Annotated in this window: 60 protein-coding genes (2 of these 60 running past the window's edge); 29 read left to right on the top strand and 31 right to left on the bottom strand. The window is 72.4% G+C overall.

From position 1 onward, the window contains the following. Positions 1-188, bottom strand: the 5' portion of a protein-coding gene (locus ACQPZK_RS26665) for a hypothetical protein (protein WP_433535564.1). Its footprint begins 106 nt before the window's first position; the window shows 188 of its 294 coding nt (coding positions 1-188); its start codon is at positions 186-188; its stop codon lies off the left edge, out of view. 104 nt (positions 189-292) lie between these two features. Between ACQPZK_RS26665 and ACQPZK_RS26660 the strand changes: the two genes are divergently transcribed. Continuing rightward, positions 293-742 (top strand): hypothetical protein, encoded by a 450-nt coding sequence (locus tag ACQPZK_RS26660; protein ID WP_433535563.1) that lies wholly within the window; start codon positions 293-295, stop codon positions 740-742. Between the two features lie 21 nt (positions 743-763). On the opposite strand, the gene ACQPZK_RS26655 is transcribed toward ACQPZK_RS26660, so the two are convergent. From ACQPZK_RS26655 to glpK, 3 genes are all read right to left on the bottom strand, one after another. Then, on the bottom strand, positions 764-1,213 hold the full coding sequence (locus ACQPZK_RS26655) for a YbaB/EbfC family nucleoid-associated protein (RefSeq protein WP_433535562.1): 450 nt from the start codon (positions 1,211-1,213) through the stop codon (positions 764-766). Between the two features lie 88 nt (positions 1,214-1,301). Further along, entirely contained in the window at positions 1,302-1,724 is a 423-nt protein-coding gene (locus tag ACQPZK_RS26650; RefSeq protein ID WP_433535561.1) for a DUF3592 domain-containing protein, read from the bottom strand. A 3-nt stretch (positions 1,725-1,727) separates the two neighbouring features. Then, entirely contained in the window at positions 1,728-3,212 is a 1,485-nt protein-coding gene (gene glpK, locus ACQPZK_RS26645; protein ID WP_433535560.1) for a glycerol kinase GlpK, read from the bottom strand. Between the two features lie 77 nt (positions 3,213-3,289). Between glpK and ACQPZK_RS26640 the strand changes: the two genes are divergently transcribed. Continuing rightward, a complete protein-coding gene (locus tag ACQPZK_RS26640; RefSeq protein ID WP_433535559.1) occupies positions 3,290-4,228 on the top strand; it encodes a ribose-phosphate diphosphokinase in 939 nt (312 codons plus the stop codon). Between the two features lie 144 nt (positions 4,229-4,372). Here the strand turns inward: ACQPZK_RS26640 and ACQPZK_RS26635 are convergent, their stop codons facing one another. Further along, the gene (locus ACQPZK_RS26635; RefSeq protein ID WP_433535558.1) at positions 4,373-4,813 is read right to left on the bottom strand and encodes an ATP-binding protein; all 441 of its coding nucleotides are present in this window, start codon (positions 4,811-4,813) and stop codon (positions 4,373-4,375) included. A gap of 119 nt (positions 4,814-4,932) precedes the next feature. On the opposite strand from ACQPZK_RS26635, the gene macS reads away from it, so the two are divergent. Both macS and ACQPZK_RS26625 read left to right on the top strand, forming a co-directional pair. Next, positions 4,933-6,057 (top strand): MacS family sensor histidine kinase, encoded by a 1,125-nt coding sequence (gene macS / locus ACQPZK_RS26630; protein WP_433535557.1) that lies wholly within the window; start codon positions 4,933-4,935, stop codon positions 6,055-6,057. A gap of 14 nt (positions 6,058-6,071) precedes the next feature. Further along, complete coding sequence (locus ACQPZK_RS26625; RefSeq protein ID WP_433539329.1) at positions 6,072-6,719, top strand: response regulator; 648 nt, start codon at positions 6,072-6,074, stop codon at positions 6,717-6,719. Positions 6,720-6,727: 8 nt separating this feature from the next. Here ACQPZK_RS26625 and ACQPZK_RS26620 read toward each other — a convergent pair whose 3' ends face one another. Then, entirely contained in the window at positions 6,728-7,300 is a 573-nt protein-coding gene (locus ACQPZK_RS26620) for a DUF5709 domain-containing protein (protein ID WP_433535556.1), read from the bottom strand. A gap of 51 nt (positions 7,301-7,351) precedes the next feature. Then, positions 7,352-8,350 carry an SDR family oxidoreductase gene (locus ACQPZK_RS26615; RefSeq protein ID WP_433535555.1) on the bottom strand — a complete coding sequence of 333 codons (999 nt, stop codon included), beginning with the start codon at positions 8,348-8,350 and terminating at the stop codon, positions 7,352-7,354. 203 nt (positions 8,351-8,553) lie between these two features. Here ACQPZK_RS26615 and ACQPZK_RS26610 point away from each other — a divergent pair, with 203 nt between their 5' ends. Next, positions 8,554-9,753 carry a glycosyltransferase gene (locus tag ACQPZK_RS26610; RefSeq protein ID WP_433535554.1) on the top strand — a complete coding sequence of 400 codons (1,200 nt, stop codon included), beginning with the start codon at positions 8,554-8,556 and terminating at the stop codon, positions 9,751-9,753. Positions 9,754-9,802: 49 nt separating this feature from the next. On the opposite strand, the gene ACQPZK_RS26605 is transcribed toward ACQPZK_RS26610, so the two are convergent. The 4 genes from ACQPZK_RS26605 to aroA form a co-directional block, all read right to left on the bottom strand. Then, positions 9,803-10,690 (bottom strand): hypothetical protein, encoded by an 888-nt coding sequence (locus tag ACQPZK_RS26605; RefSeq protein WP_433535553.1) that lies wholly within the window; start codon positions 10,688-10,690, stop codon positions 9,803-9,805. A 26-nt stretch (positions 10,691-10,716) separates the two neighbouring features. Beyond that, entirely contained in the window at positions 10,717-11,535 is an 819-nt protein-coding gene (gene hisN, locus ACQPZK_RS26600) for a histidinol-phosphatase (protein ID WP_433535552.1), read from the bottom strand. 28 nt (positions 11,536-11,563) lie between these two features. Continuing rightward, entirely contained in the window at positions 11,564-12,634 is a 1,071-nt protein-coding gene (rsgA, locus tag ACQPZK_RS26595; protein ID WP_433535551.1) for a ribosome small subunit-dependent GTPase A, read from the bottom strand. A gap of 67 nt (positions 12,635-12,701) precedes the next feature. Continuing rightward, positions 12,702-14,000: a 3-phosphoshikimate 1-carboxyvinyltransferase gene (gene aroA, locus ACQPZK_RS26590; RefSeq protein ID WP_433535550.1), complete on the bottom strand. Its 1,299-nt coding sequence runs from the start codon at positions 13,998-14,000 to the stop codon at positions 12,702-12,704. 102 nt (positions 14,001-14,102) lie between these two features. Here aroA and ACQPZK_RS26585 point away from each other — a divergent pair, with 102 nt between their 5' ends. The 5 genes from ACQPZK_RS26585 (at position 14,103) to rsrA (ending at position 17,472) form a co-directional block, all read left to right on the top strand. Further along, complete coding sequence (locus ACQPZK_RS26585) at positions 14,103-14,813, top strand: SOS response-associated peptidase (protein ID WP_433535549.1); 711 nt, start codon at positions 14,103-14,105, stop codon at positions 14,811-14,813. 195 nt (positions 14,814-15,008) lie between these two features. Next, positions 15,009-15,401: a WhiB family transcriptional regulator gene (locus ACQPZK_RS26580; protein WP_355050539.1), complete on the top strand. Its 393-nt coding sequence runs from the start codon at positions 15,009-15,011 to the stop codon at positions 15,399-15,401. 75 nt (positions 15,402-15,476) lie between these two features. Beyond that, complete coding sequence (locus ACQPZK_RS26575; protein WP_433535548.1) at positions 15,477-16,139, top strand: alpha/beta hydrolase family protein; 663 nt, start codon at positions 15,477-15,479, stop codon at positions 16,137-16,139. Between the two features lie 216 nt (positions 16,140-16,355). Next, entirely contained in the window at positions 16,356-17,183 is an 828-nt protein-coding gene (locus tag ACQPZK_RS26570) for a sigma-70 family RNA polymerase sigma factor (protein ID WP_421473003.1), read from the top strand. A 1-nt stretch (position 17,184) separates the two neighbouring features. Continuing rightward, positions 17,185-17,472 (top strand): mycothiol system anti-sigma-R factor, encoded by a 288-nt coding sequence (gene rsrA, locus ACQPZK_RS26565; protein WP_355050536.1) that lies wholly within the window; start codon positions 17,185-17,187, stop codon positions 17,470-17,472. Positions 17,473-17,589: 117 nt separating this feature from the next. Here rsrA and ACQPZK_RS26560 read toward each other — a convergent pair whose 3' ends face one another. Further along, a complete protein-coding gene (locus ACQPZK_RS26560) occupies positions 17,590-17,664 on the bottom strand; it encodes a 50S ribosomal protein bL37 (RefSeq protein WP_369752275.1) in 75 nt (24 codons plus the stop codon). Between the two features lie 211 nt (positions 17,665-17,875). On the opposite strand from ACQPZK_RS26560, the gene ACQPZK_RS26555 reads away from it, so the two are divergent. Both ACQPZK_RS26555 and ACQPZK_RS26550 read left to right on the top strand, forming a co-directional pair. Beyond that, positions 17,876-18,097, top strand: a complete 222-nt coding sequence (locus tag ACQPZK_RS26555) for a biotin/lipoyl-binding carrier protein (RefSeq protein WP_433535547.1) — start codon at positions 17,876-17,878, stop codon at positions 18,095-18,097. Then, on the top strand, positions 18,094-18,603 hold the full coding sequence (locus ACQPZK_RS26550) for a GNAT family N-acetyltransferase (RefSeq protein ID WP_433535546.1): 510 nt from the start codon (positions 18,094-18,096) through the stop codon (positions 18,601-18,603). The genes ACQPZK_RS26555 and ACQPZK_RS26550 overlap by 4 nt, the downstream gene beginning before the upstream one ends. A gap of 9 nt (positions 18,604-18,612) precedes the next feature. Here ACQPZK_RS26550 and ACQPZK_RS26545 read toward each other — a convergent pair whose 3' ends face one another. Continuing rightward, a complete protein-coding gene (locus tag ACQPZK_RS26545; RefSeq protein ID WP_433535545.1) occupies positions 18,613-19,224 on the bottom strand; it encodes a TetR/AcrR family transcriptional regulator in 612 nt (203 codons plus the stop codon). A gap of 110 nt (positions 19,225-19,334) precedes the next feature. On the opposite strand from ACQPZK_RS26545, the gene ACQPZK_RS26540 reads away from it, so the two are divergent. Next, positions 19,335-20,918, top strand: a complete 1,584-nt coding sequence (locus tag ACQPZK_RS26540) for an MDR family MFS transporter (RefSeq protein WP_433535544.1) — start codon at positions 19,335-19,337, stop codon at positions 20,916-20,918. 68 nt (positions 20,919-20,986) lie between these two features. Here the strand turns inward: ACQPZK_RS26540 and ACQPZK_RS26535 are convergent, their stop codons facing one another. Then, positions 20,987-22,816 (bottom strand): tetratricopeptide repeat protein, encoded by a 1,830-nt coding sequence (locus ACQPZK_RS26535; protein WP_433535543.1) that lies wholly within the window; start codon positions 22,814-22,816, stop codon positions 20,987-20,989. Between the two features lie 180 nt (positions 22,817-22,996). Here ACQPZK_RS26535 and ACQPZK_RS26530 point away from each other — a divergent pair, with 180 nt between their 5' ends. Beyond that, complete coding sequence (locus ACQPZK_RS26530) at positions 22,997-24,028, top strand: SIS domain-containing protein (protein ID WP_433539328.1); 1,032 nt, start codon at positions 22,997-22,999, stop codon at positions 24,026-24,028. 30 nt (positions 24,029-24,058) lie between these two features. Further along, positions 24,059-25,654 (top strand): histidine kinase N-terminal domain-containing protein, encoded by a 1,596-nt coding sequence (locus ACQPZK_RS26525; protein ID WP_433539327.1) that lies wholly within the window; start codon positions 24,059-24,061, stop codon positions 25,652-25,654. A gap of 137 nt (positions 25,655-25,791) precedes the next feature. On the opposite strand, the gene ACQPZK_RS26520 is transcribed toward ACQPZK_RS26525, so the two are convergent. Further along, positions 25,792-27,279 carry a glycosyltransferase family 39 protein gene (locus tag ACQPZK_RS26520; RefSeq protein WP_433535542.1) on the bottom strand — a complete coding sequence of 496 codons (1,488 nt, stop codon included), beginning with the start codon at positions 27,277-27,279 and terminating at the stop codon, positions 25,792-25,794. A gap of 473 nt (positions 27,280-27,752) precedes the next feature. On the opposite strand from ACQPZK_RS26520, the gene ACQPZK_RS26515 reads away from it, so the two are divergent. Genes ACQPZK_RS26515 through ACQPZK_RS26500 form a run of 4 tightly spaced genes read left to right on the top strand, consistent with a single transcriptional unit; the run spans position 27,753 to position 31,148 of the window. Continuing rightward, a complete protein-coding gene (locus ACQPZK_RS26515; RefSeq protein WP_433535541.1) occupies positions 27,753-29,465 on the top strand; it encodes a nitrite/sulfite reductase in 1,713 nt (570 codons plus the stop codon). Then, the gene (locus tag ACQPZK_RS26510; RefSeq protein WP_167393614.1) at positions 29,462-29,623 is read left to right on the top strand and encodes a hypothetical protein; all 162 of its coding nucleotides are present in this window, start codon (positions 29,462-29,464) and stop codon (positions 29,621-29,623) included. The genes ACQPZK_RS26515 and ACQPZK_RS26510 overlap by 4 nt, the downstream gene beginning before the upstream one ends. Further along, positions 29,620-30,381, top strand: a complete 762-nt coding sequence (locus ACQPZK_RS26505; RefSeq protein ID WP_433535540.1) for a phosphoadenylyl-sulfate reductase — start codon at positions 29,620-29,622, stop codon at positions 30,379-30,381. The genes ACQPZK_RS26510 and ACQPZK_RS26505 overlap by 4 nt, the downstream gene beginning before the upstream one ends. Continuing rightward, entirely contained in the window at positions 30,363-31,148 is a 786-nt protein-coding gene (locus ACQPZK_RS26500) for a sirohydrochlorin chelatase (RefSeq protein WP_433535539.1), read from the top strand. Before ACQPZK_RS26505 ends, ACQPZK_RS26500 begins: the two co-directional genes overlap by 19 nt. A gap of 113 nt (positions 31,149-31,261) precedes the next feature. Here the strand turns inward: ACQPZK_RS26500 and ACQPZK_RS26495 are convergent, their stop codons facing one another. Further along, positions 31,262-31,519, bottom strand: coding sequence for a WhiB family transcriptional regulator (locus ACQPZK_RS26495; RefSeq protein WP_007072794.1), 258 nt, complete (start codon positions 31,517-31,519; stop codon positions 31,262-31,264). Between the two features lie 447 nt (positions 31,520-31,966). Next, the gene (locus ACQPZK_RS26490; protein ID WP_433535538.1) at positions 31,967-32,917 is read right to left on the bottom strand and encodes a diacylglycerol/lipid kinase family protein; all 951 of its coding nucleotides are present in this window, start codon (positions 32,915-32,917) and stop codon (positions 31,967-31,969) included. Between the two features lie 43 nt (positions 32,918-32,960). Between ACQPZK_RS26490 and ACQPZK_RS26485 the strand changes: the two genes are divergently transcribed. Then, positions 32,961-33,350 (top strand): hypothetical protein, encoded by a 390-nt coding sequence (locus tag ACQPZK_RS26485; protein ID WP_433535537.1) that lies wholly within the window; start codon positions 32,961-32,963, stop codon positions 33,348-33,350. A gap of 93 nt (positions 33,351-33,443) precedes the next feature. Here the strand turns inward: ACQPZK_RS26485 and ACQPZK_RS26480 are convergent, their stop codons facing one another. The 3 genes from ACQPZK_RS26480 to sodN are packed head-to-tail and all read right to left on the bottom strand — an operon-like array spanning position 33,444 to position 34,805. Further along, on the bottom strand, positions 33,444-33,851 hold the full coding sequence (locus tag ACQPZK_RS26480) for an ATP-binding protein (RefSeq protein ID WP_266245852.1): 408 nt from the start codon (positions 33,849-33,851) through the stop codon (positions 33,444-33,446). 31 nt (positions 33,852-33,882) lie between these two features. Next, positions 33,883-34,404 (bottom strand): N-acetyltransferase family protein, encoded by a 522-nt coding sequence (locus ACQPZK_RS26475; RefSeq protein WP_433535536.1) that lies wholly within the window; start codon positions 34,402-34,404, stop codon positions 33,883-33,885. Continuing rightward, entirely contained in the window at positions 34,401-34,805 is a 405-nt protein-coding gene (gene sodN, locus ACQPZK_RS26470; RefSeq protein WP_355050524.1) for a superoxide dismutase, Ni, read from the bottom strand. Before sodN ends, ACQPZK_RS26475 begins: the two co-directional genes overlap by 4 nt. 83 nt (positions 34,806-34,888) lie before the next feature. Between sodN and ACQPZK_RS26465 the strand changes: the two genes are divergently transcribed. The 3 genes from ACQPZK_RS26465 to ACQPZK_RS26455 all read left to right on the top strand — a co-directional run bounded on the left by ACQPZK_RS26465 (position 34,889) and on the right by ACQPZK_RS26455 (position 37,556). Beyond that, positions 34,889-35,239 carry a S24/S26 family peptidase gene (locus ACQPZK_RS26465; RefSeq protein WP_433535535.1) on the top strand — a complete coding sequence of 117 codons (351 nt, stop codon included), beginning with the start codon at positions 34,889-34,891 and terminating at the stop codon, positions 35,237-35,239. 144 nt (positions 35,240-35,383) lie between these two features. Continuing rightward, positions 35,384-36,562: an NAD(P)-dependent malic enzyme gene (locus ACQPZK_RS26460; protein WP_433535534.1), complete on the top strand. Its 1,179-nt coding sequence runs from the start codon at positions 35,384-35,386 to the stop codon at positions 36,560-36,562. 31 nt (positions 36,563-36,593) lie between these two features. Continuing rightward, positions 36,594-37,556, top strand: a complete 963-nt coding sequence (locus tag ACQPZK_RS26455; RefSeq protein WP_433535533.1) for a zinc-binding dehydrogenase — start codon at positions 36,594-36,596, stop codon at positions 37,554-37,556. A 128-nt stretch (positions 37,557-37,684) separates the two neighbouring features. On the opposite strand, the gene ACQPZK_RS26450 is transcribed toward ACQPZK_RS26455, so the two are convergent. Together ACQPZK_RS26450 and ACQPZK_RS26445 are read right to left on the bottom strand one after the other, a co-directional pair. Beyond that, entirely contained in the window at positions 37,685-38,650 is a 966-nt protein-coding gene (locus ACQPZK_RS26450) for an alpha/beta hydrolase family protein (protein ID WP_433535532.1), read from the bottom strand. Positions 38,651-38,725: 75 nt separating this feature from the next. After that, positions 38,726-39,775 (bottom strand): aldo/keto reductase, encoded by a 1,050-nt coding sequence (locus ACQPZK_RS26445; RefSeq protein ID WP_433535531.1) that lies wholly within the window; start codon positions 39,773-39,775, stop codon positions 38,726-38,728. 89 nt (positions 39,776-39,864) lie between these two features. Here ACQPZK_RS26445 and ACQPZK_RS26440 point away from each other — a divergent pair, with 89 nt between their 5' ends. After that, positions 39,865-40,326 carry a MerR family transcriptional regulator gene (locus ACQPZK_RS26440; RefSeq protein WP_433535530.1) on the top strand — a complete coding sequence of 154 codons (462 nt, stop codon included), beginning with the start codon at positions 39,865-39,867 and terminating at the stop codon, positions 40,324-40,326. On the opposite strand, the gene ACQPZK_RS26435 is transcribed toward ACQPZK_RS26440, so the two are convergent. Both ACQPZK_RS26435 and ACQPZK_RS26430 read right to left on the bottom strand, forming a co-directional pair. Next, a complete protein-coding gene (locus ACQPZK_RS26435; RefSeq protein ID WP_433535529.1) occupies positions 40,208-40,756 on the bottom strand; it encodes a nucleotidyltransferase domain-containing protein in 549 nt (182 codons plus the stop codon). The genes ACQPZK_RS26440 and ACQPZK_RS26435 overlap by 119 nt on opposite strands. A gap of 28 nt (positions 40,757-40,784) precedes the next feature. After that, entirely contained in the window at positions 40,785-41,678 is an 894-nt protein-coding gene (locus ACQPZK_RS26430) for an alpha/beta hydrolase family protein (RefSeq protein WP_433535528.1), read from the bottom strand. Positions 41,679-41,835: 157 nt separating this feature from the next. On the opposite strand from ACQPZK_RS26430, the gene ACQPZK_RS26425 reads away from it, so the two are divergent. Beyond that, positions 41,836-42,003: a hypothetical protein gene (locus tag ACQPZK_RS26425; protein WP_355050513.1), complete on the top strand. Its 168-nt coding sequence runs from the start codon at positions 41,836-41,838 to the stop codon at positions 42,001-42,003. Here the strand turns inward: ACQPZK_RS26425 and ACQPZK_RS26420 are convergent. The 4 genes from ACQPZK_RS26420 to ACQPZK_RS26405 form a co-directional block, all read right to left on the bottom strand. Next, positions 42,000-43,115, bottom strand: coding sequence for an acetate/propionate family kinase (locus ACQPZK_RS26420; protein WP_433535527.1), 1,116 nt, complete (start codon positions 43,113-43,115; stop codon positions 42,000-42,002). The two genes, ACQPZK_RS26425 and ACQPZK_RS26420, sit on opposite strands and share 4 nt — an antisense overlap. Further along, a complete protein-coding gene (gene pta / locus ACQPZK_RS26415; protein ID WP_433535526.1) occupies positions 43,112-45,181 on the bottom strand; it encodes a phosphate acetyltransferase in 2,070 nt (689 codons plus the stop codon). Before pta ends, ACQPZK_RS26420 begins: the two co-directional genes overlap by 4 nt. Positions 45,182-45,345: 164 nt before the next feature. Further along, positions 45,346-45,531, bottom strand: coding sequence for a DUF6104 family protein (locus tag ACQPZK_RS26410; protein ID WP_007464679.1), 186 nt, complete (start codon positions 45,529-45,531; stop codon positions 45,346-45,348). A 118-nt stretch (positions 45,532-45,649) separates the two neighbouring features. Continuing rightward, complete coding sequence (locus ACQPZK_RS26405) at positions 45,650-49,399, bottom strand: multifunctional oxoglutarate decarboxylase/oxoglutarate dehydrogenase thiamine pyrophosphate-binding subunit/dihydrolipoyllysine-residue succinyltransferase subunit (protein WP_433535525.1); 3,750 nt, start codon at positions 49,397-49,399, stop codon at positions 45,650-45,652. A gap of 253 nt (positions 49,400-49,652) precedes the next feature. Between ACQPZK_RS26405 and ACQPZK_RS26400 the strand changes: the two genes are divergently transcribed. Together ACQPZK_RS26400 and ACQPZK_RS26395 are read left to right on the top strand one after the other, a co-directional pair. After that, complete coding sequence (locus tag ACQPZK_RS26400; RefSeq protein WP_433535524.1) at positions 49,653-49,994, top strand: hypothetical protein; 342 nt, start codon at positions 49,653-49,655, stop codon at positions 49,992-49,994. Then, positions 49,991-50,398 carry a hypothetical protein gene (locus tag ACQPZK_RS26395; RefSeq protein ID WP_433535523.1) on the top strand — a complete coding sequence of 136 codons (408 nt, stop codon included), beginning with the start codon at positions 49,991-49,993 and terminating at the stop codon, positions 50,396-50,398. Before ACQPZK_RS26400 ends, ACQPZK_RS26395 begins: the two co-directional genes overlap by 4 nt. A 133-nt stretch (positions 50,399-50,531) precedes the next feature. Here ACQPZK_RS26395 and ACQPZK_RS26390 read toward each other — a convergent pair whose 3' ends face one another. From ACQPZK_RS26390 to ACQPZK_RS26380, 3 genes are all read right to left on the bottom strand, one after another. Further along, positions 50,532-51,353: an ABC transporter permease gene (locus tag ACQPZK_RS26390; protein ID WP_433535522.1), complete on the bottom strand. Its 822-nt coding sequence runs from the start codon at positions 51,351-51,353 to the stop codon at positions 50,532-50,534. Beyond that, on the bottom strand, positions 51,350-52,285 hold the full coding sequence (locus ACQPZK_RS26385) for an ABC transporter ATP-binding protein (RefSeq protein WP_433535521.1): 936 nt from the start codon (positions 52,283-52,285) through the stop codon (positions 51,350-51,352). The genes ACQPZK_RS26390 and ACQPZK_RS26385 overlap by 4 nt, the downstream gene beginning before the upstream one ends. Positions 52,286-52,414: 129 nt before the next feature. Next, positions 52,415-53,059, bottom strand: a complete 645-nt coding sequence (locus ACQPZK_RS26380; protein ID WP_433535520.1) for a hypothetical protein — start codon at positions 53,057-53,059, stop codon at positions 52,415-52,417. A gap of 151 nt (positions 53,060-53,210) precedes the next feature. Between ACQPZK_RS26380 and ACQPZK_RS26375 the strand changes: the two genes are divergently transcribed. Both ACQPZK_RS26375 and ACQPZK_RS26370 read left to right on the top strand, forming a co-directional pair. Then, the gene (locus tag ACQPZK_RS26375; protein ID WP_433535519.1) at positions 53,211-53,984 is read left to right on the top strand and encodes a GNAT family N-acetyltransferase; all 774 of its coding nucleotides are present in this window, start codon (positions 53,211-53,213) and stop codon (positions 53,982-53,984) included. After that, positions 53,981-54,745, top strand: partial view of a lysophospholipid acyltransferase family protein gene (locus ACQPZK_RS26370; protein ID WP_433535518.1) — the 5' portion only. It continues 168 nt past the right edge of the window; the window shows 765 of its 933 coding nt (coding positions 1-765); its start codon is at positions 53,981-53,983; the stop codon falls past the right edge of the window. The genes ACQPZK_RS26375 and ACQPZK_RS26370 overlap by 4 nt, the downstream gene beginning before the upstream one ends.

The following is a 54,745-nucleotide window of genomic DNA, read 5'->3' as shown; positions in this document are numbered from 1 at the left end:
TGCTCCTCGACGAACTCGACGGCGCCCACGTACGCGACCGCGAGCTGCGGCACCACCGAGGTGAAGTTGCTGTGTTCGATGGCGCGGGCGGACGTCAGCAGCTCGGCGCAGGCGTCGAGGGGTGGCCCGACCTGACGTTCGATCGTCTCGCCCAGCGCGCGGATCGCCGGCGGGTCAACCTCGATCATCGACTCTCCCCGTGTGCGTGATCGATGTCCATGGTGCCGGAGCGCGGACAGCCTAACAGGATCATGGATGGGCGTGAGTGCCCGTCGCTGGTAGCCTGCGACCCATGGCAGCCGGACCGTCCGCGTCGACGCCCCCGGACGACTACGTGACCCGGATGGCCCGCCGGCCGCGCTGGCAGCGGGTTCTGGTGCCGATCCTCATGCTCCTGGTCCTCCTGGTGCTGCCCATCGGCCTCGGTCGCAATCTGATCGGCGCCGAGCGGGTCAGCATCCAGGTCGAATCCTGTGAATTCGATGGTCCGAAGGCGACCGAGCGCTGCCGGGGCACCTGGAGCATGTCCGACGGGCGGGTCGTCACCGGCCCGGTGGGCGGCGGCGCCCCGCACGCCGGGGACCGGGTCGACGGCTGGGCCAACGGCGATCGGGCCACCGTCAGCCTGATGGCCTGGCTCATCGCTCCGCTGATGGTGGGCGTGGTCCTGTTGGCGGTGACGGTGGCGCTCGCCGTCGTGTTCCTGCGGGCGGCCGCGAAGCGGGTGCGGCGCGCCCGCTGACCCGCTCCGGGCCGGCGTCCGTCAGACCCCCAGTTGCCGCCGCAGCCGTTCCAGCATCTCCGTGCTCTCCCGGAGCGGCCCGCTGACCATGTCGTTGAGCTGCGCCAGCTTCGCCTGCGCCGCCGCCGGATCGTGCACGAGCGTCGCCGGCCCGGCCGGACCACCCAACTCGCGCATCACCTCGCTCGTCGCCCGTGCCAGGTCGGTGCGAGCCTCGCGCAGGAGACCGGCGACCAGCTCCGACAACTCGGCGGCGGGCAGTCGCAGGGCCCGTGGGTCGATGTGGAGTTCCCGGGCCGGGTCGTCGGCGGTGCAGGTGACGCGGACCAGTCCGTTCTCGCTCTCCGCGTGACCGGTCAATCCGGTCAACCGGCCGCGCAGTTCCTCGCCGCGGCTCAACTGCTCCCGCATCCGTGCGGCCAACTGCGCCATCACGTCCGTGTTCGGTGTGCCGCCGATCGGCCCGCTCATCGTGCCCCTCCCGCTGTCGTCGGACTGACCGGCCGACGGTACCCACCGCGGCCCACCGACGGGGGGTCGGACCATTGTGGAGCGCGGATCAGCCCAGGCTCACGTAGATCCCGACGCCGACCAGCAGCACGGTCACGCTGACGGTGAGCAGCGAGACGAACGGGACCAGCACCGATGACCTTCCCACGACGCTCGGCGATTCGACGAGGATCCGGTTCGGACGCTCGGGCTCGTACACCACGGTGACCGGCCCGGGCGCGGCCGACAGCGGGGTCTGCCGGAAGCGCCCCGGCGTCGCCGTCACCTCGGAACCGTCGGCAAGGCGGTACCGCACCACGGGATAGTAGGTGCGGGGACCGTTCCCCCGGGTGACCGGACGGAGCTCCACCACCTCACCCGGCGTCCGTAGGCCCCGACGCAGCAGGCCGAGGTCGCGCCGGAACCGGACGAGGGCGTACGCGATCCCGGCCAGGCCGAGGCCCGCCAGGATGATCAGGACCACCTGCGGCATGACTCACTCCTCCCAGTCGAGCGTGCGCTGCACGGCCTTGCGCCACTGACGCAACTCCCTCTCCCGCAGCTCCGGGGCCATCGTCGATTCCCACTGCGCATCCGAGCGCCACTGCTTGCGCAGGGTGGCCAGGTCGGGCCAGAAGCCCACCGCCAGACCGGCGGCGTACGCGGCGCCGAGGCAGGTGGTCTCGGTGATCCGGGAGCGGACCACCGGGACGTCGAGCACGTCGGCGAGGAACTGCATGAGCAGCGCGTTGGCGGTCATCCCGCCGTCCACCCGGAGCCGGCGCAGCGCCACGTCGGAATCGGCGTCCATCGCGTCGACCACCTCGCGGGTCTGCCACGCCGACGCCTCCAGCACCGCCCGGGCCAGGTGCCCCTTCGTGATGTAGCCGGTCAGGCCCGCGATCACCCCGCGCGCGTCGCTGCGCCAGTGCGGAGCGAAGAGACCGGAGAACGCCGGTACGACGTAACAGCCGCCGTTGTCGTCCACGCTGCGGGCCAGGTCCTCCACCTCGGCCGCGGAGGAGATCAGCCCAAGGTTGTCCCGCAGCCACTGCACCAGCGATCCGGTGACCGCGATGGCGCCCTCCAGGGCGTACGCCGGTGGTTGGTCCTTGATCCGGTAGGCGACCGTGGTGAGCAGGCCGTGCGTTGACGGCACCGGGCTGGCCCCCGTGTTGAGCAGGAGGAAGCTGCCGGTGCCGTAGGTGCACTTGGCCTCGCCGGGCTGGAAGCAGGTCTGCCCGAACAGGGCGGCCTGCTGGTCGCCGAGCGCGCTGGCCACCGGCACCCCGGCGAGGACGCCGCCGGCCGTCCCGTACACCTCGGCCGAGCAGCGGATCTCGGGCAGCATCGCGGCGGGCACGCCCAGCGCGTCCAGCAGTTCCGGAGCCCAGTCGAGGGTGGTGAGATCCATCAGCAGGGTCCGGCTGGCGTTGGTCACGTCGGTGACGTGCTCGCCGGTGAGCTTCCAGATCAGCCAACTGTCCATCGTGCCGAACAGCACCTCACCGCGTTCCGCGCGCTCGCGCAGGCCGTCGACCTCGTCGAGCAGCCACCGCAGTTTCGGGCCGGCGAAGTAGGTGGCCAGCGGGAGACCCGTGCGGGCCCGGAACCACTCCTCGCCGTACGCCGAGGCGAGCTCGCGCAGCAGCGGCCCGGTGCGGGTGTCCTGCCAGACCACGGCGTTGGCCACCGGCCGGCCGGTGGCCCGTTCCCAGACGACGGTGGTCTCCCGCTGGTTGGTGATGCCCACGGCGGCGAGCCCCGACGGATCGACACCGGCGGACCGCAGCGCCTCGGCGACCACCTGCTGGACGTTGTCCCAGATCTCCTCGGCGTCGTGCTCCACCCACCCGGGGCGGGGAAAGATCTGCCGGTGCTCGCGCTGGGCCGCGGCGACGATCTCACCGGCGGAGTCGAACACGATGCACCGCGAGGAGGTGGTGCCCTGGTCGATGGCGGCGACGTACTGGGGGGTCACGGCAGCACCGTACCCGCAGCGGCGGCATGGTGCGACAAGCGTCACGTCGGCCGCCACGTCGCCTACGATGTGCGAACGTGCGCGACATCGCCGTTTTCAGTGGAACTGCCCACCCCGACCTCGCCGCCGAGATCTGCGCCCACCTGGGGGTGCCGCTGCATCCGGTACGGGTCTCCCGGTTCGCCAACGACTGTCTCGAAGTGCAGTTGCAGGCCAACTGCCGGGAGCGGGACGTCTTCCTGATCCAGCCCCTGGTGCCACCCGTGCAGGAAAATCTGGTCGAGCTCCTGCTGATGATCGACGCGGCGCGCGGCGCGTCCGCCGGCCGGATCACGGTGGTGCTGCCGCACTACGCCTACGCCCGCTCGGACAAGAAGGACGCGCCCCGGATCTCGATCGGCGCCCGGCTCGTCGCCGACCTGCTGACCTCGGCGGGAGCGGATCGGGTGCTCGCACTGACCCTGCACTCGCCGCAGGTGCACGGCTTCTTCAGCGTCCCCGTCGACCACCTGCACGCGCTGCGGGAGTTGGCCACGCACTTCCGCCGCTACGACCTGAGCAACACCGTGGTGGTCTCGCCCGACCTGGGCAACGCCAAGGAGGCGGCCGCCTTCGCCCGCCTGCTCGGCACGCCCGTCGCGGCCGGCGCGAAGCAGCGGTTCAGCGACGACCTGGTCAAGATCAGCGCGGTGATCGGTGAGGTCGCCGACCGGGACGTCATCGTGCTGGACGACGAGATCGCCAAGGGCAGCACTGTGATCGAGTTGATGGAGCACCTGCGTGACCTGAAGGTCCGCTCGATCCGGCTGGCCTGTACGCACGGCCTGTTCTCCGGCGACGCGTTGCGCCGGCTCAGCGAACAGGACGGCGTACTGGAGATCGTCTGCACCAACACCGTCCCCATCGCGGCCGAGAAGCGGGTAGCGAAACTCCAAGTCCTCTCAGTCGCCCCCGCCCTGGCCGAGGCGGTGCGCCGGATCCACAACGGCGAGTCAGTCTCCGCCCTCTTCGGCTAAACACCCCCGCCCCGCCCCCGCTTCCGCCTCGCCGATCTTGCACTTTCTGTTGCCCGAATGTCGCCTTGGGGCCGCTTTGTCGCCACCGAAAGTGCAAGATCGACGCGGCGGGGGGTGGGGCCGCGGGGGCGACGGGGGTGGGGGTTAGGGCTGGGGGAGGGTGGTGGTTATTCGGACGGTGGTGCCGGCTGAGCTGGTGGCGATCTCCATGGCGTCGGTCAGCTCGCGGGCCAGCCAGAGGCCCCACCCGCCGGCGGTTTCCGGGGCGGGTCGGCGCCGGTCACCCAGCCGCTGCGGGGTGATGCCGTGCCCGTGGTCCGCCACCTCGCAGAGCAGTTCGCCGGGCTCCCGCCAGAGCCGCAGCCACCCGCGCCCGCCGCCGTGCCGCACCGCGTTGGTGATCAGCTCGTTGACGGCGAGCACGAAGTCGTCCAGTCGTTGGCCGTCGAGGCCGCAGGCGTGCGCGCAGGAGGTGACCGAGTGTCGAATCTCGGTCACCTGGGCCTGGTCGAAGGCCTCGGCGATCAGGAGGGAGGGTTCGATGGGCACAACCGTACGCGGTGCGTGCGGATCTGCGTTCGTCATGGCCCTGTCCCGGCAGCGGATCTCGGAATACTTCGCGGCTTTTTAACCGTACGTCAGGGTTTCCTGGACCGCACGACGTGGCCCCGCGATACCGACCCGGCTGTGGCATCCTGACCGCCATGCCGTCGCCGCCGGGTGGTTTCGAGGTGCCGCTCTGGCGGGCGCTCACCGTGTTCCGGCTGGCCTCCCTCGCGTACGTCGGCGTGCTCGCCGTACGCGACGTCGACCGGTACGCCCACCCGATCGTCGTCGGCGCCCTGGTGCTGGTGATGGTCATCTGGACCGGGGTGACCGCCGTCGCGTACGCCCGACCGGCCTGGCGTCGCTGGCCACTGCTGCTGGCAGACCTCGGCGTGGTGATCGCCATCGTGCTGTCCAGCCCCTGGGCGGTGGGGCGGCAGGCGCTCGGTCACGGCGTACCCACTCTCGGGGTGGCCTGGATGGCCGGCCCGGTGCTGGCCTGGGCCGTCTCCGGCGGCCGGCGGCGCGGCACGGTGGCCGCGCTGCTGGTGGCCGGCGCGGACCTGGCCACCCGGGAGCGGATCGGCCAGTCCTCCTTCACCGGGGTGATCCTGCTGCTGCTCGCCGGGGTGGTGGTCGGGCACGTCGCCCGGCTCGCCGCGACCGCCGAGGAACGCCTGCAACACGCGGTGGAGATGGAGGCGGCCACCCGGGAGCGGGAGCGGCTGGCCCGCGACATCCACGACTCGGTCCTCCAGGTGCTGGCGCTGGTGCAGCGGCGCGGCGCGCACCTGCCCGGCGAGGCCGGCGAGTTGGCCCGGCTCGCCGGTGAGCAGGAGGCCGCGCTACGCGCCCTGATCGTCGGCACCACGCCCGTCGCCGTCACCGGAGCGGACGCGGTGGACCTGCGGGACCTGCTCGGCCGGTACGCCTCGACGGCGGTGTCGCTCTCGGCGCCCGCCACCCCGGTGACCCTGCCCCGGCAGGTGGCCGGCGAGTTGGCGGCCGCCACCGGCGCGGCTCTGGACAATGTCGGTCGCCACGCCGGGGGACGGGCCTGGGTGCTCATCGAGGACGAGGGGGAGACCGTGACCGTGTCCATCCGTGACGAGGGGCCGGGCATCGAGGAGGGCAGGCTGGCCGAGGCCGCCGCGCAGGGGCGGCTGGGTGTCGCCCAATCGATCCGCGGCCGGGTCGCCGACCTGGGCGGGACGGTCCGGATCATGTCGAGCCCCGACGCCGGCACCGAGATCGAGCTGACCGTGCCGAGGGCACGGCCGTGACCGCCGTGCGGGTGATGGTGGTCGACGACCATCCGATGTGGCGTGAGGGCGTGGCGCGGGACCTGGCGGAGGCCGGCTTCCTGGTCGTGGCGACCAGCGGCGAGGGGCGGCAGGCGGTCCGGGTCGCCGCCGCCGTCCGACCCGACGTGGTCGTGCTCGACCTGCAACTACCGGACATCTCCGGTGTCGAGGTGGTGGTCGGGCTGCGCGCCGTACTGCCCGACGTGCGGGTACTCATGCTCAGTGCCAGTGGCGAGGAGCAGAGCGTGCTCGACGCGGTCAAGGCGGGCGCCACCGGTTACCTGGTGAAGTCGACGGCGCCGGCCGAGTTCCTCGACGCGGTACGCCGCACCGCCGACGGCGACCCGGTCTTCACGCCCGGCCTGGCAGGGCTGGTGCTGGGGGAGTACCGCCGGCTGGCCGCCGGGCCGGAGGCCGACACCGCCGACGACGGTGAGCCGGGGACGCCCCGGCTCACCGGTCGGGAGACCGAGGTGCTGCGACTGGTGGCCAAGGGGATGTCGTACAAGCAGATCGCCCAGCGGCTCGGCCTGTCCCACCGCACCGTGCAGAACCACGTGCAGAACACGCTGGGCAAGCTGCACCTGCACAACCGTGTCGAGTTGACCCGCTACGCCATCGAGCGCGGCCTGGACGACTAGCGCGCGCCTCAGACCGAGCGCGGCGGCTCGGTCTCGTGGATGGCCAGCTCCTCGGCGGTCGCCCCGCCACCGGCCGAGCCGGCGTCGTACGCCACGGAGTCGGTCTCCTGGTCGGTGTGCGCCCCCTCGTCCGGTTCCACCAGCCGGCCCACGGTCGCGTCGGCGACCGTGCCGAGTTGACCGTGGTCGTAGAGGGAGACCGGGGAGTTGGGATCCGAGGTGGGACCCGGGTCCATCACGTCGGCGTCGAGCTGGGCCTCCGCCGCGGCGGCCTCGTTCTCCGCCTCGAAGGCGATCTTCGGGTCGACCGGGCCGGCGAGCGGGTCGTCCACCGGGCGTTCGTACACCTCCCGACCGAGCTTGTAGTCCAACGACTCCCCGTCGAGCTGCTCCTCGGCGGTCGTCCCGAAGCGGTCCACCGCCACCGGCGTCCGGTCCCCGGGCAGCTGGGCCGGCTCGGGGCCGTCCGCCTCACGCCCGGTGAGCACGTCGTCGTTGGCGGACGAGTCGTCATCGGCGGTGTCGGGCAGACCGTTCGCCTCGGGGTCGGACACGGGGGTCGGGTACTCGTTGTCGCGCATGTCTGATCACTACCCGCTGCCCTCCCGCCGTAACCGGGGCAGGGCCCGCCATCAGCGGGCCGACCGGGATCGGCGGTTGATCGCGGCCATCGTGCCGACGGCGGTGCCGGCCGCGGCGAGACCGAACGCCGCCGTCATCCGCACCAACTGACGCCGTCGACCGTGCCAGCCGCCGTCCCGGCTGGCCTGCCCGTCGGCGTGGAACACGTTGCCCGTGCTGTCCACCCGGGCGCCCGGGCCGAACTGGGTGCGGTGGGCGTACCAGCCGAGGGTCCGCTCGACCAGCGCGGGCGCGAGCCGCCACTGGAGGCCGAGCAGCCGGGCGGCGCCACCGGCGTACGCCTCCCGGCGCGGTCGGCGCAGCAGCCGCACGATCGTCTGGGCGACCACCTCCGGCGGGTAGATCGGCGGAGGTGGCACCAGCTCGCGACCGCTGTGGTTGGCCGCGTGCCGGAAGAACGGGGTGTCGATGGTGGCCGGCAGCACGGTGCAGACGGAGATCTGCCCTCGACCGGTGACCCGCAGTTCCTGCCGGACCGTGTCGGCCAGGCCGCGGATGCCGTGTTTGGCGGCGTTGTACGCCGACTGGTACGGCATCGCCACCTCCGCCAGCACCGAGGCGTTGTTGACCAGCACGCCCCCGCCGGCCGCTTCCAGGTGCGGCAGCGCGGCCTTGATGCCGTGCACCGTGCCCAGCAGGTTGACCTCCAGTACGCGCCGGAACTCGGCGACCGGGATCTCGTCGAACAGACCCACCGCGCTCACCGCGGCGTTGTTCACCCAGGCGTCGACGCGGCCGAATTCGACCACCGCCCGCTCGGCGAGGCGCTGCACGGAATCGAGGTCGGTCACGTCGGTGGGTACGGCCAACGCCCGGCCGCCCAGTTGCCGGCAGCGCTGCGCGACCTGCTGGAGCGCCTGCTCACTGCGGGCGGCGAGGACCACGGCGGCGCCACGCCGTGCCAGTGCGTACGCGGTGGCGGTGCCGATCCCGCTGGACGCACCGGTGATCACCACGGTCGAGTCGTCGAGGCTCCGGGTCAGCGGCATCTTTCAGCGGTACCCCGGCTCGGGGCTGGTCATACCACCGGCCGACGACGATCCGATTCGGGACCGGTGTGATTGCCGTGGCGCAAGTGTCGGTGGCACCTGCGGTGACTGTTCCCGATCTGCCAGGTTTCGACTCGGGGCCCGCAGGTTAATGGGACGCTCTGACCGGGACCGCCGAGGAAGAGATCGCAGGGAGGTGACCCATGCGCGTCGGCCTCGTCTGCGCGCACAGCAGTTCGTACCGGCACGCCGACGGCCCGCCGGTCGGCACCCGACAACACATCGCGCGGGTCGCCGCCGAGCTGGCTGGCAGAGGCCATGATGTCCGCATCTACGAGCGCCGGGACGACCCGGACCTGCCGGCGACGGTGGACGTCGACGGCTACCAGGTGCACCGGGTGCCCGTCGGGCCTCCGACCGCCCTGGCCACCGCCGGACTCGTCCCGCACGTCACCGAGTTCGGGCGCTGGCTGACCGACGAGTGGGGCGGCGCCTGGCGTCCCGAGGTGGTGCACGGGCACTACTGGATCGGAGGGCTGGCCGCCGCGCACGCCGTCCGGGAGACCGACATCCCGGTCGTACAGACCTTCCACTCGCTCGGCGTGGAGCAGTTGCGCCACCTCGGTGGCGGGTACGACGGCCCGGGGGAGCGCATCCCGCTGGAACGGGCGCTGACCCGGGCGGTGGACATCGCCGTGGCCCAGTCCAACGACGAGGTGGACGAGTTGACCCGGATGGGTCTGCAACGGACCTCCGTGGCGATGGTGCCGGCCGGGGTGGACACCGCGCAGTTCCACCCGGACGGCGAGGCGGCTCCGCGTGAACAGCGGGCCCGGATCCTCTCCGTCGGCGGGCTGTCGCCGGGGCACGGCCAGGACGACCTGATCCGGGCGATGCGGCTGGTCGGTGACGCCGAACTGGTGATCGCCGGCGGCCCACCGGCCGACCAACTGTCCAACCACACCGAGGCGCGACGCCTGCGCGAGCTGGCCGAGCGCGCCGGGGTCGCCGAGCAGGTACGCCTCGTCGGAGCGGTACCGCACGACCAGATGGCGACCTGGTACCGCTCGGCCGACGTGGTGGCCTGCACCCCGCACTACTCCTCGGCCGGACGCGTCTCGCTGGAGGCGATGGCGTGCGGGGTACCGGTCGTCGGCTACGCGATGGGCGGCCTGGCGGACGCCGTCGTCGACGAGGTCACCGGCCGCCTCGTGCCACCCGGCGACGTCCGGACGCTGGGGCTGTCCCTGCGCCGGCTGCTCGCCGACAACGCCGGCCGGTTCGCCTACGGTCATGCCGCCGTGGACCGGGTCCGCAGCAGCTACACCTGGGAGCGGACCGCCGGGGCGCTGGAACGCCTCTACGAGCGGGTGGTGAGCCGCCGCAAGCCCGTCGAAGCCTGAGACGACAGCAGCCCACGCCGCGTCCGTGCGACGCGGCGTGGGCTGTTTGTCAGGCGGGTCGGCCGGCGCCGACCATGTCCCGGTCACGGCGGCGTGCCGCCGCGCGGTGCTGCTGCGGCTGGGCGTACCGGGTCAGGCCGATCACGGCGGCCAGGGTGACCAGGAAACCGGCGGCGGCCAGCCACTCCCGCCCCGGCCAGATCTTGTCGTTGAGCAGCAGCAGGCCGACGATCGCCGCGGGCACCGCTCCGGCGGCGTCCATGGCGGCGACGGCGGCGGTCGTCGAACCGCGCTGCATGGCCAGGCCGAGCAGCAGTTGGCCGACGATCGAGTGGCCGATCAGCAGGTAGAACAGCGGATCGGCGAGGAACGCCTCGGCCGACGGCGCGGAGGCCAGGGGCCGGGCCGCGACCGCCGCCGAGGAGAACGCCAACCCGGCCAGCGAGCCCAGCGCCACCGAACCGGGGGCGCCGTGCAGTCGGACGGCGAAGATACCGAGCACCGCGATGACTCCGAGCGCCACCAGCAGGGCCACCGAGCCGGCGGTGCCGAGCTGCTTCGACGGCGCCGGCCGTGCGGCCAGCACCAACGCGGTGATCCCGGCGAAGAGCAGGGCCAACAGGGCCACCTCCGCCATCGGCAACCGCCACTTCAGCACCAGCACACCGATGATCGCGGTCACCCCGAGGCCGGCCGCCACGCTCGCCTGCACCAGGAACAGGGGCAGATCGCGCCGGGCCAGGAACGCGAGCACGAAACCGCCGATCTGGCAGGTCAACCCGACCAGGTACGTCCGGTGCCCGGCCAGCCTCAGCAGCAGACCCGGATCGAAGGTGTGGTGCACGGTGGTGCGGGCCGCGGCGACCGACTGGAGGAGGTTGGCGAAGCCGTACGCGACGATCATCGCCGCGAGGAAGCACCAGCCGGAGGAGACCACCTGGCGAGGATAGAGGTTGTCGGGAGTCAGCGCTCGGCTGGTCGATCCAGCAGGGTGAGGATGTCGGCGTGCAGCACACCGTTGGTGGCCACCACGCTGCTCTCGGTGCCGGGCTCGCCCGTCGGCGCGGGCCGACCGGTCAGATCGGTGATCGTGCCGCCCGCCTCGGTCACGATCGGCACCACCGCCGCCACGTCCCACAGGGACAGTTCCGGCTCGACCATCACCTCCAACGCCCCCTCGGCGAGCAGCATGTAGCCGTAGAAGTCGCCGTACGCCCGGCTGCGCCAGCCGGCTCGCAGCAGGTCGAGCATCGCGTCGAGGCGTCCGGCGTCCTCCCAGCCGGTCAGCGACGAGTAGCAGACGCTGGCGTCGGCGACGCTGCGGACCGCCGAGACGCCGATCCGCTCGCCCGCGGCGGGACCCGGACCGGCGTACGCGCCCCCGCCCGCGCTCGCCCACCAGCGCCGTCCCAGCGCGGGAGCGGACACCACGCCGACCGCCGGACGGTCACCGTCGTACAGCGCGATGAGGCTGGCCCACACCGGCACCCCACGGACGAAGTTCTTGGTGCCGTCGATCGGGTCGACGATCCACCGCCGGCCACCCGGTCCGGTGGCCGGCTGCGCGCCGTACTCCTCACCGAGCAGCCCGTCGGCGGGCCGGTGTTCGGCCAGCAGCGTCCGGATCTCCCGCTCCACGGCGGTGTCCGCGTCGGAGACCGGTGTCAGGTCCGGCTTCGTGTCCACCCGCAGGTCGAGCGCTCGGAACCGGGCCGTGGCGATGGCGTCGGCGCGGTCCGCGAGCAGGTGGGCGAGGGCGAGGTCGTCGGCGTACCCGGTCATGCCGGCAACCTAGCCGACGTCCACCGGGTCACTCGTCGGGCCCGCGCCGGTCGCCCTCGCCAGGCCCGCGCTGGTCGCCCTCGCCGCGCGCGTCGCCGTCGCCGGCGCGGGAGGCCAGCAACCGGCGGTACGACGCCAGCCGGCGCGGATCGGCCTTGCCGGCGGCCACCCAGGCGTCCAGCCCGCAGTCGGCCTCGTCGGCGGTGTGCGGGCAGTTGGGCGGGCAGTCGACGGTGCCCTCCACCAGGTCGGGAAACCCGTGCAGCAGGCTGTCGGCGGAGACGTGCGCCAGCCCGAAACTGCGGATGCCGGGGGTGTCGATGATCCAGCCCGGGTCGGTGTCGACGCCGGGCACCGCTGGCAGCCGCAGCGCCACCGCGCTGGTGGAGGTGTGCCGGCCGCGACCGATGGCGCTGACCACCCCGACCGCGCGTGCGGCGTCCGGGACGAGACGGTTCACCAGCGTCGACTTGCCCACCCCGGAGTGCCCGACCAGCACGGACACCCGACCGCTGAGCAGCGCGCGCAGCGCGTCGAGGTCGGAGTCGGGGCGGTTGAGCACGTACGGCAACTCCAGCTCCGTGTAGTAGCCCAGCACCTCCTCCGGGCCGGCCAGGTCGGCCTTGGTGAGGCAGAGCAGCGGCTCGACGTCCGCGTCGTACGCGGCCACCAGGCAGCGGTCGATGAACCCGGTGCGCGGCGGCGGGTCGGCCAACGCGCTGACGATCACCAACTGGTCCGCGTTGGCCACGACGACCCGCTCCAACCGACCCTCGGCGGTGGTCTCGTCGTCGTCGGCCGTACGGCGCAGCACCGAGCGACGCTCGGCGATCCGGACGATCCGGGCGAGAGCCCCCTGCGCGCCGGAGGTGTCCCCGACGAGGCTGACCCGGTCGCCCACGACCACCGACTTGCGGCCCAGCTCCCGGGCCCGCATCGCGGTCACCGTCGGCAGCTCGGCGCCGACCACGCCGCGTTCGGCGCCGGACAGCACGCACTGGTAGCGGCCCCGGTCGACGGCGATGACGAAGCCGTCCACCGCGTCCTCGTGCCGGGGCCGGGTGCGCGTACGCGGACGCGAGGACTTGCCGGGCCTCACCCGTACGTCGTCCTCGTCGTACTCCCGCCGCTTCGTCGCCAGGACCCGTCCTCTTTTCCGCGTCAGCTCACTTGCCGGTCACCATCGCTGACCATAGTGCCGGGAACTCGGGCATGGTCTTGGAGGTACAGCCGACGTCGTCCACCTCGATGCCGGGCACGGCGAGCCCGGCCACCGCGGCGGCGTGTGCCATGCGGTGGTCGTCGTAGGTGCGGAAGACCCCTCCGCGCAGCGGCCGGGGCCGGATCTGAAGGCCGTCGGGCGTTTCGGTGACGTCGGCCCCGAGCGCGGTGAACTCCTGCGCGAGGGCGGCGAGTCGGTCGGTCTCGTGGCCGCGGATGTGCTCGACGCCGGTGAAGACCGAGGGTGAGTCGGCGAGCATGGCCAGCGCGGTCAGCGCCGGGGTCAGCTCGCTGACGTCGGAGAGGTCGGCGGTCAGGCCGTGCACCACCCCGGTGCCCCGGACGGTGAGCCCGGCGGTGGAGAGGGTGACCTCGCCGCCCATCCGCTGAAGCAGCGAGCGAAGCTGCTCGACCGGCTGCGCGCTGCGGTGCGGCCAGCCCTGAAGCGTCACCTCACCGCCGGTGACCAGGGCCGCGGCGAAGAACGGTACCGCGCCGGAGAGGTCCGGCTCGATCTCCCAGCCGCGCCCGGTGAGCGGGCCGGGCTCGACGGTCCACACGTCCGGGGTGCTGTCGTCGACCGCGGCGCCGGCGGCCCGCAGCATCTGCACGGTCATCCGCAGGTGCGGCGCGGACGGCACCGGCGGGCCGACGTGGCGTACGACGAGACCCCGGTCGAAGCGCGGTGCGGCCAGCAGCAGACCGGAGACCAGCTGGCTGGACGCGGACGCGTCGATCACCACCTCGCCGCCGGTGACCGCACCGGCGCCGAAGACGGTCAGCGGCAGGCTGCCCGTGTCGCTGGTGTCGATCCGGACGCCCAGCGAGCGCAGCGCCTCGACCAGCGGGCCGAGCGGCCGCTTGCGGGTGTAGGGGTCGCCGTCGAAGGTGACCTGCCCGTCGGTCAGACCGGCCACCGGCGGCAGGAACCGCATCACGGTGCCGGCCAGACCCACGTCCACGTGGGCCGGGCCGACCAGCGGGTGCGGCCGGACCAGCCAGCGCTCGTCGTCACTGATCGAGACGTGCGCGCCCATCGCGCGCAGGCCGGCGGACATCAGCTCGGTGTCCCGGGCGCGCAGCGGCTCGGCCAGGGTCGACGGCCCGGCGGCCAGGGCGCTGAGCACTAGGGCACGTGCGGTCATCGACTTGGAGCCGGGTAGGCGCAGCGTCGCCGCCACCGGGTCGGACGCGGTCGGTGCGGCCCACGGCTGTGGCGGCCGGGTCGCGGTCAGATTCCCCACGGTTACATTCTGCCGTGTCGGCCGGTGGGTGACGCCGACCGGCTTGCGTACTCCCGGTTGGCGGGACAGCAGGCGGGGCCCTCGACGGGTTAGCGTGAGCGCATGTGCGGCAGGTACGCGACGACCCGGGGCGCCGGTGAGCTGAGCGCCCTGTTCGAGTCGTCCGACGATACCGACGGGGTGCTCCGGCCCGATCACAACGTCGCGCCCACCGACCGCGTCCCGCTGGTCCGGCTCAGCCCCGAGGGGCACCGCAGCCTCTGCGTCGCCCGCTGGGGCCTGCTGCCGCACTGGTCGCGGTCCGCCGCCGGCGCGGCCCGCATGATCAACGCACGGTCCGAGACGGTGGCGACCAGTCGGGCGTACGCCGGCGCGTTCGCCCGCCGTCGGTGCCTCGTCCCGGCCGACGGCTGGTACGAGTGGGTCCGCCGCCCCGACGGCGGCCGGCAGGCGTACTACCTGACCCCGGCTGACGGCTCGGTGCTCGCCCTGGCGGGGATCTGGTCGTTCTGGGAGTCCGGGGCGGACAGCCGGCTCACCTTCAGCGTGCTGACCACCGCGGCGCTCGGCGAGCTCGCCGAGGTGCACGACCGGATGCCGGTACTGCTGGCGCCCGAGCGGTGGTCCTCATGGCTGACGCCGTGCGACGAGCCGGAGCGTCTGCTCGAGCCCGTGTCGTCCGACCTTCTCGGCGGGTTGGAGATCCGCCCGGTCGGGCCGGCGGTGGGCGACGTCCGCAACGACGGCCCGGAGTTGTCCGCCCGTGTGTCCGTTCCGGCCATGTCGTCCCCACCGGAGTTGACCCTGTTCTGAGAATGAGAGGCATCGTCGAGCGCCGATTTGCCAGGTTCTGATCGATTCGTCGCCTGGCCGTTCAGCCATGTTCCCGAAAGCCTCTTGTCCCGGTGTCCGAAAGTGCGATACAACACAGCGCCGGTAGTGGCTGTCGATTCGCACGGGGCGGACGACTTCACCGATCCTGCCGGTCCCACGGGGGAGGTGGGTGGAATGACACGGGCGCGTATGCCCCGCCCGCACGAGGTGGCTGCGGCACGCAGAGATCCGCGGTTGCTCAGGGCTCTACGAGAACGTCGACAGGACGAGGCGTGGCGCACCAGAGGCACGTGCCAGAGCGTCGATCCGGAGACGTTCTTTCCGGCGCCGAACGAACCGGCGGATGCCGCCGTCGCGCTGTGCCGCAGTTGCGACGTGCAGGGTTCCTGTCTGGCGTGGGCGCTTGAGGTCGGCGACTGTCACGGCGTCTGGGGGGCGACCACACCCCGCGAGCGGCGGGCGATGCTTGTCGCCTGGCGCGGCGAGGTCGAGCCGGACCCGGACGCGGTCGACGACGCCGGTCCGCCGGTCCGCGACCGCCTGCTCACTCTGGTGCCGCTGAGCTGACCATCGCGTGCCGCTGAGCCGACCACGGCGGCGAACCGATCCCGGTGACCGGCCCGGTCGGCGCAGAATGGGCCGGTGCTGCCGAGCGAAGAGATCGACACCCCGCGCGGTCCGGCGCGGATCGACACCGACCCACCGGTCGGGCCGACCGTTCCACCGGGCCGCGCGGCCGGTGTCGCGGTGGCTCGCGCGCCGGCCGCCCTCCTGGTGCTCGGGCACGGGGCGGGCGGCAGCGTGGACGCGCCCGACCTGCTCGCGGTTCGGGACGCGGCGGTGACGGCCGGCCTGACGGTGATCCGGGTGACGCAGCCCTACCGGGTCGCCGGCCGTCGCGCGCCGGCCCCCGCCGGGCACCTCGACGAGGCGTGGACGGCGGTGCTGGCCGCGCTGCGCGAGCGTTACGCGGACGTACCCACGATTCTCGTCGGTGGTCGTTCCAGCGGCGCGCGGGTGGCCTGCCGGACGGCCGGCGCGGTCGGCGCGTCCGGCGTCCTCGCGCTGGCCTTTCCGCTGCACCCGCCGGGCAGGCCGGAGCGGTCCCGGGCCGCCGAACTCGCCACCGGCCTGCCGACGCTCGTCGTCAACGGCGACCGGGACCCGTTCGGCGTGCCCGGGTCCGGACCGGGCGTGCAGGTCGTGACCCGGCCGGGAGAGACGCACGACCTGCGGCGCGACCCGACCGGCACCGGCGTGGTCGTACGGGACTGGCTGCGCTCCCACGGTTGGACGGCCGACTGACCTCGGGGACCGTTTCCGGTGCCGGGCGCGGGTCGTTGCATCCGATGGTGCCGCCGGCCCGATCCGGACAGGTGGCGCCAGTCCTCCCAGGCCCTTCCTGGTCCCAGCGCCGGCGTCACCGGGGCCGGGACCAGGAACGGGAGAGCCGGACGGAATGCCCCAGTGGTCATCTCGCGTTACTAACCCCGGATGACTTTTCTGCGAGGGGGGTGACCGGTGCCGACCGAGACACGAAGCCTGGAACGGGATGAGCGGGACGCCCGGCAGCTACGGCGGCTGCTGGATGGTCCGGACTGGCCCGTGACAGCGGGACCGGGCGGGGCGGGTGCGGTGAGCACGAGCACACCGGCCGGAAGTGAATCTGTGGGCAGGTCCGTGCGCGTATCCTCGGCGGGAAAGCATCCGACGCGAGGGGATGTGCGGTTGACCACCGAGAAGACGGACGAGCGCAGGGCCCGGTTCGAGCGGGACGCGATGCCATTCGTCGATCAGCTCTACGCTGCTGGGCTGCGCATGACGCGTAACCCGGCGGATGCCGAAGACCTGGTCCAGGAGACGTACCTGAAGGCGTACGCCGCCTTCCACCAGTTCGAGCAGGGCACGAACCTGAAGGCCTGGCTCTACCGGATCCTGACCAACACCTACATCAACTCCTACCGCAAGCGGCAGCGCCAGCCGATCCAGGCGCCGACCGAGGAGATCACCGACTGGCAGCTCGCCGAGGCCGAGTCGCACACCTCCAGCGGTCTGCGCTCGGCCGAGACCGAGGCTCTGGACCGGCTGCCGGACAGCGACGTGAAGGAGGCCCTCCAGCAGTTGCCGGAGGAGTTCCGCCTCGCTGTCTACCTGACGGACGTCGAGGGCTTCTCCTACAAGGAGGTCGCCGACATCATGGGCACGCCGATCGGCACCGTGATGTCGCGTCTGCACCGTGGCCGTCGTAATCTGCGCAAGCTGCTCGAGCAGTACGCCGCGGAGCGGGGCTTCAGCCCGGCACGGTCCGCGAAGGGCTCGACCGCTGCCGCTGCCGGCCGGGAGGTGTGACGTGAGCTGTGGAGAGCCGCACGAGACGGACTGCCGCGAGGTGCTCGCGGAGGTCTACCTCTACCTGGATCTCGAGTGCGCCGACGAGCGGCGCGCGTTGATCCGGCACCACCTCGACGAGTGCGGGCCGTGCCTGCGCGAGTACGGGCTCGAGCAGGAGGTGCGGGCGCTGGTCGCGCGTTGCTGCGGCAACGAGACCGCGCCGGACCAACTGCGTGAGCGGCTGCGGGTCAAGCTCACCGAGCTGGTGGTCTTCGAGACCAGCGATTCGCGCGAGCTGGCCGACTGAGCGTCGGCGTACGCACTTGCACCGGTGGCCCGGGTCGATGTCGACCCGGGCCACCGGTGTACCCGGCCTCGGCCGGGGTGAGCTGACCGTCGACGGGCTGTCGGCCCGTCGGCACGCTCAGGAGTTGGGGCGCTTGCCGTGGTTCGCGCTGCTCTTCTTGCGGGCCTTCTTCTTCCGGGCCTTCTTCGCCATGCTGACCTCCTCGTGATGGGTCGGATCCGTCTCGCGCGCGGCCTCGCGCCGGTTGCATCCACGCCGCCGCCCGGCGTCGGGTCCGACCCGCTGATGGTAGTGCGACGGACACCTCGTCCTTGCTGCCGGGGCCGACCGCGCCGCTGCGCACCCATGCCCCGGCCTCGCGTGATTGGATACGTCGGCAGGCACATCGCGAAAAGGGAGGGCCGTGGACATGGCCGAGGAGATCCGCGCCGAGATGGTGGCGAACGTCTGGAAGGTCGTCGCGTCGGCGGGCGACACCGTCGCCGAGGGCGACACCCTGGTGATCCTCGAGTCGATGAAGATGGAGATCCCGGTCGTCGCGGAGGCCGACGGCGTGGTCCAGCAGCTCGCCGTCCACGAGGGCGACGTCGTGCAGGACGGCGACCTGATCGCGGTGATTGGTTGACCGGCCTGCTGGTCCGGCTCGCCGACCCGGCCGACTTCCCGGCGGTCGCCCGACTGACCGTGGCCGCGTACGAGGCGGATGGTCAGCTCAAGGGCGAGCACGGGTACGCGGCGGTGCTGGCCGACGTGTCGGCCCGCGCCGCCGCCGGTGAGGTGCTGGTCGCCGTGGACGAGGTGACCGGCGCGGTGCTCGGCTCGGTCACCTTCGTGTTGCCGGGCACTCCGTTCGCCGAGCTGTCCGGGCCGGGCGAGGCGGAGTTCCGCATGCTGGCCGTCGACCCGGCCGCCCAGGGGCGGGGTGTCGGCGCGGTACTGGCCCGGGCGTGCGTCGACCGGGCTGCCGAACTGGGTTGCACGGCGGTCGTGATCTGCGTCCGCGCGGGGATGGCCGTACCGGCTCACCGGCTGTACGAGCGTCTCGGATTCGTCCGGACGCCGGAGAAGGACTGGTCGCCGGTGCCGGGCGTGAACCTGCTCGGCCTGCGGCGGGAACTGCCCCGGGGCTGAGCGCCGGGGTCAGCCGCCGGCGTTGGCCGGACTGCTCGGGGTCGCGTCCTCGTCTCGCGGCGTGCCGATGGCGGCCAGCAACTCGTCGGCGACCTCCAGCGCGAGCCGGCGGCGCTCGGAGTCGGTGATGCCGGGTGCCCGTACGGCGAACCAACTCGTGTGCACGGCGAACAGGGACAGCGCGGCGCGGAGTTGGGCGGCGGGAGAGTCGTCGCCGCGGCAGAGCGCGTTGGCGAGCTGCATCATCCGGCCGCGCATCTGTTGACCCGAGGAGAGGCTCTTGAGCACCGTCTGGTTCTGCTCGAAGAAGCGCATGACCGAGGGCATGTCGCCGCCGAACATCGTGTCGGCGTAGCGGGAGATCAGCGCGCGGCGGGTCTCCAGGGTCGCCGGTTGGGACTCACCCCAGGCGGTCAGCGCGTCCATCTGGTCGAGCCGATCCTCCACGAAGCTGGCGACGATGTCGTCCTTGCTCTTGAAGTGGTAGTAGAGCGCGGCCTTGGTGACGTTGAGGCGCTCGGCGATCTCCCGCAGCGAGGTCTTCTCGTACCCCTGCTCGGTGAAGAGCTCCAACGCGACGGCCTTGATCCGCTCTCGGGTGCCGCCTGTGCTCTCCCTCACCCACGCCCTCCAATTCGTTTGACCGTCTGCCGGTATCCAACTTACCGTGCGGCTAGTAAGGTGACTAGCCGGGCGGCAAGTAAGTACGACAACCTCGGGGGAGCTTACCCATGACTCAGGCAACCCAGGCCGACGTGCGACCCAATGTACGGGTCGTGCTGTTCGGACTGATGATCGCGATGATGCTCGCGATGCTCGACAACATGATCGTCAGCACCGCGCTGCCGCGGATCGTCGGCGAGTTCGGCGGCCTCAACCACTTCACCTGGGTGGTCACCGCGTACGTCCTGGGCACCACCGTCTCCACCCCGATCTGGGGCAAGCTCGGTGACCTCTACGGCCGCAAGTCGGTCTTCCTGACCTCGGTCGGCATCTTCCTCGTCGGCTCGGCGCTCTGCGGCATGGCCGGCTCCGGGATGTTCGGCGGGCCCGAGGACGGCATGGTGCAGCTCATCGCCTTCCGTGCCGTGCAGGGCCTGGGCGCGGGCGGCCTGATGGTCGGCGTGATGGCGATCATCGGTGACCTGGTCCCGCCCCGCGAGCGCGGGCGCTACCAGGGCATGATCGCCGGCATCATGGCCATCGCCATGGTGGCCGGCCCGCTGGTCGGTGGCTTCATCACCGACAACCTCTCCTGGCGGTGGGCGTTCTACGTCAACCTGCCGCTGGGTGGCATCGCGCTGCTCGTGCTCATCACCACCATGCACCTGCCGAAGTACCGGACCGAGCACCGGATCGACTGGCTCGGCGCCGGGCTGCTCTCGGTGGGCATCACCGCGATCGTCCTGATCACCACGTGGGGCGGCAACGAGTACGACTGGACCTCGCCGCAGATCTTCGGGCTCGCCGCGCTGGCGGTGGTGACGCTGGTGGCGTTCGGCCTGGTGGAGCGTCGGGTCCCGGAGCCGATCCTGCCGTTGACGCTCTTCGCCAACCGTAACTTCGCGCTGATCTCGGTGATCGGCTTCCTGCTCGGCTTCGCGATGTTCGGCGCCATGAACTTCCTGCCGCTGTACCAGCAGACCGTCCAGGGGGCCTCGGCCACCAACAGCGGTCTGCTGCTGCTGCCGCTGATGTTCGGCATGCTCGTCGTGTCGCTTGCCATCGGTCGGGCGATCACCAGGAACGGCAAGTACCGCGCGTACCCGATCGTCGGTGGTGTGGTGATGGCCAGCGGCATGGCGCTGCTGTCGATGCTCGACACCAACACCAGCAAGCTGACGTCCTCGCTCTACATGGTCGTGCTCGGCGTGGGCATGGGCTTCCTCATGCAGACCTCGATGCTGATCGCGCAGAACAGCGTCGAGCAGAAGGACCTGGGCGCGGCGAGTGGCGCGGCCACGTTCTTCCGGTCGATCGGCGGCTCGTTCGGCATCTCGCTCTTCGGAGCGATCTTCGCCAACCGGCTGGCCGACTCCGCCGCCGGCGCGGCCTTCGGCGGTGAGTCCAGCGGTGGTGCGATGGACCTGGAGAAGCTCAAGCAGTTGCCCGCCCAGGCGCGCGAGCTGGTCCTCGGCGGCCTGGCCGACGCGATCTCGCACGTGTTCCTCTGGGCCGTGCTGTTCACCGTGGTGATCCCGGTGCTCGCCTGGTTCATCAAGGAGATCCCGCTGCGTACGGCCAACGAGGCGCCGCCGCAGGCGACTCCGGAGGAGGAGGCCGAGGTCGCCCTCGGCAAGGCCCCGGTGGCCTGACCCCGCCGTCGAGAAAGCGCCCCGCCGATTCCTCGGCGGGGCGCTTTCTCGCGTGCTGGGCGGCCAGCTCAGCGGCGGTGGATCAGGCGCTGCCAGAGGCGGCGTAGCGGGTTGCGGGGGCGGGGAAGGCGCAGAGCCCGCTCGCCGATCATCCGGGTGGCGAGGGCCCTGGTGGCCGGATCGACGGCGGGGGCGGCCAGCGCCAGGTGGGCCAGCGAGGTCGCGATCGGCACCGGCCGCGTCCGGGCCACCGTCGCTACGTCGGCCAGCCGCTCCGCCACCACCCGGGCCACGTCCGACCGTACTGCGGGGTCCACCCAGGCGGCCGTGACCAGGGCGAACAGCGCCGCCTCGGTGACCCAGTCCTCCACACCCCAGACCAGGTCGAGCAGCACCCGTCGTCTCGTCGAGACGTCCCAGGGCTCGTCGGTGCGCTGGTGCAGCAGCCCCAGGCAGGCCCACACCTGCACGCCGCGTACCCAGATCGACGGGTCCTGGGCGGCCAGCAGCCGGCCCAGCGCGTTGGCCGGCGCGGCGGGCGGGTGCACCAGCAGCCCGAGCAGGTCGTCCACGTCGAGACCGGCCAGACCCACGGCCGCGTCGTAGGCGGCCGGCGGGTGCGGCCACGCCGGTTGGGCCATCTGACCGATCCGCTCGGCCGCCGCCGCCGAGGGCGCCGGAAGCGCCGGCGTCGGTAGGTGCCCCGTGAAGTCCCACAGTCGCCGCTCGGACGGGCGCCGGGGCTCGCGCGGGTCCGGCTCGGCCGCGTGCTCGACCTCGACCCGCAGCCCGGGCGCCACGGACGTCGCCGTCCGCAGGGCGCTCGGTGGGGCTGTCGCCGCGAGGTGTACGACGCGGCCCATGCCGTTGTCGTCGTCGGTGACCGCCTGGCGGAGCGCGTCCACCAACGGGCCGCCGGCCGGGGTCAGTTGCCCGAGCCAGGGCCGCCCACGGCAGCACTGGGCCAGATCGCCGTGCTCGTGACTGTCGTCCGGGTGATCACGGATGAAGTCGGCGAGCGCGACGAGGTGGGACACGTCGCCGTCGCGCAGGTGCCGCAGGCGGTGGGCCGTGTGCACCGCGCAGTCGAACGCCGGGTCCCGGGCCAGCGCCCGCTCGGTCCACTCCAGCGCGTCGTCGAGCCGGCCGATGTCCGCCAGGGTGCCGGCGATGTCGGCGTAGACGGCCAGGTCGTCGGGGTCCAGGTCGACCGCCCGGTAGAGGGCCGCGAGGGCGTCGCGGGTCCGGCCCGCGCTGCGGTACGCGTACCCGAGCCAGACCTCGCCCATCTTCGACGGCTGGATCCGTACCCCTCGGCTGGCCCAGCGGATCGCCAGCGCGACCTCGCCGAGACGCCGGGCCAGCGCGGACGCCGCGCCCAGCAGTGTCCCGTTCTCCGGGTGCACGGTGACGGCGTTGCGGGCCAGCGTGAGGTACGGCGTGAGGGCGGCCCGGCCGGCACGGGGCACGGGGTCGCCCAGCGTCGCGCAGACCTGCATGAGGACGCGGGCCAGGCGATCCGGGTCCAGCCGTTCGGCCAGTTCGGGAGCGGTCACCCACGGCACGCCCGCCCACTCGGCGTCGGGCGCGTGGCCGGTCGCGGCGGCGAGCAGCTCCAACCCTTCGGCGGGGCGGCCGGAGGCGGCCAGCAGGTGGGCACGGGCGACGACCGCGCCCACGAAGGTGTGGTGGTTGATCGGGAAGAGCTCGAGGCCTCCTCCGTCGGCCGCGGCGAGGTGGGCGAGCGTCTCGTGCACCTCGGGCAGGGTGGGCGCTCGTGCCAGCGCGCCGGCCAGGTGGCGGGCGGCGTGGTGGAGGTCACCCTCACCCAGTGCCAGCCGGGCCAGGGCCAGCTCCTCCGTCGCGGAGAGCGCGGGGTTGTCCCTTCCCTCGGGCACGGTGTCCTCTCGTCGCAGTTCTCGGCGGGGCCAGCGTAGTTGATATTGGGATGATCAAGTGATCAACTGCGCACTACTGCTCGAATAATTGCTCCGATCGACAGAAGAGTGCAAGACTGAGCAGGAAACGCGCGGCAATCGCGCAGGAGGGGAGTGTCCGTGTCACGTGCAGGGTCCGGAATGGCCGCCGACATCGACGAGCAGCCCGCCGGTTACGCGCGCCTGCTCGACCCCGCCAACGCGGCGGCGATCGCCCAGGTGGCCGCCGTCGTCGCCGAGCGTCGACCTCGGCACGTCGTCTTCACCGCCCGGGGCACCTCCGACCACGCCGCCCTCTACGGGGCGTACCTGACCGAGATCCGGCTCGGCCTGCCCGCCGGGCTCGCCTCGCCGAGCGTGGTCACCCTGTTCGGCGCGCGCCCCGACCTGTCCGACGCGCTGGTCGTCGGAGTCAGCCAGAGCGGTGGCTCGCCCGACCTCGCCGAGGTGCTGCGGGCCGCGCGGGCCTCCGGCGCGCTCACCCTCGCGGTGACCAACGCCCCCGACTCCCCGCTTGTCGAGACGGCCGAGTTGAGCATCGACATCGGCGCCGGGCACGAGCGCGCGGTGGCGGCGACGAAGACGTACACCGCCGAACTGCTCGCCCTGCTGATGCTGGTCGAGGGCATCCGGGCCGGCGACGGGGCGCTCCCGGCGGCCGAGCGCGAGGCCCTGGCCGCGCTGCCCGACCTGGCCGCCCGCACCCTCGCCGACGACACCCCGGCGCAGCTCGCGCCGCGTTACCGCTTCGCCCGCCAACTCGTCACCACCGGCCGGGGGTACGCCTACCCGACCGCCCGCGAGGCCGCGCTGAAGCTGATGGAGACCTCGTACCTGCCGGCGCTCGCCTTCTCCGGCGCCGACCTGCTGCACGGCCCGCTCGCGATGACCGACCCGGAGGTCCCGGTGCTCGCCGTCGTCGGCTCCGGCCCCGGGGGCCGGTCGATGGGCGAGGTGCTGCCCCGGCTCGGCGAGCGCCGTGCCGACGTGGTGGTGGTCGGTTCCGCCGACGTGCCGGGTACCGCGCGGCTCGCCGTCCCCGAGGTCGACGAGCGGTACGCCCCGCTACTGGACATCCTGCCGTTGCAGCGCCTGGCGCTGGCGTTGGCGCTGACCCGCGGCGAGGACCCGGACGCGCCGCGCGGCCTGAAGAAGGTCACCGCGACGATGTGAGCCGTGGCGCGGCGTGGCACCCTGGTCACCGTGTCCACGCTGCGCGACCTCGCCGAGGAGCACACCCACCTCCGTCCGGCCGACATCGACCACCTGCACCGGATCGCCGGTGACTGGCAGTTGCTCTCCGACCTGTCCTTCGCCGACCTGCTGCTCTGGGTGCCGGTCGACGCCGAGGGGACGTTCCTCTGCGTCGCCCAGGTGCGCCCCACGACCGCGCCGACCGCGTACCAGGACGACCAGGTGGGCCGGATCATCGGCGGCTCGGAGGTGGCCCACCTGGCGGTCGCCTACTCCCAGGGCCGGATCTGGCGCGAGGGCGACCCGGTCTGGTACGGCGACGTGCCCGCCCGGCACGAGGCCATCCCGGTCCGGCTGCGCACCGCCGACGGCGAGGCCGGCGAGGTGATCGCCGTGGTCGGCCGGGACACCAATCTCTCCACCGCGCGGACGCCCAGTCAGCTCGAACTCAACTACCTGACCACCGCCGACGACCTCGCCCAGATGATCGCGGACGGCACCTTCCCGCCGCCCCGGCACCCGGGCGAGACGACGTCCGCGCCCCGCGTCGGTGACGGCCTGGTACGCCTGGACGCCGGAGGCAAGGTCACCTACGCGAGCCCGAACGCCCAGTCGGCGTACCGGCGGTTGGGTTACGCCTCGCACCTGGTGGGCGAGGACCTGGCGGCGTTGCATCGTCGCCTGGCCGCCGACCCGCTGGACGGCACCGAGGCGGCGACCGGGATCCTGGCCGCGCTGCGTGGCGAGGCCCCGCCCCGCCGGGAGATCGACGCGCGCGGGGCCACGATGCTCACCCGGGCGCTGCCGCTGATGCCCGCCGGCGTACCGATCGGCGCGTTGGTGCTGGTGCGGGACATCACCGAGGTCCGTCGCCGGGATCGGGCGCTGATCACCAAGGACGCCACCATCCGGGAGATCCACCACCGGGTGAAGAACAACCTCCAGACGGTCGCCGCGTTGCTGCGGTTGCAGGCCCGCCGGGTGGCCATGCCGGAGGCCCGGGTCGCCCTGGAGGAGTCGGTCCGCCGGGTCGCCTCGATCGCCCTCGTGCACGAGACGCTGTCGATGTCCAGCGACGAGGCGGTCGAGTTCGACGGCATCGTCGACCGGGTGGCCAGCGCGGCGACCGAGGTCGCGGCGACCGAGGTGAGCGTCGGCATGCGCCGCCAGGGCAGCTTCGGGGTACTGCCCGCCGAGATCGCCACGTCACTGGTGATGGTGCTCAACGAACTGCTGCTCAACGCCGTCGAGCACGGCTTCCCACCGGCGGACGAGGCGGAGGAGCCGGCCGTGAGCGCCGAGGGCTCGGGCATGGTGCCGGTCGCCGCACCCGAGGTCGATCCGGCGCTGCGCCCCGAGGTGGTCGTCTCGGCGCACCGGTTCCGCAAGATGCTGCACGTCTCGGTGACCGACAACGGCCGTGGGCTGCCGCCCGAGTTCGACGCCGAACGCGGCAGTCGACTCGGCCTCCAGATCGTCCGCGCCCTGGTCACGGGAGAGTTGCGCGGCACCATCGAGTTGCGCGCGGGCGTCAACGGAGGCACCGAGGCGCTGCTGGTCGTCCCGCTGGGCCGCAGCGCCCCGGACGGCCGCTCCCAGGGCTGAGCCGCCCTCTGCCGGCGGCACCTGCCCGGGAGCGGAGACCAGAATGAGCCTGATGCCTGTGCGTCATCTTGATGACTCACCGGCATCACGCGCATGCACTGGGCCGGCCGCGCCTTCCGGGCGATGAGGTCGTCAGGTCAGCGGCTGGTCAGCAGCGCGACCGTCAGGCCGGCGCGCGGCCAGACCTGGGCGACGGTGAACCGCGCGCGCAGCGCGTCACCCTTGGCGTCCGGCACGGCGGCCAGCGGCTCGGCGTGCCGGCCGGCGACCACGAGCCAGACGCGTTCCGTGCCGTCCAGGCACTGCGCCGGCCGCGGGCACTCGGCGGCCCACAGGTCGCCCCGGTCGACCTCGTCCTCGGTGACGAGCGCGTCCCGTGGTGGGTCGTCGAGGTGGTACTCGACGCCCAGGTCGAGGAAGAGCCAACTGTGTCGGGGGGAGTAGACCACGGCGTCGCCGGGTCGCTGGCCGTCGGCGATCACCCGGGCGACGCCCGCGTAGTCCACCGGCGCGCTGCGCGGCCACTCGTGGGTCCGCCGTAGCGCGGCCTGGTCGGGGAGGCCGAGCAGCGCGGCCAGGAGCACCACGACGAGCGCGGCCGGCGCGGCCGCCGCAGCCAGCGCCGCGCCCGCCAGCAGGCACGCGAAGGGCACCACGAAGACCAGGTACCGAGGCACCCACAGGGGTACGACCGCACCGGCCACGAAGAGCAGCAGCACCGGCAGCAGCACCGCGCTCGCCGGCAGCAGTGCCCGGCGTCCGAGCCGGGCCGCGCCCAGCGCGGCCACCCCGAGCAGCAGGCCGCCCACCACACTGCTCTGGGCCACGCCGCCGGGCAGCGCGGTCAGGTCGTCCAGTCGGGCCAGACCCACCCAGTTCAACTGCCGGGACTGCTGGGTCCGGGCCTTGACCAGCAACGGACCGGCCACCAGTACGACCGGCGCCACGGCGAGCACCCACCGCCACACCCGCCGGTCCCGCTCGACGGTGGTGTGGTCCCGAGTGCCGACACCGGCATCGGCGGGCCCGCGCCACCAGGCGAGTACGACGACCAGCGCGTGCGCGGCGAGCAGCGTCAGCGCGATCAGGTGAATGAGTCCGAGGGCGGTGACCGCGACCGCGTACCCGGCCCAACGGGCCCAGCTCGGCCGCCGCAGCGCGGTCACCAGGAGCAGGGTGGCAAGCACCGCGAGCATGGTGGCCAGCGCGTACGGGCGGGCCTCCTGGGCGTAGCGCGACGTGCCGGGGAGCACCGCGAACAGCAGGCCGGCGAAGAGACCGGTGCGCCGGTCGACGAGCCGCGCGCCGAGCACGGCGAGCAGCCCGGCGGCCACGGTCATCGCCAGCACGGCCGGCACGCGCAGGGCGACGGTGGAGTCGCCGACGATCCTGGTCCAGATGTGCATCAGCAGGTAGTACAGGCCGGTGGCGGCGTCGATGGTGTCGGCCAGGCGGGCCAGGTCGGTGGGCGACCGGGTGGCCGCGCTCCACGTGGCCAGCTCGTCGCGCCAGAGCTGGGCCGAGCCGATCCCGGTCAGCGTGATCGCCAGCGTCAGCAGTGCCGGAGGCAGCCAGACGGGCACGCCCCGCGCGACTCCGATCGCCTTCCCGGACAATCCGCCCACAGCCCCGAGCCTGCCACGCCCTCAGTGCCCCCGGGCTCACCCCGCGAAGTGCCGCGCCGACCTGGCCGCGCCGATCCGCGTCGATCTTGCAGTTTCGGTCGCCGGTATGGGCGTGGTGCCCCTTCTGTCGCCACCGAAAGTGCAAGATCGCGGGGGAGGGGAGAAGGGAGAGGGCTGACCACCGGCCCGTGATGTGGGATCCAGCACGCGGACATTGGCCGGCCCCCATGGGGTGTGGCAGCATGGGCTTCATGACCGCCGCAGTCGTCCGCCGCTTCGTGGCACGTCGCCACGTCGATTACGGCCGCGTGCGCAGCGCGATCTGTCCGGCCTACTGACGACGCCCGACCAATCCGTCTCGGGCGCGCTCCGCGCCGGCTGTCTGAAGACACCGTTGTCCCGCCCGCTTCGCCGGGCCGGCCGCCGCGCCCCGCGCGTGCTTCGAGGCACAGCAGACAACGGAGGACGCCGCGATGGCGGTCAGCAGCATCCCGGCCCGGCCCGAGGACCCGACGGCCCGGCCCGCCCGGCCGCCGCGCCGACCCCGAGGCGAGGGTCAGTGGGCGCTCGGCCACCGCGAGCCGCTCAACCCCAACGAGCGGATCAAGAAGGACGACGACCCGCTCAACGTCCGGGCCCGTATCGAGAACATCTACGCGCACCGCGGCTTCGCCTCCATCGACCCACAGGACCTGCGCGGGCGGTTCCGCTGGTGGGGCCTCTACACCCAGCGCAAGGCGGGCATCGACGGCGGGCGCACCGCCGTGCTGGAGCCGCACGAGCTGGAGGACGAGTTCTTCATGCTCCGGGTCCGCATCGACGGCGGCCAGCTCAGCCTGGCCCAGCTGCGGGTCATCGCGGACATCTCCCGGGAGTTCGCCCGGGACACCGCCGACATCACCGACCGGCAGAACATCCAGTACCACTGGATCCGCGTCGAGGACATGCCGGAGATCTGGCGTCGGCTCGAGTCGGTCGGCCTGCAGACCACCGAGGCGTGCGGCGACTGCCCGCGCATCGTCCTGGGCAGTCCGGTCGCCGGGGTGGCCCGCGACGAGGTGCTCGACCCGACCCCGGCGATCGACGAGATCGTCGCCCGGTACGTGGGGGACAAGCAGTTCTCCAACCTGCCCCGCAAGTTCAAGACGTCGATCTCCTGGCTGGTCGACACCCCGTACGAGTCGAACGACATCGCGTTCCTCGGTGTCGACCACCCCGAGCACGGGCCCGGATTCGACGTCTGGGTCGGTGGCGGTCTCTCCACCAACCCGATGCTCGCCCAGCGGCTCGGCGTCTGGGTGCCGCTGGCCGAGGTGCCCGACGTCTGGGCCGGGGTGGTCGGCATCTTCCGTGACTACGGCTACCGCCGGCTGCGCAACCGGGCCCGGCTGAAGTTCCTGGTCGCGGACTGGGGCGTCGAGCGCTTCCGCGAGGTGCTGGAGAAGGACTACCTCGGTCGTACGCTGCTCGACGGTCCCGCGCCGACCCTGCCGTCGAAGCCGATCGACCACGTGGGCGTGCACGAGCAGGCCGACGGGCGGCACTACGTGGGCGCCGCCCCGGTCGTCGGGCGGGTCTCCGGCGCGCAGCTCAGCCAACTGGCCGACGTGGTCGAGGCGCACGGCAGCGACCGGGTGCGGCTCACCCCGTACCAGAAGCTGCTGGTGCTCGACGTGCCGTCGGCGCGGACGGAGTCGCTCGTCGACGCGCTGCGCGGCATCGGCCTGGAGGCCCGGCCGTCGGCCTGGCGGCGGGGCACCATGGCGTGCACCGGCATCGAGTACTGCAAGCTCGCCATCGTCGAGACCAAGGCCCGCGGTGAGGAGCTGGTGGCCCGGCTGGAGCAGCGGCTGCGCGACTTCGACGCGGACATCTCGATCCACATCAACGGCTGCCCGAACGCCTGCGCCCGCACCCAGGTGGCCGACATCGGTCTCAAGGGTCAACTGGTGGTCGGCCCGGACGGCCGGCAGGTGGAGGGCTTCCAGGTGCACCTGGGCGGCGGCCTCGGCATGGCGCAGGGGCAGACTGCCGGTTTCGGCCGCAAGCTGCGCGGCCTGAAGACCACCGCCGAAGAGCTTCCGGAGTACGTGGAACGGCTGGCCCGCCGCTACCTGGCCGGGCGGGGCGAGGGCGAGACGTTCGCCAACTGGGTGATCAGAGTCGACGAGGAGGAACTGCGGTGAGCAGCGAGAACCGAGCGGCACCCCTGTACTGCCCGTACTGCGGCGAGGAGGACCTGCGGCCGCACGAGGCGGGGCACGGCGCCTGGGAGTGCCACGCCTGCACCCGGGTCTTCTCGGTGAAGTTCACCGGGCTGCTCTCGCGGGCGGTGACCCGATGAGCCTCGTCTCCGCCGCAAGCCTGCGCCTGGTCGGCCCGGGTGGTCCGAAGCCCGCCGACCCGTCCCTGCGCAGCCCGGACGAGCTGCGCGCGCTGGCCGAGGACGCCGGCCGGGACCTGGAGGGCGCACCGGCCCTGGAGATCGCCCGCTGGGCGGCGCAGACCTTCGGCGACCGGTTCTGCGTCACCAGCTCGATGGCCGACGCCGTTCTGGCCCACCTGGTGTCCCGGGTCGCCCCGGGCGTGGACGTGGTCTTCCTCGACACCGGTCTGCACTTCCCCGAGACGCTCCGCGTGCGCGACGAGGTCGCCCGTACGCTGCCGGTGAACGTCCGGTCGATCCGACCCCGGCTCACCGTGGGGCAGCAGGACGGCCAGTACGGTCCGCGACTGTTCAACAAGTCGCCGGACGACTGCTGCCAGCTGCGCAAGGTGGAGCCGTTGGAGCGGGCCCTTTCCGGGTACGACGCGTGGGCCGCCGGTCTGCGTCGGGACGAGTCGCCGACCCGGGCGAACACGCCCGTGGTGACGTTCGACGCCCGGCGCGGCAAGGTGAAGGTCAACCCGATCGCGGCCTGGTCGCAGGGGGACGTGGACGCCTACATCGCCCGCTGGAACGTGCCGGTCAACGAGCTGTTCAAGCAGGGCTACGGCTCGATCGGCTGCTGGCCGTGCACCCGCCGGACGAAGGCCGGCGAGGATCCGCGCGCCGGCCGCTGGGCCATGTTCGAGAAGACCGAGTGCGGGCTGCACGTCTGACCTCGTCGTCGACGACCCCGACCGGCCCGGGCGCGGCCGGCGGGGCGGCCCCGGTGGTGCTGGTGGCGCACGGCAGCCGGGATCCGCGAGCCGCCGAGGCCACCCGGGCGCTGGCCCGGGCGGTGTCGGCGGCGCGGCCCGGCCTGTCGGTCTGGGCGAGTTGGCTGGACCACACCGAGCCTGGGCCGACCGAGGTGCTGCGCACGCTGGCCCAGGCCGGGCACCGGCATGCGGTGGTGGTGCCGCTGCTGCTGACCGCCGCGTACCACCGTCGGGTGGACATCCCGGCGGCGGTGACCGCCGCGACGACGTCCGGACCCGCGCTGACGGTACGGGTGACCGACGTGCTCGGCCCGGCGGACGGGACGGTGGCGCCGGCCCTGCTGGCGGGGCTGCGTCGTCGGCTCGGTGAGGTCGTCCCGGGCCACTTCGACGCCCTGGTGCTGGCCGCCGCGGGCACCCGGGACGCGCGTGCGCGCGGTTCCGTGGGCCGCGTGGCCGACGCGCTCGGCGTCGAGTTCGGGGTGCCCTGCCGCGTGTCGTACGCCTCGGCGGCCCCACCGGCGACGGGTGTGGCGGTGACGCGGCTGCGGGCTGCGGGCGCGCATCGGGTCGCGGTGTCCGCGTACTTCCTCGCGCCGGGTCTGTTCCACGACGCGGTGGCCGCGTCGGCGCGGTCGGCCGGCGCGGTGGCGGTGGCGGACCCGTTGACGGACGCGCCCGAGCTGGCCGATCTGGTGCTGCGCCGGGTCGACGAGCCGGCCTGACCGCTCGGCCGGGTCGACGAGCCGGCCTGACCGCTCGTCCGACGGGAACGGCTCCGGACAGCAGTAAGCCCCGGCAGAGCTCTGCCGGGGCTTACTGCGGTGTCGTTGGGGGATCAGGCGGAGTGAGCGCGCAGCACCCGGAGGCCGCCGCGCCGCTTGACAGCGCGCCGCTCCTCCTCGCTCATCCCGCCCCAGACGCCGGCGTCCTGACCCGACTCGAGCGCCCACTGGAGGCACTGGTCGGTGACGGAGCAGCGCCGGCAGACGGCCTTGGCCTGCTCGACCTGCAGGAGAGCCGGTCCGGACGTCCCAATCGGGAAGAACAGCTCCGGGTCCTCGTCGCGGCAGACAGCATGGTGACGCCAGTCCATGGCGGCAACACTCCTCATTCTGGATGGGTGGCAATTTATTGCGGGTAGTGCTTTTCCTATATGCATCCGCAGTGCCTATGGTGACCGTTCGCGTCTGACCATTCGGCAGTGCGTGAGCAGGCAGTCAGCCCCGGGGACCTGCTGGAACAGCTCAACCTGTCGAGCATATCCAGGCAATGTCCCGGTAACTCAAGTTCGCTTGTGAATACTTTCACGAACGCTCGCGATGTCAAGGGTGACGCTCGGAAAAACTCCGCGCGGTGAGCAAGCCCACAACCCATTTGTCCGGGTTCCAGTGCGTTCCTGGTTACCCGCCGTGCCACAGTCGAGGATCAATATAGTACAGTCCGCGTGACATTGCTGACATTTCCGGCACCTGCCCCTCGGTGTGGCGGCGCCTGCCGGTGCGGTTGCGGCGCCGCGTCGACCAAGGGCAGTACCCGAGACCTAGCAGATTACTCTGAGTGCGGCCGGAATGGAGGTGAATCTGACCTTCTCCCGCTCGCCAAGATAGTCGCCGTCGAGCTGGAACGCCTGCGGGCGGCTGGAGACCAGCGTGAACTCCGCAGTGTCATGGAGTCGTAACACCTGACGTCCGTTCGGATCCGGCCGCCGGGACATGAATTGAGTGACCGTCCGTGTTGTGCTAGCCACCCGGAGCTGACGCAGCGCCAGCACGTCGAGGCCGAGGTCGAACGACGCCTCCGGATTCGGGTTGACCTCGCGATCGCCCAGGTACGTCCACGGGGCGGTGTTCTGGATGATGACGGTGGCCAGCTCGTCCTCGGCCGCCTCACCCGGTCGCTCCAGGCTGATCGCGGGATGCCGCCGGTCCGAGGCGAAGAAGTACTGGCTCATGATCGAGCGGAAGTAGAGCCCGGGCGTCGAGACCCGTCCCTTGCGCCGGGCCTGCTCCACCCGGTGGATCACGGCGGCGTCCAGCCCGAACCCGGCGCAGAACGTGAAGTAGCGGTCGTCCGCGAGGCCCAGCCCGACCGTGCGCTGCCGGCCCAGGCGCAGCCCTTCCAGGATCATGCTGGTGGCGTCCGGCCACTCCCGGGGCAGTCCCAACGCGCGGGCGAACACGTTCGTGGACCCGCCCGGGACGGTGGCGAGCGCGGGTAGCCGCTGCGCCATCGACGCGTCACCGACGCCGGGCGGCGGCTCGGCCGTCATCAGGCCGTTCACCACCTCGTTCACGGTGCCGTCGCCACCCAGGGTGACGACGAGATCGACGCCCTCGGCGGCGGCCTCCCGGGCCAGCGCCATGGCGTGCCCCCGGCGGCGGGTGTAGCGCACACTGAGGTCGACTTCGCTGCGCAGCGCGCGGACAAGCACGTCCCGGCTGCGTTCGCTGGTGGTGGTGGCCTTCGGATTGACCACCAGGACGGCCCGCATGGGCGGCACTGTACCTCTCGGTAGCACAGGTATCGTGGCGCGCGTGACCATCGACTCGGCCCGGATTCCCGTCACGCTTCGCTGGGCGGTACGGCTGCTGTGGGCGGAGGCGGTCGCCGTCGGGCTGATCGCGGTCTGGTTGGTCTGGGCCGACCTGGCCGCCGCCACCACCGACCTCGCGTCGGCGTTGCTGGTGACCGCGTTCGCCATCGGGGCGGCCGTCGCGCTCTGGGCTCTGGGCCGCGCGCTGCTGCGCCGCCGGGCGGGCGCACGGGCCCCCGCGATCGTCCTTCAGCTGATGCTGCTGCCGATCGGCTGGTTCATGATCCAGGGCGGGATGGGGTGGCTGGGCGTACCCCTGATGGCGCTCGGCCTGGGCGTGGGCTGGCTGCTCGTCAGCCCGCCCACGACGAAGGCCCTCGGCTTCGAGTGACGTCGACCGGCGGGCGCGGTTCAGCCGGTGGCGGCACGCGGGCGTGAGGGCCGACGCCGCGCCTCGCGGCCCAGCGGGGCGGGGCGCTGCGGGTCAGTAGCCGCCGGAGCGGCGGGTCAGCAACGAGATGGTCGCCCGGCCGTCGGTCGCCGTGGCGGACGCCGACGTGGTCAGCGCGGTGAGCACCTTCCACGCGAAGGACGACTCGGCCGGCAGCGTGGCGCCGCGGACGGTCGGCACGGTCACCTCGACGGTCAGCGCGTCGTTGGTGACAGAGAAGCGACACTCCAGCTCGGCGTCCCGCGTGGCGATGGCGAGCAGCATGGCGCACGCCTCGTCGACGGCGATCCGCAGATCCTCGATCTCGTCGAGCGCGAACTGCAGCCGGGCCGCGAGGCCGGCGGTGGCGGTACGGAGCACGCCGAGGTAACCGCCGTCGGCAGGCACCGTGAGGTGCACCACGTCGTCGTCGGTCGCTGGCTGGCCGGTCAGTTGAGTCACGCTCATCCCCCCGGTCGGGGACTCTACCCGGTCAGTCGCCCCGGTGCGTGTCGGCGGCCTCCGCCTGAGTGGCCAGATCCCGCAGGGCGGCACCGCTGAGCCGGTACGGCACCCACTCGTTCAGCTGTTGGGCGCCGATCGAGGCGTAGAAACCGGCGGCCGGATTCCACTCGATCATCCACCACTCCAGCCGCTGGTAGCCCCGTCGTACGCAGATGTCGGCCAGCGTGGCGAGCAGCAGTCGACCGGCGCCGGTGCCCCGGGCGGCCGGCGAGACGTAGAGGTCCTCCAGGTAGATGCCGTGCACGCCGGCCCAGGTGGAGAAGTTGAGGAACCACAGGGCGAAGCCGATCGGCGCGTCGTGCTCGTCGACCGCGACGTGACCGAAGAGCGCCGGAGCAGTCGCGAACAGCGCCGAGGTGAGCTGTTCCTCGGTGAGGTGGCACTGGTCGGGGGCGCGTTCGTACGCCGCCAGTTCGTGCACCATGGCGACGACGGCCGGTACGTCCGCGGGACGTACCGGCCGGATCGTCGGGGTGACCGGGTTGGTCACGCCTTCTTGGTCTCCCAGAAGATCTTCGCGATCTCGTCGATCTTCGCGAGGAGCTGGTCGGCCGTGGCCGGGTCGAGGCTGCCCTTGACGCCGCTGGCGCCGGCGAGCTTGGTGGCCTCGTTGAACAGGGTGTGCAGGTTCGGGTACTTCTCGAAGTGCGGCGCCTTGAAGTAGTCGGTCCAGAGCACCCACAGGTGGTGCTTGACCAGCTCGGCGCGCTGCTCCTTGATGATGACCGCCCGGGTGCGGAACTCCGGGTCGGTGTTCGCCTGGTACTTCTCGCAGATCATTTTGACCGACTCGGCCTCGATCCGGGCCTGGGCCGGGTCGTAGACGCCGCACGGCAGGTCGCAGTGAGCGCTCGCGGTGACGCGGGGCGCAAGGATGCGCGGAAGTCGCATCGGGATCCTCCATGGGAAGTTTGCGATGATCAAAGGCGACATTACTCCTGGAGTGCTCCCCGAACGGGGTGGAGGTGAAACCAGTGGGCGCCGATCACCCGGGTGAGCCGCCTCGCCTGCGGGGCCCGCTGACGGCGGTGGCGGTGAGCGGCCCGTCCATGGCGCCGACGCTGCGGCACGGCGACGCGGTGCTGGTCCGCTCGGGCGGGCGTCCGATCCGACCCGGGGACGTGGTGGTCGCGGTCTTCCGGACACGGCCGGAACTGCTGGTCGTCAAGCGGGCGGTTCGGCCGCAGGATGGCGGCTGGTGGCTGCGCGGTGACAACGAGTTGATCACCGACGACTCGCGGGCGTACGGCGTGGCCGACGTACGCGGCCGGGTGGTGGCCCGCTACTGGCCACGCCCCGGACGGGTGCCTCGTCGGCTGATATGACCCTGCTCACATCCGAGGGGCAGGGTCGACACTATGCTCGGAAAGTGCCGGGTGACCCCCCGCGCCGCGTGCCATCGCTCGCCGCCCACCTCGCGGCCGGGCCCGCCGCCTCACATCTGCTCGACAGATCCTGGAGTCACCGCCATGTCTTCGTCCACCGTGGACCCCGCTGATCCCGTCTTCCAACTGCACGTCGGCGGCAAGATGGCCGTCGCCTCGACGGTGCCGCTCACCAGCCGCGAGGACCTCTCCCTCGCGTACACCCCGGGGGTGGCCCGGGTGTGCGAGGCGATCGCCGCCGACCCCGACCTCGCCGACGAGTACACCTGGGCGTCGCACGCGGTCGCGGTGGTGACCGACGGCTCGGCCGTGTTGGGGCTCGGCAACATCGGCCCGCGCGCGGCCCTGCCGGTCATGGAGGGCAAGGCGGTGCTGTTCAAGCAGTTCGCCGGGGTGGATGCGGTGCCGATCTGCCTGGACACCCAGGACGTGGACGAGATCGTCGCGGTGGTGCGGGCGCTGGCCCCCTCGTTCGGCGGGATCAACCTGGAGGACATCAGCGCGCCGCGCTGCTTCGAGATCGAGCGTCGACTCGACGAGGCGTTGGACATCCCGGTCTTCCACGACGACCAGCACGGCACCGCCATCGTGGTGCTCGCGGCGCTGCGCAACGCCGCCACCCTGCTCAATCGCAAGCTCGGCGACCTGCGGGTCGCGGTGAGCGGCGCGGGCGCGGCCGGCGTGGCCGTGACGAAGATGCTCATCGCCGGTGGCGTCAACCCCGACCAGGTGGTGGTCTGCGACTCGAAGGGGATCATCGGCGCGCACCGCGCCGAGCTGACCGGGGGCAAGGCCGAGCTGGCGGCGAGCACGAACGCCGACGGTCGCCAGGGCGACATCACCGAGGCGCTGCGCGACGCGGACGTGCTGATCGGCGTCTCCGGGGGCGAGATCCCGGAGGCCGCCATCGCCGGTATGGCGCCCGGTGGGATCGTGTTCGCGCTGGCCAATCCCACGCCGGAGGTGCACCCCGAGGTGGCCGCCCGGCACGTCGCGGTGGTCGCCACGGGTCGCAGCGACTACCCCAACCAGATCAACAACGTGCTGGCGTTCCCCGGGGTGTTCCGGGGCGCGCTGGACGCGGGCGCCACCCGGATCACCGAGGCGATGAAGGTCGCCGCGGCGGACGCCATCGCCGGGGTCGTGGCCGAGTCGCTGACTCCCGAGGCGATCGTTCCGTCGCCGCTGGACCCGCGGGTCGCCCCGGCCGTCGCCGAGTCGGTGGCCGAGGCCGCCCGTCGCGACGGCGTGGCCCGGCGGTGAGCCCTTCTTAACGAGCGCTCAGCTTGTTACCGTGCCGATCATGCGTGCTGCCTTCGCCTCCCGCTTCGACGACGCCGATCCGCTCGCCGCCCTCACCGTCGGTGAGCGACCCGAGCCGACCCACCCGGAGGACGACTGGGTGACCGTGCAGGTGCGCGCCACCTCGCTCAACCACCACGATCTGTGGTCGTTGCGCGGGGTGGGGCTCACCGAAGCGCAGCTGCCGATGATCCTCGGCTGCGACGCGGTGGGTGTGGACCCCGAGGGCAACCACGTGGTCGTCTACCCGGTCGTCGTCACTCCCGGTGACCCGCGTGGCGTCTCCATCCTGTCCGAGCACTTCGCCGGAACCCTCGCCGAGCGGGTCGCCGTACCCCGGTCGAACCTGATCCCGCTGCCCGACGGCATGGCGGCGACCGACGCCGCGTGCCTGCCCACGGCCTGGCTGACCGCGTGGCGGATGCTGACCACCAAGGGCCGCGTCGCGGACGCCGACAGCGTGCTGGTGCAGGGTGCGGGCGGCGGCGTCGCGACGGCGGCCGTCGCGCTCGCCGTGGCGATGGGCAAGCGGGTGTACGCGACCAGCCGCGACGCCGTCAAGCGCGACCGGATCTCGGCTCTCGGGGCCACCGCCGTGGAGCCCGGCGCCCGGCTGCCGGAGCGGGTCGACGTGGTGATCGAGACGGTCGGCGCGGCGACCTTCGAGCACTCGATGAAGTCGGCCGCCCCGATGGCCCGGATCGTGGTCTCCGGCGCTACCGCCGGCCACCAGCCGTCCGTGAACCTGCGTCGGGTCTTCGCCATGCAGTTGGAGATCCTGGGCACGTCGATGGGCACCCCGGGCGAGCTGTACGAGCTGCTGGCGTTCTGCGCCGAGAACGAGGTCCGCCCGGTGGTGGACAGCGTGGTCCCGTTCAGTCGGGTCGAGGACGCCTTCGCCCGCCTCCACTCCGGCGAAGCCTTCGGCAAGATCGTCATCAACCACGAAGCCTGACGAGCGCCCCCGCCCCCGCCCCCGCCCCTCCTCTCGCCGATCTTGCACTTTCTGTTGTCGTTTCGCGAAGTAAGCCCCGCTATGCCGCCACAGAAACTGCAAGATCGCGCGGGGGAGGGGTGTGACGGTCAGAGGTGGTCGTCGAAGGTTGCTATTTCGTTGCGGGTTGCGTCGGTGGCGATGCGCTTCTTGGCTTCCGGGTCGCCGTACAGCGACCAGCGCAGGAACTCCACGGTCGTGTCCGAGACGACCCGCAGTGACGCGGCGTCGCTCAGCAGCGCCCGGCCGTGGTCGCCCTTGGGCAGGCTGAGCAGCGCCTTCGGCCACGGCACCTTGTCGTAGACGGCCTTGCCGGCGGCGTAGTCGACCACCTCGTCCAACTCGCCGTGCACGAACAACTGCGGGGCGGTGGCGCCCGCGAACGCCGTACCGACGCCGACTCCTGTCCCGGCGAACACGACACCGGCGTCCAGCCGCTCGTCCCGCCCGGCGGTGAACAGGCCGATGGTGGTCACCCCGCCGGCCGAGTGCCCCGCGGCGGCCACCCGGTCGGTCGCCAACCGGCCGCGCAGCCCGTCGCCGGCCTTGCCGTCGAGCGCCAGCACCTGGGTCAGCGCGTACGACACGTCGGCCGGTTGGTTGAGCACGTCGAGGATGTTGCCGTCGCTGCCCCGGGAGGTGTGCGGGAAGGTCGGCGCGGCCACCACGAAGCCCGCCGCCGCCCAGCGGGTCAGCAGCGTGGCGTAGTCGTCCGGCCGCCCGGTGAGGCCGTGGCTGAACATCACCACCGGGAACCGGCCGTCCGCCGCCGCCGCGGACCGCTTGGCCGCGCCGCCGGCCTTCCCGACCGCCGGATACCAGAGGGTCACCGGCAGCGCCCGGCCGTCCCGGTTCAGCTTGAGCTGTCGTACGCCGACACCGAAGGCATCCTGGGGCGCGGACCCGGCGGGTACCTGCGGTGTCGGCGTGGCGGCCGGCGGCGGCTCGATCGCGACCGGCGCGGCCTCCTTTTTCGGGGCGTCCGTGGAACAGCCGACCAGACCGGCCAGGAGCAGGGCGCTGGCCAGCAGCGTGGGGGTGACACGACGCGACATGGCCTCAATTGTGCCCTGCCGCGCCGGTGGCTCGACGCGGTCCGGCACGCCGCGGCCACCCCGTGAGCGGTCGTCTCACGCCGCGGCGCGTTCAGGAAGCGGACGCCGCCGCCGCGTCGGGTCGGTCAGGGAGCGCGGGGGGAAGGCGGCGTTGGGCTCGTACCGGTTGGTCCCGGGTGGCACGATCTCGTCGATCCGATCGAGGGTCGTGTCGTCCAGGGTGAGGGTCGCGCCCTTGAGCAGGTCCTCCAGGTGCTGCATGGTCCGTGGTCCGATGATCGCCGAGGTGACCGCCGGATGGGCCACGGTGAAGGCGATGGCGAGTTGTGGAAGCGTGCACCCGATGTCCGCCGCGAGGTCGACGAGCCGTTCGACGATGTCGAGCTTGGCCGCGTTCTCCGCGATCGTGGGATCGAACTGCGCCGGCCGCAGAAGCGCGCGCCCGGTCGACAGGTCCACGGCCCGGTCCCTGCGGTACCTGCCGCTGAGAAATCCGAAGGCGAGAGGGCTCCAGACCAGCACCCCCATGCCGTAGCGCTGGCAGACCGGGAGGATCGACGTCTCCACCCCGCGGGCGAGGATCGAGTACGGCTGCTGCTCGGTGCGCAGCCGACCGAGGCCGCGACGCTCGGACACCTGGTGTGCCTCGACGATCTCCTCGGCGGGGAACGTCGAACAGCCGAAGGCGCGGATCTTTCCCTGGCTCACCAGGTCGGTGAGCACCGAGAGCGTCTCCTCGATGTCGGTCGAGGGGTCGGGGCGGTGGACCTGGTACAGGTCGATCCAGTCGGTACCCAGACGCCGGAGGCTCCCCTCGACCGCCTTGAGGATCCATCGCCGCGAGTTGCCGCCCTGGTTGGGCCCCTCACCCATCGGAAAGTGGACCTTGGTGGCGAGGACGACGTCGTCGCGACGTCCCCGCAGCGCCTTCCCCACGATCTGCTCGGACTCACCCCGGCCGTACATGTCGGCGGTGTCGACGGTGTTGATGCCGCTGTCGATCGCGGCGTGGATGATGCGGACGCACTCGTCGTGGTCCGGGTTTCCGACGGCACCGAACATCATGGTCCCCAGGCAGTGGGTGCTCACCTCGATGCCGGTGCCGCCGAGCGTGCGGTAGCGCATGCCGATGCTCCCTTGGCGTTGTCGTCACGATCAGGGGCACCGTAGGAGCTCGAGTCGGCTCTAGGTCAAGCCTCGCTACCCTGCTCGACATGGCCGACGACATCACGGTTCTGAGCATCGGGCAGGTCGCCGAACGCACCGGCCTGAGCGTGCACGCCCTCCGCTTCTACGAGCAGGAGGGCGTCTTCGTCGATCCGGTACGCCGTGGGCCGGGTGGGCGTCGCGTGTACAGCGAGAACGATGTGGACTGGCTGACCGTCTGCATCATTCTCCGCGCCTCCGGCATGCCGTTGCCCGCGCTCCGCCGGTACGCCGACCTCGTCCGGGCGGGCGCCGGCAACGAGGAGGAACGGCTCGCGCTTCTGCGGGAGCACCGCGAGCGCGTCACCAGCCAGATCGGCAAGCTCACGCAGTGCCTGGACCTGATCGGCTTCAAGGTCGGGTTGTACGAGGATCTGCTCGACGAGGCCCAGCGCGCAGTCGAGCCAGGTCGGTCGCGTCCTTCGGGCGGCGGGGACGTTCCGGCATCCACACCGGGTACATCTGTTTGAACTCGATCTGGGCCGCCACCGAGATCGTCGGCACGACCAACGAGCCGATCCGGCCGGGCGGCGCGTCCAGCATCCCGGCCGGCAAAGGGGTGCCCGCCCAGGGGCCGGCCCCGACGGTCGGCCGACCGCTGTCGTCGTCCCGGCCCAGGTACGCGACGCTGACCTCCACGTCACCGGCGAACAGGTCGAGCTGTAGCTCCGCCGGCATCTCCGGGTCGGGACGCCAGCCCCGCGCCAGCAGCAGCGTGGCCAGCCGCTCGCCGTCCTCGCGCCAGCAGTACCAGTCGACGTCGACGTGCGGGCGGCTCACCGCGCCGAGGTGGAAGTCCATCGCCCAGCCGCCGCGCAGCCACACCGGGACACCGGCCGACCTGGCCACCTCGACCAGCTCGGCGATGCTCGCCAACTGGCGACGCGCGACATCGTCCATCGGGCCACGGTACGGCCGTTCGCGTCCCTCAGCGGGCCGGGCGCGACTCGTAGCGGGTCAGGGACGTACGGGCGTCTAGGGGGAGGCGCGCGCCGGCCGCGCTGTCGCCGTAGAGCGTCCAGCGCAGGAAGTCGGTCGTCGTGGCCAGCACCGGTGCGAAGCCGGGGCGGTCCGGCGTGAGGTACTCGCCGTGCCCCTGACCGACGACGCTGAGGAAGACCGCCGGACCTCGGGTTCGCGCGTACGCCGCCCGGCCGACCGTCACCGGCACCACCGGGTCGGCCGTGCCGTGCACGAAGAGCACCGGGGCGGTCGGCCCGGCGAAGCTGCCGGGCAGGCCGCCGCCGGCGATCACGATGCCGGCCCGCAGCCGGGTCGGGTGGCCCTCGGTGAACATGCCGGAGGTGGTGAAGCCGCCCGCCGAGTGACCGGCGGCGGCGATCGAGGTGAGATCCAGGTGGCCGGCGAGCGGGTCGCCCGGGTCACGGTCGAGGCGACCCAGGTGCCGGATCAGCCGCCAGCCGTCGGCGGGCTGGTTGCGGACGTCTGCCCTGGTGAAGTGCGCGGCATCCGCGCGGGTGTGCGGGTAGGCCGGCGCGGCCACCACGAAACCGGCCGCCGCCCAGCGGGTGGTCAACCCGGCGTGCAGCTCGGGTCGGCTGCGCAGCCCGTGGCTGTAGACGATCAGCGGGAACCGTCCCGCGGCCACCCCGTCGGCGTCCGCCGGATACCAGACGGTCACCGGCAGGGGGCGCGCCGAGCGCGGATCGAGGGTGAGCGTACGCACGCCGACGGTGTACGGCCCCTCGGGCGCTCGACGCGCGGCCTGCGGCGCGCCCGACCCGCCAGCCACGGCGGAGGCCGGCGCGCACCCCGCCAGCAGCGCTGTCACCAGTACGGCGACCAGCCGTCCCGCCCCCACGGTCCCACGGTAGGCGTCAGGACGTACTCGACGGCCCCGCCGTCCGGCCTGCCTCCACCCGCCACCCGGTCGGGTCGCCTCCGCCGCGCGGCCCGACCCGCGGCGACCGCGGAGGTGGGGGCGGTGCGTCGGCCAGGGCTTCGCTAGGGTCACCGGCATGGCTGAGAACTACACCGACCCCAGCGGCAACACCGAGGCGTTCCGTGCCTTCACCCAGACGCCGGAGGCCACCGGCCCGGCCGACGCGCCGTCCCGGTTGCCCCTCATCGTCGGTGCGGCGGTGGTCGTGGTGCTGCTGGTGGCCCTGGTCGTCTGGCTCGCCTAGACCTTCGCCACCACGTCCCGGGTCTGCCGGGCGATCTCCCGCTCCTCGTCGGTGCGGATGACGCAGACGCTCACCTCGGCGCCGTCGGGCGAGATCACCCGGTCACCGTCGCCGTCGTTGCGGGCGTCGTCCACGCCGATGCCGAGCCGGTCCAGGCCGGCCAGCGCGGCAGCCCGTACCGGCGCGGCGTGCTCACCCACCCCGGCCGTGAACGAGATCGCGTCGACGCGGCCGAGCAGCGCGTAGTACGCCCCGACGTACCCGGTGATCCGCCGGCAGTAGACGTCGAAGGCCAGCGCGGCGGCCCGGTCCCCGGCGGCCCGGCGTTGCAGCACCTCGCGCATGTCGTTCGCGCCGGTCAGGCCGAGCAGGCCGCTGCGGTGGTTGAGCAGGTCGTCGATCTCGTCGACCGACAGTCCGCCCTCGCGCCGCAGGTGGAAGATGACGGTCGGGTCGAGATCGCCGCTACGGGTGCCCATCACCAACCCTTGCAGGGGTGACATTCCCATCGAGGTGGCGACGCTGCGGCCACCGGCCACCGCGCAGGCGCTGGCCCCGTTGCCCAGGTGCAGGGTGATCGTGTTGAGCTGCTCGTACGGGCGGCCCAACAGCTCGGCCGTACGCCGGGAGACGTACGCGTGCGAGGTGCCGTGGAAGCCGTACCGGCGGATGTCGTACCGCGCGGCGGTGTCCCGGTCGATCGCGTAGGTCGCGGCGGCCTCGGGCAGGGTGTGGTGGAACGCCGTGTCGAAGACGGCGACCTGCGGCACGTCCGGCAGGGTCGCCCGGGCCATCTCGATGCCGGCCAGGTTGGCCGGGTTGTGCAGCGGGGCGAGCGGGACCAGGTCGCGGATCGCGGCCAGCACCGCGTCGTCGACGAGCGTCGGGGCGGTGAAGGTCCGGCCGCCGTGCACCACGCGGTGTCCGACGGCCGTCAGCCCGGTCAGGTCCAGCCCGTCCAGGATCTGCCGGACCGCGCTGGCGTGGTCCGCCGGGCCGCCGCCGGGCTCGCCGATCCGCTCGACGGTGCCCTGGCCGAGCGTGCGGTCCCCGTCGTAGTGCCGCCACTTCACCGACGACGACCCGCAGTTGAGCACCAGGACCCGACTCACGACGCCTCCTCGGCGGCTGCCTGGATGGCGGTGATCGCCACCGTGTTCACGATGTCCGGCACCAGCGCGCCCCGGGACAGGTCGTTCACCGGCCGGCGCAGGCCCTGCATCACCGGACCGACGGCGACCGCCCCGGCCGAGCGCTGCACCGCCTTGTACGTGTTGTTGCCCGTGTTGAGGTCCGGGAAGATGAAGACCGTGGCGTGCCCGGCGACCTTGCTCTCCGGCAGTTTGGTCGCCGCCACCGCCGGGTCGATCGCCGCGTCGTACTGGATCGGTCCCTCGACCAGCAGGTCGGGCCGGCGTTCCCGGACGAGCGCGGTGGCCGCCGCGACCTTCTCCACGTCGGCGCCCGCGCCGGAACTGCCGGTGGAGTACGACAACATGGCCACCCGGGGCTCGATGCCGAACCGGGCGGCGGTGTCGGCCGACGAGATCGCGATGTCGGCGAGCTGGGCGGCGTCCGGGTCGCGGTTCACCGCGCAGTCGCCGTAGACCAGCACCCGGTCGCGCAGCAGCATGAAGAAGACGCTGGAGGCCACCGAGACGTCCGGGACGGTACGGATGATCTCGAAGGCGGGTCGGATGGTGGCGGCGGTCGTGTGCGTGGCCCCGGAGACCATGCCGTCGGCGTGCCCGGTGGCCACCATGAGCGTGCCGAAGTAGTTGGGCTGCGCCACGATGTCGGACGCCAGCTCGGCCGTGACGCCCCGGTGGGCGCGCAGGCGCGCGTACTCGGCGGCGAACTCGTCGTGCCACCCGCTGCTGGTCGGGTCGACGAGCTGCGCGTCGCCGAGGTCGATGCCCAGCTCGCGGGTACGCCGGGCGATGTCGTCGGGGCGGCCGAGCAACGTCAGGTCGGCCACACCCCGGCGCAGCAGGATCTCCGCCGCCCGCAGGATCCGCTCGTCGGTGCCCTCGGGAAGCACCAGGTGGCGGCGTTGCGAGCGGGCCCGGTCGATCAGCTCGTTCTCGAACATCAGCGGGGTGACCCGCGTCGAGCGGCTCACCCGGAGCCGGCGGGCCAGGTCGTCGGTGTCCACGCAGCGTTCGAACGCGCCCAGCGCGGCCTCCACCTTGCGCGGGTTGGCCACGCTGGGCCGCCCCTCGATCCGGATGGACGCCTCGACCGTGTCGTAGCTGTCGCTGCCCACGGACAGCACCGCCAGGCCGGTGTTCAAGCCCTCCACCAGCCGCATCACCCGAGGATCGGGCTGCTCGCCCAGGGTGAGCACCAGCCCGGCCACCGACACCTGCCCCGCGACGTGGGCCGCGCTGGCGGCGACGAGCAGGTCGGCCCGGTCGCCAGGGGTGATCACCAGCGCCCCCTCGGTGAGGTGGCCCAACAGGGTCGGCACGTGCGCCGCGCCGACCACGAAGTCCAGCACGTCCCGCCCGAGCGCGGCATCGTCCCCGGCCAGCAGGGTGGCGCCGAGCGCCGCCGCCACCTCGGCCACCGTCGGCGCCGACACGCTCGGCACCTCCGGGATGGCGTACGTGGGCACCGGCAGCTCCGGCAGCGTCATCGGCCCGGGCACCCGGTTGGCGATCACCGCGAGCACGGTCGCGCCCAGGTCGGCCAGGTCGTGGTACGCCCCGCGCATGGCCGCCTCGACGGCCGCGGGCTCCTGCTCGTACCCGTCGACCACCGGCACCACGACGCTGCCGAACTCGGTGGCCAGCCGGGCGTTGAAGGCCAGCTCGCGGGGGTGGGCGGGGTCGCCCGGCTCGTCGAAGTCGCTGCCCACGACGACCACCGCCGGGCACTGCCGCTCGACCGCCCGGTAGCGCTCCACGATCGCGGAGATCAGCTCCTCGCGCCGGCCGTCGGCCACCAACGCGGCCGCCTCGGCGTACGTGGCCCCGGCCAGCTCGCCGATCGGCACCTCGACCCGGTACCGCTCACTGAGCAGGGCGAGGATCGGATCGGGGCCGGTGTCGGCGACCAGCGGTCGGAACACGCCGATCCGCCCCACCTGCCGCGACAGCAGTTCGGCCAGCCCGAGAGCGATGGTCGACTTACCCCCGCCCGAACCCACGCTGGTCAGATAAACGCTGCGAGCCACGCCCCCACCCTAGAAGACCCCCGGACTCCCCACCCGGCCCCTCCGAGCCCGCCCGCCCCCGCCGCCCGCCTGCGTCCCGGTGATCATGAAGTTATCGCTCGACACGCCGACGACACGCGCGCACAACTTCATGATCACCGCGGGAGGTGGGGTGGGGGTGGGGGTCAGGCGTCTTCGTCGTCGGGGTCGTCTAGGCGGGCCAGGTAGGTGGCCAGGCGTTCGATGGGGGTTTCGAAGTCCGGGTTGAGGTCGACGAAGTCGCGCAGGCGCTCGCCCAGCCACTCCAGGGTCACCTGCTCGTCGCCCCGGCGTTCGACCAGCTCCTCGATGCCACGGTCGGTGAAGTACACGTCATACGTCCTCGTGCTCGGCCCGGCGCGGGCCGGGCGGGTCGGTGATCGGATGGACCGACGCGAGCCGGGGCAGGACCGTCGAAGGCCCTGCCCCGGCTCGCGTGGCGTGCTCAGGTCACGGGCGGGGGAGTGCCGCCTCGATGAGCGCGGTCTGCTCGACCTCGTGGGTCTTGGCCGAACCGACCGCCGGGGCCGCCGCGGCCGGGCGGGAGATCCGCCGCAGCCGGACGTCTGTGAGGTGCTCCAGCAGGTTGAGCGCTACGAACGACCAGGCGCCCTGGTTGGCCGGCTCCTCCTGCACCCAGGCGAAGTCCTCCGCGTTCGGGTACTGCGCCAGCGCGGCGCGGATCTCCTCCACCGGCAGCGGGTAGAGCTGCTCGATCCGGATGATGGCGGTGTCGGTGACGCCGCGCTCCTGCCGGGCCTGGAACAGGTCGTAGTAGACCTTGCCGGAGCAGAGCAGCACCCGCTTCACCGCCTCCGGTGCCGGGGCGGCCGTGTCGCGCAGGACCGGCTGGAAGGTGCCGGTGGTGAAGTCCTCCACCGAGGAGACGCAGAGCTTGTGCCGCAGCAGCGACTTGGGCGTGAACACCACGAGCGGCTTGCGCTTCGGCGACAGGGCCTGGCGGCGCAGCAGGTGGAAGTAGTTCGCCGGGGTCGTCGGGATGGCCACCCGCATGTTGTCCTCGGCGCACATCTGCAGGAACCGCTCCGGGCGACCGGAGGTGTGGTCCGGGCCCTGGCCCTCGTGGCCGTGCGGCAGCAGCAGGGTCACCGCGGAGCGCTGACCCCACTTCACCTCACCGGACGAGATGAACTCGTCGATCACCGACTGGGCCCCGTTGACGAAGTCACCGAACTGGGCCTCCCAGGCGACCAGCGCGTTGATGTTCTCCACCGAGTAGCCGTACTCGAAGCCCATCGCCGCGTACTCGCTGAGCAGGGAGTCGTGCACGAAGAACCGGGAACGCTCGCCGTCGCCGGTGAGCGACTTGAGGGGCAGGTAGTCGTCCCCGGTGCGGGAGTCGACGATCGACGCGTGCCGCTGGACGAAGGTGCCGCGACGCGAGTCCTGACCGGCGAGCCGGACGGTGACCCCGTCGTGCAGCAGTGCCCCGAACGCGATGATCTCGCCGTAGCCCCAGTCGATGTTGCCCTCGACGGACATCTTGGCCCGCCGGTCGAGCAGCTGCTGGATGCGCTTGTGCGGGGTGAAGCCCTCCGGCAGGTTGACGTGCGCCTCGCCGATCGCCTTGACCACGGCGGCGTCGGTGGCGGTGTCGACAGCCGGCTCCGGCTCTTCCTCACGGCGCGGCCGGTTGAGCTGGCGCGGCGTGGCGGCGGCGTCCCGGGTGGCCTTGAAGACCTTCTCCAGTTGCGCCTGGTAGTCGCGCAGCAGCTCCTCCGCGTCCTCCACGGTGATGTCGCCGCGACCGATCAGCTCCTCGGTGTAGAGCTTGCGCACCGAACGCTTCGAGTCGATGATCTTGTACATCTGAGGGTTGGACATCGACGGGTCGTCGCCCTCGTTGTGGCCGCGCCGGCGGTAGCAGACCATGTCGATCACGACGTCCTTGTTGAACGTCTGCCGGTACTCGAAGGCCAGCCGGGCCACCCGGACCACAGCCTCCGGGTCGTCGCCGTTGACGTGGAAGATCGGCGCCTGGATCATCCGGGCCACGTCGGTGCTGTAGAGGCTGGACCGGCTGTACTCCGGCGCGGTGGTGAAGCCGACCTGGTTGTTGACCACCACGTGCACGGTGCCGCCGGTGCGGTAGCCGCGCAGCTGCGACAGGTTGAGCGTCTCGGCGACCACGCCCTGCCCGGCGAACGCGGCGTCACCGTGCACCGCCAGCGGCAGCACGGTGTAGCCCTCCAGCTTGAGGTCGATCCGGTCCTGCTTGGCCCGGACGATGCCCTCCAGCACCGGGTCGACGGCCTCCAGGTGCGACGGGTTCGCCACCACCGACACCTTCACGGCGTGCTCGCCGTCCGGGGTGGTGAACTTGCCGTTCTGGCCCAGGTGGTACTTCACGTCGCCGGAGCCCTGCGTGGAACGCGGGTCCAGGTGGCCCTCGAACTCCGAGAAGATCTTCTCGTAGGGCTTGCCGACGATGTTGGCCAGCACGTTGAGGCGGCCACGGTGGGCCATGCCGATGACGACCTCGTCCAGCCCGTTCTCGGCGGAGGACTCCAGCACCTCGCCGAGCAGCGGGATCAGCGACTCGCCGCCCTCCAGCGAGAAGCGCTTCTGGCCCACGTACTTGGTCTGCAGGAAGGTCTCGAACGCCTCGGCCGCGTTGAGCCGGTTGAGCACGTGCTTCTGCTCGTCGGCGGACGGCTTCTCGTACTTGCGCTCGATCCGCTCCTGGATCCAGCGCCGCTCCTCCGGGTCCTGGATGTGCATGTACTCGATGCCGACCCGGCGGCAGTACGAGTCGCGCAGCACTCCGAGGATCTCGCGCAGCTTCATCCGCTGCCGGCCGGCGAAGCCGTTGACCGGGAACTCGCGGTCCAGGTCCCACAGGGTCAGCCCGTGCTGGAGGACGTCCAGGTCGGGGTGCTTGCGGATCTTGAACTCGAGCGGGTCGGTGTCGGCCATCAGGTGACCGCGCACCCGGTACGCGTGGATGAGCTCGTGCACCCGGGCGGTCTTGTTGATCTGACCCTCGGAGTTGACGGCGACGTCCCGCATCCAGCGCACCGGCTCGTACGGGATGCGCAGCGAGGTGAAGATCTGGTCGTAGAAGCCGTGCTCGCCGAGGATCAGCTCGTGCATCACCTTGAGGAACTCGCCGGACTGCGCGCCCTGGATGATCCGGTGGTCGTACGTGCTGGTCAGCGTGATGATCTTGCTGACCGCCAGCTCGGCGAGGGTGGCCTCGGACATGCCCTGGTAGGGGGCCGGGTACTCCATCGCGCCGACGCCGATGATCGCGCTCTGCCCCTGCATGAGCCGGGGCATCGAGTGCACGGTGCCGATGCCGCCCGGGTTGGTCAGCGAGATCGTGGTGCCGGAGTAGTCCTCCATGGTCAGCTCGTTGCGCCGCGCCCGCCGGACCACGTCCTCGTACGCCTGCCAGAACTGCCGGAAGTCCATCTGCTCGCAGCCCTTGATGGAGGGGACCACCAGGTTGCGGCTGCCGTCCGGCTTCGCCAGGTCGATGGCGATGCCGAGGTTGACGTGCGCCGGGCGGACCACGGCCGGCTTGCCGTTGGCCTCGGCGAACGAGTTGTTCATCTCGGGGTGCTCGACCAGCGCACGGACCATCGCGTAGCCGACGAGGTGGGTGAAGCTGACCTTGCCGCCCCGCCCACGGGCGAGGTGGTTGTTGATCACGATGCGGTTGTCGACAAGCAGCTTCGCCGGGACCGCGCGCACGCTGGTCGCGGTCGGCACGCTCAGCGACGCGTCCATGTTCTGGACGATCTTCGCGGCGACACCGCGTAGCGGCGTGGTCTGCGGGCCGTCGGCGGTCGGCGCGGGCGCCTTCGCGGCCGGCTTGGCCGGCGCCTCCTTGGCGGCGGCCGCCGGGGCCGGCGTCGGGGCGCTCTTGGTCGGGGCGGGCGCGGCGGCGGCCGGCTTGGTCGGCGCGGCGGCCGGCTTCGTGGCGGGCTGGGTCACCTTGGCTGCCGCCTCCGGCTGGCCGTCCGGCTCGGGCGCGGCGGCCGGCTTGCCGGCGCTCTCCGCCGGGCGCGGTGTCGCGGCGCCGGGCGCTGGTCGGTAGTCAGCGAAGAAGTCGTGCCAGGCTGAATCGACGCTCGTGGGGTCGGCGAGGTACCGCTGGTACATCTCCTCGACGATCCACTCGTTCGGGCCGAAACCCGCCAGTGGGTTCTCCTGCGAAGTCTGCTGGGTCGACACGGCCGGTAATCGCCTCTTTCACGCGGGTTTGTGTGTCACGCGGTGTCCGTTCCGCCGATCAAGGAGAACGGACAGACGACTCCCAGGCTACGCCGTACGGATCGCCCCGGCATTTCCGCCTCGGTCGGGTGGCCCGATTCACAGAAGATGCCAGAAGTTCGGCAACCTCTGCGGCGATCGCCGCCGACTGGTACGGCGGAATTGAGTATCCCGACGGATGTCTGGCCGGCCTTCCTCCGCCAGGATCGGCCGCATGGACGGACACGGGGCATGGGGGCGCTATGGCAGGAGCATGGCGGTGGCGGCCGGTTGGTACGTCACCGCGATCGCGGCCGTGGCGGTGGGCACCACGAGCGTGCCGAGCACACCGGTGGGCGACGACTGCGCGGCCTGGTTCAGTTGTCTGTCGCCGGGGGAGTCGCTGGCGTTCGTCGTGCTGGTGTGGGGCGCACCGGTGCTCGTCGGGCTGCTGTTCGTGACGGCGTTGGTGGCCGCGCTGGCCGCCCGGCTCGTCCCGTCGGCGGTGGCCGCCGGGACACTGTCCGCGGTGGTCGCCCTCACGCTCTGCGGCGCTGTCCTCGCGGGGCTGGTATGAAGCGGCTCGGCCTCGGAGGGCTCTTCTTCGCCTGGCTCTACGGGGTGCCGTTCCTGCTGCTGGTGGGCCTGATCCGGCGCGTCTCGCGGCCCTACGCGCCGACTTATGCAGAGGCCAAGGCGTTCGGCGCGACCACCGACGCCCTGCTCATGACCGGGCTCCTGCTCAACGGGGTGCTGCCGGTGATCGGTCTGCTCCTGGCCGGACTGGCCGGCGAGGCGATGTGGCGTCGGCACTTCGCCGGGGCGTTCGCCGGGGTGGTGCTGATCTACGTGGCGGTGGCGCTGGTGGGAGGCATGGCGAGCACCGCGCTGATCGGGCACGTCCCGGCCGACCAGGAGCCGGCACCGCGGATCACCCAGTGCATACCCATCAGCGGCGGCCGGGGCTGCCCCGGCGGCTGACAAGCAGGCACGTCCGGAATGACGGCCGTGCCGCCGCCACCGCAGGCACATTCCGGAATGACGGCGGTGCCGCCGTCACCCCAGGGTGGCCCGGGGTGACGGCCGTGCCGCCGCCACCCCGGAACCCGGTCGGTCAGGAGATGTCGCGCCGACGGATCAGCAGGGACCCGGCCACGCCGGTGACCACCGCGTACCCGATCAGCACGGCCGCGCCGGCCCAGCGCGGCGGGTTGCCGGGGATGTCCGTCCCGGTGACCATCAGCGACGAGGCGAGCGACGGCACCAGCAGTTGCAGGTTGTTGATCCAGTCACCCCAGCGGTCGGCCAGGATGGCGATCACCACGGCCGCGCCGATCGAGCCGCCCAGGTAGAGCAGGATGCCGGTCACGGTCGCGCCGATCTGGCTGCGGATCAGCACGCCGATGCCGACGCCGAACACGGCCCAGAGCAGGTACGCGAGCAGGTTCAACCCGATCGCCCGCCAGGCCGCGTCGTTGCCCAGTTGCGAGTCCACCCCGACCGCGCTCAGCACCGCCGACCCGGCGATCAGGTTGAGCGCGGTGGTGACCAGCCAGAACAGCAGCGCCAGCACGCCCGCCGCGACCAGCTTGGCGAGCATGACGGCGGTGCGGTGTGGTGCGGTGAGGAACGTGGTGGTGACCGTCTGGTGGAAGAACTCGCTGGTCACCACGATGATGCCGAGCAGCATGATGATCAGCAGGCCGAAGAACTGCCCGGTGGTGAACAGGTTCGACGAGAGCGCGTCCGGAGTGGCCGCCGCCTCGAACTGGGCGGCCTGGTCCCCCACCTCGGCGGGGTTGGTGCTGGTGAGGGCGTCGGCCTGCAACCAGTTGATGAGCAGCGTGAGCGCCCACAGCGGCAGGCTGATCAGCGCGAAGATCCACCAGGTGTTGGTCGTACGGATCTTGAGCAGCTCGGATCGGACCAGGTTCATCGGATGCCCGCCTTTCCGGCCGTCAGCTCCAGGAAGACCCGTTCCAGGTCGGGCCGTTCGGTGGTCAGTTCGTGCAGTTCCACGCCGGCGGCCAGGGCGGACCGGCCGATCGTCGGGGCGTCCACCCCGGAGACCAGCAGAACGCCGTTCTCGTCCGTGGTGACCGTGGCCGACTGCGCCTTCAGCGCGGTGGTCAACGCCTCGGCCTGCGGGGTGCGGACCCGGACCTGGGCGCCCTGGGCCATCGACCCGAGCACCTGCTCGACCGGCCCCTGCCGGACGAGCTGCCCGGCCGCGATGATCACCACGTCGTCGGCGAGGAGCTGCATCTCCGACAGCAGGTGGCTGGAGACCAGCACCGTACGGCCCTCGTGGGCGAGGTTCTTGAGGAACCCGCGCATCCATCGGATGCCCTCCGGGTCGAGCCCGTTGGCCGGCTCGTCGAGGATGAGCACCCGTGGGTTGCCGAGCATCGCGGCGGCGATACCGAGCCGCTGCTTCATGCCCAGGGAGTAGCCCTTGAACTTGCGCTTCGCGGCCGGGGTCAGCCCGACCAGTTCCAGCACCTCGTCGGCCCGGTTGCGGGGCAGGCCGGCCGCGGCGCAGATCACCCGCAGGTGGTTGATGCCGGTGCGGCCCTTGTGGGCGCTGGACGCCTCCAGGATCGCGCCGACGTGGCGCAGCGGGTCGGTCAGGTCGGCGTAGCGGTGGCCGCTGATGGTGGCCGTGCCCCCGGTCGGCGTGACCAGGTTCAGCAGCATGCGCAGCGTGGTGGTCTTGCCGGCGCCGTTCGGGCCGAGGAAGCCGGTCACCCGCCCCGGTGCCACGGTGAAGGACAGGTTGTTCACCGCCCGCACGTTCTTGTACTGCTTCGTCAGACCGGACACCACGATCTGACCGTCGCTGGTGGGGCTTCGCTGCCCGTCAGTCATCGTTCTCCTCCCGTGTGGCGTCGAGGTACGCCGTGGCACAGCGTGACGGTACCGAGCAACAAGGTCAATCAGCCCGAGTACGTACGGCGTGGTCCTCCTTGCGAATGACGCCCGCCACCACGACGGACCTCAGCGGGCGATCCAGGTGGCCCGGGCCGCGCCGAGCAGCGTGCCGTCCGGCCCGTACAGGCTGGTGTGCACCCGCGCCTTGCGGCCGTCGACACCGACCAGCGCGCCGGTCACCACGCACTCGTCGCCGGGCGCCGGCCGGGCCGTGACCACGGCGGCGATCCGACCCAGCAGGTACGGGCGTTCCGGCGCGAGCACCGTCCAGCCGCCGGGGCAGTCCAGCGCGGCCCAGACGGTGGCGTCGTCGACCTGCCCGGGGACGCGGAACGGCGCGGCGGTCCGGCCGTCCGGCAGGCGTCCGGGGAAGATCCGCAACCCGTCGGTCCGGCTCGGACCACAGACGAAACACCCGGGGTACGGGTGCGCGACGAAGCCGGGGTAGCGGGTGGCCGCCTCCGCCGCCGTCTCCGGGTCGACCGGCGGTACGACGGCGTCCACGACCCCGGCCGGGCGGACCTCGGCCACCAGTTCGCCGGCCGGGTCCCGGACCTCGCCGTCGACGAGGGTCAGCTCCGTGTCCAGCGGCGGTGGCCGACGCAGCGTCACCTCGACCGGTCCGGGCCCCGCCGCAGTGGCGAAGAGCCCGGCGCTCCAGCCGCCGTTGCCGGAGCCGGTGGGCCCGTTGTAGCGGGACTCGACGCGCATGGGTGACCTCCGTGGAACGTGCACCGGCGTCGTCGCCGGCCCGCCCCGCAGCCTCGCACGGGCACACCGCGCAGGCATCCGCCGACCGGCGTTCATCCGTCCGACACCAGCGGTGCCCACCGATGGCACCCGGGGCCCTTACACAGATCCCATGGCCGTTCTGCATGTCGCTGGCACGCCACTGACGACCAGCGGATACACCCTGCTGATCGCCGACGACCCCACCCAGGTCGCGGCCGCGCAACGCCTGCGCCACGAGGTGTTCGCCACCGAGTTGGGCGCCACCCTCGCACCCGGCGCGGCCGGGTTGGACGTGGACCCCTTCGACGCCCACTGCGACCACCTCATCGTCCGGGAGGACAGCACCGGGCAGGTGGTCGGCACGTACCGGCTGCTCCCGCCGGGGCGTACCGACCGGCGGTACGCCGAGAGCGAGTTCGACCTCACCGCGCTGGACCCGCTGCGGGACGACCTCGTCGAGACGGGCCGGTCCTGCGTGCACCCGGACCACCGCTCCGGCGCGGTCATCAACCTGATGTGGGCCGGTCTCACCCGCTACCTGCACCTGCGCGGCTCCCGCTGGCTCGGCGGCTGCGCCTCCGTGCCGGTCGACGACGACGGTCGTACGGTCGCCGGGGTGTGGGCCCAGGCCCAGGCCCGGCACCTGTCCCCGCCGCCGCTGCGGGTCCGGCCGCTGCGTCCGTGGTTCGCCGAGCCGGCCGCCGCCCTGGCCACCCCCTCCGATCCGGCCGCTCGGGTGGCGGTCCCGCCGCTGCTGCGCGGTTACCTGCGACTCGGCGCGTGGATCTGCGGTGAGCCGTCGTACGACCCCGACTTCCGGTGCGCGGACTTCTACGTGCTCTTCTCCCTCGACCGGATGAACCCGCGCTACCTGCGGCACTTCCTGGGCGGGGACGAGCGGTGACCGTCGCGACGCACGACCTGTGGCGGCCCTCGTCGGGCTGCGACGACGACTGCCTACCGACAACCGGCGAGGTGCCCACGGTGTCGGTGGCCCGTCGGGTGCTCCGGCTGGTCGCGGCGGGCGGCATGCTGCTGGCCGGGGTGGGCGTGGCGGTGCTGCTGCCCGTCCTGCCGGCGCCGGAGCGGCAGGCCCTGCTGCGCGGCTGGGCCCGTGGCACCGTGCGCGCCTTCGGCGTCCGGCTGGTGATCAAGGGGCGGCTGCCCCGGCGGCGCGCGCTGCTGGTCGCCAACCACGTCTCGTGGCTGGACATCCTCGCCGTCCTGGCGGTCGCGCCCACCCGGATGGTGGCGAAGCGGGAGATCCGGTCGTGGCCGGTGGTCGGGCTGTTGGCCGCCGCCGCGGGCACGGTCTTCGTGGACCGGTCGCGCCCGCGCGCCCTGCCGACCACCGTGCGCCGGCTCGCCGACGCGCTGCGCGCCGGTCGGTCGGTCGCGGTCTTTCCCGAGGGTACGACCTGGTGTGCCGGCGACGGCGCGGCCGAGTGTCGCCCCGGGGGCGGCTTCCGGCCGGCCATGTTCCAGGCGGCCATCGACGCGGGCGCTCCGGTGGTGCCGCTGCGGCTCGGGTACCGCAGCGGGCACACCGGGGCGGGCACCACCGTCGCCGCGTTCCTCGGAGCGGACACCCTGCTGCGCTCGGTGGCCCGGGTGGTGGCGGCACCGGATCTGGTGGTGTCGGTGACGGTCGCCGCCGCGCTGCAC

This window comes from Micromonospora sp. CA-249363, from assembly GCF_050950185.1.
GTDB lineage: Bacteria > Actinomycetota > Actinomycetes > Mycobacteriales > Micromonosporaceae > Micromonospora.
Note: the sequence above shows the minus strand (reverse complement) of the source record. Positions and strands in the feature narration are given on the sequence as shown.

Excerpts from the sequence above, each read along its gene's own strand:
- ACQPZK_RS26610 (WP_433535554.1), top strand. The coding sequence starts at position 8,554 with ATGCGCGTCGGCCTCGTCTGCGCGCACAGCAGTTCGTACCGGCACGCC.
- sodN (WP_355050524.1), bottom strand. The coding sequence starts at position 34,805 with ATGCGACTTCCGCGCATCCTTGCGCCCCGCGTCACCGCGAGCGCTCAC.
- ACQPZK_RS26380 (WP_433535520.1), bottom strand. The coding sequence starts at position 53,059 with ATGCGCGTCGAGTCCCGCTACAACGGGCCCACCGGCTCCGGCAACGGC.
- ACQPZK_RS26495 (WP_007072794.1), bottom strand. The coding sequence starts at position 31,519 with ATGGACTGGCGTCACCATGCTGTCTGCCGCGACGAGGACCCGGAGCTG.
- ACQPZK_RS26635 (WP_433535558.1), bottom strand. The coding sequence starts at position 4,813 with ATGACGAACGCAGATCCGCACGCACCGCGTACGGTTGTGCCCATCGAA.
- macS (WP_433535557.1), top strand. The coding sequence starts at position 4,933 with ATGCCGTCGCCGCCGGGTGGTTTCGAGGTGCCGCTCTGGCGGGCGCTC.
- ACQPZK_RS26400 (WP_433535524.1), top strand. The coding sequence starts at position 49,653 with ATGGACGGACACGGGGCATGGGGGCGCTATGGCAGGAGCATGGCGGTG.
- ACQPZK_RS26445 (WP_433535531.1), bottom strand. The coding sequence starts at position 39,775 with ATGCGCTACCGCACGCTCGGCGGCACCGGCATCGAGGTGAGCACCCAC.
- ACQPZK_RS26490 (WP_433535538.1), bottom strand. The coding sequence starts at position 32,917 with ATGCGGGCCGTCCTGGTGGTCAATCCGAAGGCCACCACCACCAGCGAA.
- ACQPZK_RS26390 (WP_433535522.1), bottom strand. The coding sequence starts at position 51,353 with ATGAACCTGGTCCGATCCGAGCTGCTCAAGATCCGTACGACCAACACC.
- ACQPZK_RS26425 (WP_355050513.1), top strand. The coding sequence starts at position 41,836 with ATGGCTGAGAACTACACCGACCCCAGCGGCAACACCGAGGCGTTCCGT.
- ACQPZK_RS26615 (WP_433535555.1), bottom strand. The coding sequence starts at position 8,350 with ATGCCGCTGACCCGGAGCCTCGACGACTCGACCGTGGTGATCACCGGT.
- ACQPZK_RS26505 (WP_433535540.1), top strand. The coding sequence starts at position 29,620 with ATGAGCCTCGTCTCCGCCGCAAGCCTGCGCCTGGTCGGCCCGGGTGGT.
- ACQPZK_RS26435 (WP_433535529.1), bottom strand. The coding sequence starts at position 40,756 with ATGGACGATGTCGCGCGTCGCCAGTTGGCGAGCATCGCCGAGCTGGTC.
- ACQPZK_RS26580 (WP_355050539.1), top strand. The coding sequence starts at position 15,009 with ATGACACGGGCGCGTATGCCCCGCCCGCACGAGGTGGCTGCGGCACGC.
- ACQPZK_RS26660 (WP_433535563.1), top strand. The coding sequence starts at position 293 with ATGGCAGCCGGACCGTCCGCGTCGACGCCCCCGGACGACTACGTGACC.
- ACQPZK_RS26540 (WP_433535544.1), top strand. The coding sequence starts at position 19,335 with ATGACTCAGGCAACCCAGGCCGACGTGCGACCCAATGTACGGGTCGTG.
- ACQPZK_RS26620 (WP_433535556.1), bottom strand. The coding sequence starts at position 7,300 with ATGCGCGACAACGAGTACCCGACCCCCGTGTCCGACCCCGAGGCGAAC.
- ACQPZK_RS26530 (WP_433539328.1), top strand. The coding sequence starts at position 22,997 with ATGGCCGCCGACATCGACGAGCAGCCCGCCGGTTACGCGCGCCTGCTC.
- ACQPZK_RS26460 (WP_433535534.1), top strand. The coding sequence starts at position 35,384 with ATGTCTTCGTCCACCGTGGACCCCGCTGATCCCGTCTTCCAACTGCAC.
- ACQPZK_RS26650 (WP_433535561.1), bottom strand. The coding sequence starts at position 1,724 with ATGCCGCAGGTGGTCCTGATCATCCTGGCGGGCCTCGGCCTGGCCGGG.
- hisN (WP_433535552.1), bottom strand. The coding sequence starts at position 11,535 with ATGACCGGGTACGCCGACGACCTCGCCCTCGCCCACCTGCTCGCGGAC.
- ACQPZK_RS26585 (WP_433535549.1), top strand. The coding sequence starts at position 14,103 with ATGTGCGGCAGGTACGCGACGACCCGGGGCGCCGGTGAGCTGAGCGCC.
- ACQPZK_RS26450 (WP_433535532.1), bottom strand. The coding sequence starts at position 38,650 with ATGTCGCGTCGTGTCACCCCCACGCTGCTGGCCAGCGCCCTGCTCCTG.
- ACQPZK_RS26515 (WP_433535541.1), top strand. The coding sequence starts at position 27,753 with ATGGCGGTCAGCAGCATCCCGGCCCGGCCCGAGGACCCGACGGCCCGG.
- ACQPZK_RS26395 (WP_433535523.1), top strand. The coding sequence starts at position 49,991 with ATGAAGCGGCTCGGCCTCGGAGGGCTCTTCTTCGCCTGGCTCTACGGG.
- ACQPZK_RS26655 (WP_433535562.1), bottom strand. The coding sequence starts at position 1,213 with ATGAGCGGGCCGATCGGCGGCACACCGAACACGGACGTGATGGCGCAG.
- ACQPZK_RS26625 (WP_433539329.1), top strand. The coding sequence starts at position 6,072 with ATGGTGGTCGACGACCATCCGATGTGGCGTGAGGGCGTGGCGCGGGAC.
- ACQPZK_RS26375 (WP_433535519.1), top strand. The coding sequence starts at position 53,211 with ATGGCCGTTCTGCATGTCGCTGGCACGCCACTGACGACCAGCGGATAC.
- ACQPZK_RS26440 (WP_433535530.1), top strand. The coding sequence starts at position 39,865 with ATGGCCGACGACATCACGGTTCTGAGCATCGGGCAGGTCGCCGAACGC.
- ACQPZK_RS26385 (WP_433535521.1), bottom strand. The coding sequence starts at position 52,285 with ATGACTGACGGGCAGCGAAGCCCCACCAGCGACGGTCAGATCGTGGTG.